The organism is Micromonospora sp. CNZ303, assembly GCF_004345505.1.
The window spans coordinates 115343-171924 of the sequence record NZ_SLVT01000017.1; the positions used below are offsets into that span (position 1 = coordinate 115343).

Sequence of the window (56582 nt, forward strand, 5' to 3'; positions counted from 1 at the left end):
GACCGCCTTTTGTGGCGGGGAAGTCGAGGATGACGAAGGAGCCGGCGACCGCGCCGGAATGCGGTCCGGCGGCGAAGGGCAGCACGCGCACGCTGACGTTGGGCAGATTGGCGACCTCCAGGAGTTGACCGAGCTGCCCGATCATCACGCCGCGACCACCGACGGTGCGGCGGAGTACCGCCTCCGACAGGATCGCATCGAGTTGCGGTGGCTGGGGGAGCCGTCGAGTGAGCAGCCCTTGGCGTTGCCGCCGCACTTCGACGGCCCGTTCGCGCTCCTCCTCGCTGAGCGAAGGGCGGTCGAGTCGGGCGAGCCCGAGGGCGTACTGGCGAGTCTGCAGCAGCCCGGGGATCAGCGTCTCCTCGTACTGCCTGAGATGGGCAGCGGCGGATTCCAGGCCGACGTACAGCTCGAACCAGCTCGGGACCGCGTCTCCGTACGCGTGCCACCAGCCCTTGGACTTCGTCTCCGTGGCGAGCCCGCGCATCGCCTCGGTCATCTCGGCGGACACCCCGTACAGCTCGCACATCGCCTTGACGTCGAGCACCCGCACCGGACCCATGCCGCATTCGATCCGCCAGATCTTCTGTCGGCTGTATTCGAGGGCCTCGGCGGCGGCGTCGAGGGTCACGCCCGCCTCGGTGCGGTATTGGCGTAGCAGCCGGCCGAGTTGCCGGCGCGGCACGGTCGATCCGACGTCCTCGGTCACCCGGACACTCCTTGATTCCATCGCGCAACACTGCGTCACCCCGTCATGTAACAGCTATCGGTGGCAGCAAAGAAAGTCAATACCTTTGGGAAGAATTCTGGTGTGGAACGTTGCTTCGCTGCTGCGCACCGTCACAGGATGACCACAGGCCCTGGTGTCGTACCGCTGATCGAAGCTGCGGCGGCAGGGCGGGGTGGCCCGTGCGTGCGGGGAGGGCGGACGGGCCACCCCTTCCAGTCCACGAGGGAGAGGCAGGCAGCAGATGAGCGTCCGCAACCAGCGACCGGGAGCGACCTATCGCTCCTCGGCGTACACCAGTCTGCTGCCGTGGCAGGTGCGCGAGCGTCGCTTCAAGTCGGTCGGGCTCGGACGCCGCGGCCTGGAACCGGTCGACATCTACGACTTCCTCGACCGCGTCGCCGGCGACATGGCCAACGTCTACGCCGCCCTGGCCGCCAGCCGCCGGGAGACCGCCGTCCTCAAGGACGCGCTGCGCCGCTGGCGGTCCGAGCAGCCTCGCGTCCGCGCCGACCGGGGACACGAGGCATGACCCAGCGGTACGTCATCCACCTGCCCGTCGCCGCCGCCGACCTGCCGGCCGCGCAGCGGCTGGCCCGGGTGATCAGCCGTTGGCTGCTGGTGCTGCCGCAGGCCGACCCGGGGGAGACCACCGTTTCGGAAGAGGACAACCAGCACGTACGCCACCGGGTCTTCTGCGACCTGCGGATGCCCGGTGGCCGGCGCTGCCTGCTCCGTGCCGACCACGCCGGCGCCTGCTCACGCCGCCTGCCCCGGTGAGGGCGGACGCACTGGCTGCGGGGCCAGCCCTGACGCCCAGCGGTAGCCGAGGATCCGCCGGCTCCGGTCCCCGCCGCGACTGGCTCCGTGAGTCCACGTCCGTCCTACGGGCCAGCGGGGACCAAGCGTCCGAACCGCCCGTCGAAGTACTCGACGGTGTACCGGCCTAAGAGTTCGGCGGCGAGACGTCGGGCCAGCTCGTGCCCGGCGGCGTAGAAGTCCGCCTCTCGGTCTGCGCCGGGGAATCCGGATGAGGCTGGATCATCCCGGTCCAACGTGTCGTCGTAGGTCTGTGCCCATTGCGACAGCGACGTCGCCAGTCCGTCCGAGATCGGCAGCTCGGCAGGATCGACGTTGTCGACTCCGGTGGATCCAGTCAGCCATGTCGGGTAACACTCGTAGTCCGCCATGACTCGCACACGGTGGGCGTGGTGTCGACAAGTGACGGGAAGCTGGAAGCTCAGTGCCGGTTCCGTTTCACGGGAGTGGAGGGAACGGGGCCTGGTGGAATCCGAGGATGCGCATCGCTTCTTTGCTGGCCGCGCGCAGTTCCTCGATCTGAAGGGTGGGAACTCGATAGTTGTTGGCCCGTATGGAGGCCAGGAAATCCTCGGGAAGGCCCACATGGTAGGTGGCCACGTAGAACCGTAGGTCCTCGCGCCAGATCCATTCGCCGTCGGTCATCACCGACGCCCCACCGATGATGAATTTCTCACTCCCCAGTACGTCTGACTCGGCCCCCATCACGTCGATCAGGTCGTGGCCGTCGCGTAGGTATTGGATCACCAGAGCGGCGTCCGGCAGCGGAGCTCCGTCGAGATGGTCTTTGATGCTCTCCGCGTAGACCTCAACCGGGTTCGGTCCGAGCTCGCAGAAGAAGCCAACAGTCTTCATCAATATCCCTTCGCTTCGAAGGTCACCCATGTGCCCCCGTCGGCCACGGTGGGGGGCTCCGGTTCCGCCGCCCACCGGTTCGTGCCCACCCTTTCTGTCGGAGCTACCACGCTGACGCCGAGCTCGTCGGCGACCTGCTGGGCGAGCGGCACGGAGTTGAGCGCCTTCGGGTCGATCACTCCGGAGTGGCAGGAAATGAGCCTGACGGGCCCCCCGTTGTAGGCGGGGTTCTCCTTGAGTGCCGTGACGATCTGTGCCGCACTGGTCGGAACCCCGTTCATGTCAGCCCCCTCGGCGGAGACCTTACCGGGGACGAAGAAGCCCTTGTCGGTCCCGTGTACGACGACATCATGGTGGCCCTCAAGAGGGAGAACCTTCTCCATGTTTCGCATCGTTCTCGCGTCGTACCCGATCACCGTGGAATGGTTTGTGTGATACACCGGATCGCCTGCGGGCAGGAACGAATCTGGTGGTTGCTGCGGTGCGGTCGGTCGGTCCTCCGGGTTCGCCCAGTCCCGGCGTCTCCCCATGCGGTCGGAGGGACCGATCCCCGCGATCCGGTTGAGCGCCTGCTTCAGCTTCTCGATCAGGTCGCCGAGCCGCCGGATCTCCGGCATTAACCGCCGCATGCTCGCCAGCAGCCCTCGTAGCAGCCGCGCGATCCGCGCCGCCCACGACGCCACCAGCGTCGTCACCTGCTCCACCACCAGCGGCGCGGCAAGCCCGCCGGTGATGACCAGTTCGCCCGCGTACACGATGAGCCGGGATACGCAGGTGGCGATGGCGTCGCGGACCAGCAGCCGGACGGCGGCGACCAGGCCGGCGGCTCCTTCGGTGATGGCGGCGAGCGTGTCGGCGCCCTGGGCGAGCCCGCCGATGGCCTGCTGCTGCTCGGCGGCCCAGGCCCGGTAGGCGGGTCCGGCGCCGCCACCCCAACCCGGGACGTCGGTGCGGACGGCGGTGGCCAGGTCGGCGGCTTCCCTGCGCAGCGACGCGGCGACGTTGCGCCAGGTCTGGGCGTGGGCGGTGATCTGCGCGGGGTCACCGGCGAGCCAGTCCAGTGCCTCGCTGAGCGGCTTGACGTGTTCGATCAGCCAGGCGATGCCGTACTGGAGCAGCGCGCCGACCGGGTCGGAGACGAAGGCGAGGGCGTCCAGTCCGGCGCTCACGACGCCGAGGGTGCCGTCGATCCAGCTGCCGTTGCGGACGCCCTGGGCGATGAGCTCGATGTCTTCGCAGATCCAGATGCCGGCCCAGGCGCTGGGTGGGGTCTCGGCGGCGGCGGCGACGAGCGGGTTGGTGGTCACCGGTCGTGCCGTGTCCGTTGCAGCGACCGCTCGGCCCGAGCGTCGGCGGCCCGGTAGCGGTCGGCGCCGGTCCGCAGTCTGTCGGCGGTGTCGCGCACCGAGCCGGCCGCGGTGCCGATGCCCTGGACCAGGGTCTGCTGGAGGCCGTCGAGCAGCGCCGGCATGACCGCGCAGAGCCGCCCGTACGCCTCGGCTCCCAACCGGACGTGCTGGCCGGCCTGGCGGGCGGTGTCGAGGCTGTCGGCGCGGCGGTCGAGGCGCGCGGCGTGGCGGGTCAGGTCGTCGGGGTCGACCTGGATGCCGTCAGCGCCGGGCATCCGGTGTGTCCCGGTCGGGATCCAGCCGGCAGCGGTACGACTCGACCAGCGCCGTCGCTGTCGGATCCTCGGCGCCGAGGACGCCCGTGGTCGCCTCGGTGATTCTGCTCAGGAGGTCGGCGTGAGCGGCTCGGGTGGTCGCGAGGATCTGCCGGGCGGTGTGCGCCCCTGAGTGTTGTCGGGTTCGTTCGTCCAGCCGCAGGTCGACCAGCAGGCCCGACGAGTCGACGGTGATCTCGATCGTCCGATCGGGGTTGCTCGCCGTGCCGCGCATCGCCTGCACCCGCGAGGCCAGCTCCTTGGCCCGGGCCGCCCGGTCCGCGATGGACGCTTCCCAGTCGTCGAGCCGGCGCGTTGCCTCGTCCAGCGCGGCTTCGTCCGCCCACATGCCTGACCCTCCCCAGGGCATCGACGCCGACCGGTCGGTGTCGCCGTCACGCTATCAATCGGTGGCGCTGCGTGGTGTTCCGCTGAGGTTGCCTTGCTGCGGCTTCTGCTGTGGTGCTCGACGGTCCTGCAATGGCGGGGCATCTTCCGACTCACGGCGGATCCGGCCGTGCCCCTTTCGGCGACCCCCGCCTTGCTTTCCTTTCGGGGATTGGCCGGATTGCGATCCCAGTCGGCGTAGCGGGCAATCCACTGTAGACACATGCCTGAGGCCCGAAGTGTGGACGATCGATAGGTTGGTCGCATGGCATACGGGAGCTACACCGCCGACGGCAGCTACTGGACGGTGCGTAAGCACGGCTCGACCTTCTGGGTCGTACGCATCAGGAATGAGAACGGAACCTATCGGCGGTTGGAGTGGTGGGGTGGCTACCGGCATGCAGGTCACGCGGCGCGTGCAGCTGCACAGCTGGCCTATCGACAGGCCCGGGAGGACGTGGTGAAGGAACTGCGCGGCAGCCTGCACAAGGAGCTGGAGCGTGTCGGCCTCGGTGCCCTGCCCACGCCCGCCCCGCTGCGCCCGGATGCGTCGGTGCTGCCGCCCGACGAGGAATCGTCCGACGCCGAGGAGTGACGGCTGGCTGCGTGCGCGGGCTCGCGTACATCTCGAGGTGTTGCCGGCGGCGTGCTGAGCGCCGCCGGTCGGCGGCGCGGACGACGAGGATGGTGCGCCCACGGCCCACCTCCCACGGTCGACGGGCGTACGGCTGTGGGCTTCTCCGCGAATCCGCCGACCTGCCAGGAGGCGGCCTACCGGGACGGCAGCGGGGCGGCCGGGCGGACCGCGGTGAACTGGGAGTGCTCGTACCGGGTGGCGGAGAGCAGCAGTAGCCACTCGTCGCAGCCCTGCCACGGGTAGAGGTCGGCGGCACCGCCGCGTACGACGCGGGGCCCGTCGCCGGTGCGTGGCCGGGCGTCCGCCGGCGCGTCGGCGAAGCCGGGAATCCACACGTCGGCGCAGATCTCGCCGGCCGAACCCATCGCCGCCAGGCCGAAGGCGTTCTCCCCGGCGGCCGTGCGCTCCTCGTCGCCGAAGTCGTCGAGGATCCGATCCTCGTCGGGTTTACCGTCGCCTCGGAACGTCAGCGTGGTGGTGCCGGCGCGGGCCGCGTACTCCCACTCGGCCTCGCTGGGCAGCCGGAACGGCAGGGCGTCGAGCAGGTCGTCCAGATCGCCCTCGATGCGGGCCGTGTTGGTGTCCTCGTCGGCGTAGTCGTCCTCGTAGTCGGGCAGCCAGTGCCGGACCTGCGCGACCGTCAGCGGGTGTCGGGCGATCAGGAACGGTGCGACCCGCACCTCCCGCACCGGCTGGGCGTCCTTGGCGGCGGCGAAGAAGGGCTCGAGGGTGTCCTCGACTCCTCCGTCGCGCTCGATGGCGCGTACAGCCTCCAACTCCGCCTCGGACAGACCCATGCGGAACGTGCCGCCGGGCACCTCCCGGAAGAGCACGCCCGACGCGGTGTGCCGCCAGGCGGGGAGCCCGGCCACGATCTCCTCGGTCCACACGGCACCGAACGCTAGCAGCCGAGGTTTCTGTGCCCGGGGCGGTGTCAGGAAACCAGGCAAGACGATCTGGACCACGTCTTCGTGACCAGGCGCGACCCGTTCCTGCAATTCATGGGCGGTCCGCCAGTATGCGAGCACGGTCCGCGACGCGACGCGGCTGCTGGCCGGTTCGTCGTTGTGACACCCGTCGGCTGTGGCCCGCTTACCAGGTGCCGTCGTCGCGTACGCGGGCCGGCGCCCGGCCGAGCAGTAGGGTGGTCAGCGCGGCGTCAATGTCCTCGCCGAGGAACCACTCGCCGGCCTGGTCCAGCGCGAAGACTCGCCCCCGCTCGTCGACGGCGAAGATGCTGTCACCGTGCTCGGACCCGACGGGAAAGAGCCTCGTCCCGAGCACGGCGGCGAAGTCGGCGAGCGTGTCGGCCGAGTGTGCGCTGCGAAGTGGGTTGGTCGTGAACCGACTGATCCAGACCTGCTCGCCGGGACCCCGGCGGCTGCTCACGATCGCGGGAAAGGCGGTCAGCGTCCGTTCGGCCGCAGGGAAGGGCTCGTGGCGGTGCCGCTGGCCGGCGACCTCGCACGTCTCCCGGATCGCCCCGGCGGCCAGGGCGGGGTTGAACTCGCTGTCTTCCCAGCCCCCCTCCATCAGCGCGTCGGCTACGACAGCCGGGAAGCGGCCCGGATGATGCGGGTGCTGCGGCTGCGGGTGCCACTCTGAGGTGAACGCCAGGTCCGCCCAGGACAGCGCGTTGAAGTGGACCAGGAAGTTGACGCACGAGTCGCAGGCTCTCTCCGCCCTGCCGCCATAAGGGTCGCCCGCCTCCCGCACCCGGAAGACTTCGAGGCGAGCGCCGCCCAGCAGCATCTCCGCGTCGGCCATGCCGAGTGGCGCGATGCCTTCTGCGGCGCGGTGGTGGTCGTAGTGGTGCAGGGCGTCGGAGACGACGATCAGTTCGGCGTGCCGGTCGCCGCCGCGTGCCAGGTGCCCGGCGGGGAGTTCGTCCAGGTAGGAGCGTACGAGTGGGTGGTGGTTGAGGGTGACGTCGCCCTTGGCGCCCTGCGCGCGGAACAGCCGTCCCTCGACTGTCAGGTGCGCTGCTGTGTTGGGGGTCGGCAGGCGGCGGATCTCGCGGAGCAGCTGGCTCGCCGGATCGACGGTGCGGGGAACAGCGGGGCCCTCCGGTCGACTCCGGCGGTACATCTGCGCGACCACGTCGACCGGCACCCGCGGCCAGGTGGTCACCTCGCCGGTGGTCTTGTCGATGACGGTGGTGGGCAGGTCGCCGGGCATCGTTTTCGTCTCGGCGGGAACGGTGGAGGTGATGACGTAGCCGAGGTCGAACTCGTCGACGTGGGGGTGGCAGTCGTGTCCCAGTCGTTGTGACTCGCGGCGGGCCCACACGGTGGCGAGTTGCTCGGCCTGCTGGCGATCGATCACGGCTTGAAAGTACCGGACCCCACGGATTCGTGGCGGCCGGTATGGTTCGCCCTACCGACGGTAACCGGGGGAGGGTGGCGTTGGCTGAGAGTGTGGCCCGGGACGCCAATCGCGCGCTGCGGGCGCGGTTCGACGTGGTGCGGTCGGTGGATGCCAACCTGCGGGCGGATGCGGCGGGCGCGGGGCGGCTCGGCCGCGTCGGCGACCGGCACCAGCAGCGCTGATCCGCTGAGGAGACCCGGATGAGTGTGTTGCCGAGCCCTGTTCCGCATCCGTTGGATTTTTCGCCGTGGCAGTTGCCCGGCTGGGTCTATGAGGCCCTTGACTGGGTGATCGGTGTGGAGTGGCCGGAGGGTGACGAGCGGGCGGTCTGGGAGTTGGCGGACCAGTGGTACGGGGTGGCCGCCGCGCTGGCCGGACCGCGTGCCGACGCTGTTGCCGCCGCCGGTGAGGTGCGTAGCGGGTACGGCGGTGTCGGGGCGGTCGCTGCCGCCTTCGACACGGCGTGGCGTCGGGTGGCGGAGGGTGACGAGGCGCCGCTGCCGGTGTTGCTGGCGGTCAGCGCGGAGCTGGGTCGGTTGGTGGAGGAGTGCGGCTGCGACATCGAGGGCGCCAAGCTTGAGATGTGGATCGAGCTGGGCATCCTGGTGATCGAGTTGCTGTCGCTGGCCGTCGCGACCGTGCTCACCGCTGGCGCGGCCTCGCCTGCGGCGGGGGCGGCGATCGCGGCCACCAGGCTGGTCGTGCAGCAGATCTTCAAGCGGTTGATGGCGCAGTTGGCGCGCAAGTCGCTCAAGCAGGGGCTCAAGGAGGCCGGTGAGCGGGCGGCGAAGGAGGTCACGAAGGGCGGCGTGCGGGGGTTCAGCCGTCGGGCTGCGCTGAGCGGTGTGTCGGAGGCGGCCGAGGAGGGCGGCATCAACCTCGCCACGCAGGCGTACCAGAATTCGACGGGTCGCCGGCACGGGCTGGACGTGGCGGAGCTGGGCACCACGGCGCTGGGTGGTATGGCTGGCGGGGCGGTGGCGCCGTTGGCGGGTCTGGGGCGGCACGCCACCGGCCGGGGTGCCCGGGTCGGGGAGCACTTCGGTCGTGAGATGGCCGGTGAGGTGATGGCCGACCAGGCCGCGCGCCTGGCCACCGGTCAGGGGCTGACCTCGGTGGAGGACGCGGCCCGCGCGGCGGCGTCCGGTGTGCGTGGTTCCGCCACCGCGCAGGCCGACGCGGCGTTGCAGGCACGACTCAACGGCCAGCTCAGCGCCCTGACCGGCATGACGTTCGAGTCGGCGGACAATGCGGCCCCCGCACAGCCCTCGTCTCCCGTGGCGAGCGCGACGTCGAGCGCGGAGCCATCCCACCATCCGCTCTCGGCGTCAGACGCGGCGATGTCCCCTTACGGGCCTGCCGTCGACGTTGACACGTCGCCAGTCGACACCAGTGCTGCGGCGGGGGAGTTCACCTTTCCCGATGCCGGCGCGCCCGAATCCGGCAACCGGCTTCCCGAGCAGCGCGGGAGCGGACCCAGCGCGCCGTCCCAGGTTTACGACGCCGTCTCCGCCGCGTACGGGGCCGCCCCCGCGGTCGATGGTGCGCCCGCCGAGGTGCGAAACGAGCCAGGGGCCGATGCCGGAAATCGGGGCGTGCTCCCGGCGCCGCTGGTCGAGGCATCGAAGGCTCCGCTCGACCCGACGCTTTCCTCGGTCGCGCCGACCGCACCCCCGCCAGTTGCTTCTGCCGCGTACGGGGTTCCTGGCCCCGTCAGCGATTCGGTAACCGGTGCGGGGCTGACTGGGCAGAACACCAGCGTCGCGACAGCCGTTCCGCAAACGACCGGCGGACCTGCCTCCCACGGTTCGGTTGCCAACTCAGCGCTCGCCGGCGTTCCGGGCACGCAGGCGTCCGCGGTGATTCCCACGATGCCGGTCGCGGCCGGCGAGACGGCGGCGAGAACCGTCGCACCGCAGGCGTGGCCCTCACGGGTTTCAGAGGTGGCACCGGAAAGACCTGTCGACCCGTCATCGCCTGACCGCACGCCCGTGGCACCACACCCGCCGAGAACGGACGGACAGCCACCTCCGCGTCCGCGCACACCCGAGTGGTACGCCGCCAGATGGGCTGCGGACCAGGACGCGTTCGAGCGACGCCGCTACCGGGGGCACTTCGAGTTCCAGCGCACGACTCATGAGCAGAATCGCCGTCTGGACAGTGCGGCGCGACTGCGTCAGGCCGCCGAACGAAGTTACGACGAAGCCCGGTGGCTGGTCAGCGAGGGCCGTCGCCTGACGCAGGCCGGACATCGCGCCGCCGCCGAACGCTACTTCATGGGTGCCCGGGATCGGGAGCGCTGGTACCACCAGCAAAACGATTTGGCAGAAGCGGTACTCGCCGGAGCAACCGCCCCAGGTGTCGTCGCCGTCGCTGATGCCGACTTCCGTCGGATCAACGACGACGTCGGGGACCTGGCGTACGGGGCCGTGGAGACCGTCGACCGTTCGGCGTTGACGGGCGACGACTACCCGCCGCCGATCGACCGGTCACGCGACTACGGCCGGCCCGGCGGTCTGCGTCCGCCGCTGGCCCTGCACCAGACCGACGTCGAGCGGCAGGTGCCCCGAGAACCCGACGGCAGCGTCCGCCGCAACGCCGACCCCCGAGAGGGCGGCTGGTTCGGCCTGCTCAACGACGGCGGACCGCAGGCCGACCCGACCCGCGGCATCAACTGCATCGACTGCACCCTGTCGATGTTCGACACCTGGATGCACGGCCGCCCCCGGGTCGCCGCCCCCCGCACCTTCGACGCCTACCTGGCGGGCGACGTCACACGCCCCATCAACGGCGAACGAGACGGCATCGGACGGGTGGAGGACATCACCGGAGGCCGCTTCCAACGCCTCTGCCAACCCACCCAGGACATCCAGGGCCCCCAGCGACAGCACGCCATCGACACCGGATACCGCAACCTCCACGCCCAACTACGCCTCGGCGGCCACGGCAGCTTCGCCTTCGTCATCAACAACTGGGAACAGGGCGGCGCCCACATCTGGGTCGCACTCAACCAGAACGGCACCATCCTCTACCTCGACCCACAGACCGGCGCCGTGTCCACCACACCCCTCTACCGGCACCACGGCACCCCACACCCCCACAACGCCGTCGACACCGAAGTCCTGATCCTCGGCTCCGACGCCAGACCGATGCCACTGGGCGGACTGCGACGAGGACGATTCAGCCAACGACCGGACCTACCGCAGTACCCACCCGCCGACACCGACCAGGGATACGGCGAACTGCACCTCAACCGCACCTATCTCCTGGACGGACCGGGCTCGGTAGGCTCAGGACCCGCCGTCGGTGAGAACCCACCGGATCAGGGGGAGCCAGACGAGCTGTCACCACTACTTGAGCAGTTGTCTCCTCGGGAGCATGCTGCCCTGGCCCTCCTGCGAAGCCAGGCGGTGGCTGCTGCTGACGAGGTCGAGGACGCGCTGGCAGATGTGGGAGTGCGGGTGACAGCCCGCTTGAGGCTTGATCAGCCAATCGTCCTGCGGGATCGGGAATTCAGGGTGAAGGCCCTGGACTCGCTGATCCGTAAGTACCTTGACGAGGCGCAGGCACTCGGCATTTCGGTGGAAGAGTTCAGTCGAGACGTGAACGACGTCCTCAGGTTCTCGTTCTCCATGCCGTCGAAAAACCGGTACAGGGACGCCGCGCGGGCGATCCTCGCGGAGTTGACCGAGATGGGATACGGCGTCGACGCCGAAAGCTGCAAGAACTTCTGGCGTACGGGCAATCGATTCTACGGGTTCAACTGCACAATCGCCTCGCCGGGCGGGCAGACTTTCGAGGTGCAACTGCACAGCGATGCATCCAGGGAGTCCTGGCTGCTGACGCATGAGGCCTACGAGGTGTTGCGGCGGAGTTCTGAGCCTTCCGAGCGGCGTATCCGTGCCTTCATGCAGATGCTCCTCGTCAACCGGAGGTCCGGGATGCCGGACCAAGTGCCGCCAAGGCTTTCTGATGACTTCCCGGCCAAGGACGCCACTTTCGCGAAGTGGATACTTGCGAACCGTCGAGTCTGGTGCGGCGAATACCTACGCAAATTGGGCGATGAGGGGCGTAGTTTTGTGCAGGCCGTTGAGGACTTCGACTTGACGGCAGAAGACTTTCCGATCTCCGATGAGATCCTCGTGCGACTGGGAAAGAGTGATGTTGACCTACTACGTGATCTACCGAGACGATGCCAAGGCCAGACCGGCGGGAATATTCATAATGGATCCGGCCACTGAGTCCGCTGTTCTGTGGAATCATCGTAAGGCTGCCTGGACATACGACCCGGGCCTCGTCCTCAGGTTCCTGGACGACCATCGCAACCTGGACAGATACGAGAACGTCGACAGGTCGGCGGTCGAAGGCGTGGTGCAGGAGGTCACTGGAGGCGAGTGCCTGCCGGACGAGGATGCGATTGCACTGATGCTTGAGGAAGGGCTCCGATCGGCTCAATGAGTTCGGGGCGGCTCGAGCGAGACGTTCTGCGCGGTGGACCGCGCTGCGTGCTCCGCGACGGCCATGACGGCGGGTGTTCCCACCGCCGCCCGCGTGGTTGACACTCGCCGAGTGTCGCAGCGCCCTCTTCGCGCTCCCGATCGCCGAAGACCACGGAGTGCCCATCGACGAGCTGGAGCGCCGTCGAACGATGTCATGGGAATCATGCTCGGCGGGTCCGGCTCCGCCACCATCACCAACGTCGCCGAGCGCACGGGGCGACACTGGGGGCGCCAGGTCGTCGGCAAGGTGCTTGTCGAAATGTTGCGCCAGATCAATGGGGTCCTGGGCAGACACGAGGTACGGCACCAAGCAGGGAGTCATCGTTCTCGGGCGGGTGGCACCGTTCGGTATCGGCGCGGTGATCAGTGGTGGCGCCAACGCGGCCCTCGCCACTCTGGCTGTGCGGGCCGGTCGTCGCGCATTCAGCCCGCCCCCGACGTCATGGCCATGTTGACGCGTGGCACACCGCCAGCGTCCGAGCGCCCGCTCCTCACGAGCAGGCGCCCCTGACCTTGCCGGGCGGCAGCGGTGCGACGGGGGCGCACCGCGGTGAACCTGGCGTGTCCGTACGCGCGCAGCAAGAGCAGGCGTTGCTCGGTGGACCAGCCCTGTGCGGGCGGTGAGTCGGGCTGGATACGCGTGCCGCTCACCGCCCCGGCTCTGGCTCCCGCTGTTCGGGCTCGTCCGCGGTGTGCCCATGACTGAGGAAGTACGCCCCGAGAGCGCCGGCGAGGGTGCCGAACACCACCACGGAGTAGACGGCCAGCACCAGTTCGAGGATCTGCGCGAACGTGTCGGTGGCGCCGAGCGGCACACCGGTGATGGTGGTGAGCGCGGCGTCGTGCAGGGCCTGCCCGTGGTTCCGGTAGGCGCCGGTCACTGTCAGCAACTGCCCGGCGGTCACGATGACCGTCACCGTCACGACGGCCAGCCAGGCCAGCCGGTCGGTGAGCAGCCGGCCCGCCGAGCGGGAGCCGCGCACTGCGGCGGCGACCACGCCGGCTCCCCGGGCCGCCCGAAGCGCGATGGCCGCGCGGGCGAACCGCAGGAAGGGTACGGCGAGGAAGATCACCTGCCACCAGTTCTGCTTCCAGAACTGCCGGGCTCGGTGTCGAGCCAGCCAGGCACGCAGGGCGAACTCTGCCACGAACACGGCCCACAGGATCCAGCTGGCGACCGTGAGGGCGTTGTTGAGCGCCTCGTCGTGGGTGAACGACTGTACGAGCACCAGCAGCAGGAACAGCACGCCGAGGATCCCCATCGGCTTGTCGAGCCGGCCGGTGAGGTCGTCGAGACGGGAATCCTCCTCTCGACGGTTCCGCGCACCGGTTGCACGTCCGCCCTCGGGCCGGCGGCGGTCGCCGTGATCGTCGGAGTGACCTGCCGGCACGGTCACGTACCGCAGGAGTGCTCGGCACCGGTGGGACCGGGCCGGACCGCCCGCGACGTATCCAATCGGCAGCGGGCACGTTGCGGGCCACCGGCCACGATCGTCTGCATGGTCGGGCTCCTCGGGCCGGTGGTGTCGGGACGCGGTGTCGACAACCGACCGTAGGGGCTCGACCACGCCCGGGCTGCCCGTTTGCGTCAAGAGCCGAGATTTTCGCGGCCCCCGCTCCCGCGCTGACGGCACGTCACGCCCGAATGATGTCTATCCCTCGATGTCGTTGGTAGGGTGCTGCGGTGCCTCCCCCTGCCACCGTCGGCGCGCCACCGGGCGACCGCTCCCTGACCTCAGAATCCACGCCCTCCACCGCCCGACAGGTGCGGCGCGCACGCTTCAGCGAGTCCGGTCTCGCGTGGCTGATGCTGCTGCCCTCGGTGGGGGTTTTCGCCCTGTTCGTGTTCTGGCCGCTCGGGCGGACCCTGTACCTGTCGGTGCACGGCAACGACATCTTCGGCGCCGCGTCGGAGTACGTCGGCGCGGCGCACTACCGGGACATGCTGTCCGGCGAGTTCGGCAAGGTGCTGGCCACGACGGCGCTGTTCACGCTCTTCTCGGTGGTGCCGGCCGTGCTGGGCGCGCTCTTCGTGGTGCTGCTGCTGGAGGCGCGCATCCGGGGCGTACGGGCGCTGCGCACCGCGTTCGCGCTGCCGTTCGCGTTCTCGGTGGCGACCGCGTCGGTCATCTTCGCCGTCATCTACAACCCGGCGATCGGGGTGGCGAACGGCCTGCTCGGCTCCCTCGGCTTCGACCGGGTCAACTGGCTCACCGACCCGTCGATCGCGTTGCCCGCCGTCTGCGCCGCGACGGTGTGGATGAACTTCGGCTACAACATCCTCGTGCTCTCCGCCGGGGTCTCGGCGATCTCGCCGGAGGTGGTGGAGGCGGCGCGGCTGGACGGCGCGACCGGGTGGCGGCTGGCGACGCGGATCACCGTGCCGCTGCTCTCCCCGCAGCTGTTCTTCCTCGTCGTGGTGTCCACGATCCACGCCCTGCAGAGCTTCGGGCAGATCCACATCCTGACCAAGGGCGGGCCGGACCAGGCGACGACGACGCTTGTCTACTCGATCTACGAGAAGGCGTTCGCCTTCGGCTCCTCCGACTTCGGCGCGGCCAGCGCGCAGGCCGTCGTGCTGCTGGTCATCATGCTCGGCTGCACGGCCGTCCAATTCGGCGTCCTCGAACGGCGGGTCCACTACCGATGAAAAAGCTCAACCTCGGCCGGGTCGCCGTCTACGTCGTGCTCGGCCTGGCCGCGATCCCCGTGCTGTTCCCGGTCTACTACGGGTTCGTCGGCGCCGTGATGGGCCCCGGCGACCTGGCGACCTATCCGCCCGCGCTGGTGCCGAGCGCGCTGCACTGGCAGAACGTCACCGACGTGTTTCGCTCGGTGCCGCTCGGCCGCTTCTACGCGAACTCCGCCGTGCAGGCCGGGATCATCACCGTGGCGCAGGTCGTCACCAGCATCTTCGCCGCGTACGCCTTCGCGTTCCTCCGCCTCCCGGCGAAGGCGGCGACGTTCAGTCTCTTCCTCGCCACCCTCATGGTGCCGTGGGAAGCGATCATCATCCCCAACTACCTGGCCATCTCCGACTGGGGCCTGACGCGCGGCGGGCTGACCTACCTCGGCCTGGTGCTGCCCTTCCTCGCCTCGGCGTTCGGCACGTTCCTGCTGCGGCAGGCGTTCCTGCAGTTCCCGACCGAGCTGCGCGACGCGGCGGTGATCGACGGGTGCGGCCACTGGCGGCTGTTGTGGCGGGTCATCGTGCCGCTGTCCAAGCCCTCCATCGCGGCGGTCGGGGTCTACGTCTTCCTCTCGGCCTGGAACCAGTACTTCTGGCCGCTGATCCTGATCCGCGACACCGAGTTCCAGACGCTGCAGATCGGCATCTCCCAGCTCAACGACGCCGAGGCGGCGCAGCCGGGCCTCGTCCTCGCCGGCGTCGCGCTGTCCCTGCTTCCCACGCTGGCCGTCGTGATCTTCGGCCAGCGCTACATCGTCCGCGGGCTGACCGCCGGGGCGCTGCGTTGAACCATCGAGAAGGAGAAGCAATGAGAAGACCTCGGCTCCGCCGGACCGCGGCGGCGTTCGTCGCCGTCGTGGCCGCCGCCGCGCTCACGGCCTGCGGCGACTCCGGGTCCGACACCGACGGCGGCAGCGGCGCGCTCGACGCGCCCGGCGCCGAGGTGCTGGAGAAGGCCACGGACAAGACCACGATCGAGTTCTGGCACGCGATGAAGGGGGCAAACGCCACCGCCGTCGACCAGCTCGTGGCCGACTTCAACGCCCAGAGCGGCGGCAAGGTCGAGGTCAAGGCGGTCTTCCAGGGCAGCTACGACGAGACGATCGCGAAGTACAAGGCGTCGGTGCAGCAGAAGAGCACGCCGGCCCTGGTGCAGATCTACGACATCGGCAGCCGCTTCATGGTCGACTCGAAGCAGGTCGTGCCGATGCACAAGTTCATCGAGAAGGACGGCTTCAACGCCGGCGACATCGAGCCGAACATCGCCAGCTACTACTCGGTCGACGGCAAGCTCTGGTCGATGCCGTTCAACTCCTCGACGCCCCTGCTGTACCTCAACAAGGAGGCGTTCGAGCGGGCCAAGCTCGACCCGACGAAGCCGCCGAAGAACCTCGACGAGATCGGCGAGCTGGCGAAGAAGCTCACGGTCAAGGACGCCAGCGGCAAGACCGTCCAGTACGGCTTCAACGCCGCCATCTACGGCTGGCTGGTGGAGCAGCTGCTCGCCACCGACGGCAAGGAGTACTGCGACAAGGGCAACGGGCGCAGCGGCCTGGCCACGAAGGTGCAGTTCGACCAGGAGACGGCCGTGCGCGTCGCGCAGTGGTGGACGGACCTGGTGAAGGGCGGCTACGCGACGAACACCGGCCGCAAGACCGACGACGCCCAGGCCGCCTTCAAGTCGGGCACGGTCGCCATGCACCTGGAGTCCACCAGCGTGCTGCGCGGCTACGTCGACGCCGCGAAGGGCAAGTTCACCGTGCTCACCGCCCCGTACCCGAAGGTGAGCGCTTCCTCCACGGGCGGACCGATCATCGGTGGCGCGTCGCTGTGGATCAACGGCGTCGGCCACGACGACAAGGAGAAGCGGGCCGCCTGGGAGTTCGTGAAGTTCGCCTCCGGCCCGGTCGAGCAGGCCAAGTGGCACACCAGCACCGGGTACGTGCCGATCAACGCCAAGGCGCTCGACGAGCAGATCGACAAGGACTGGATGGCGAAGTTCCCCCAGTTCCGCACCGCCGTCGACCAGCTGCACGCGCTCCCGCCGTCGGTCGCGTCGGCCGGCTGCCTGCTGGGCGTGATGCCGCAGGCCCGCAAGGCCTCCGAGGACGGCCTCGAGGCGGCCATCGTCGGCAGCAAGCCGGCCGAGCAGGCCATGAAGGACGCCGCGGCGAGCGTGCAGGGCGCCATCGACAGCTACAACAAGTCGGTCAGCTGACCACCGCACCGCGATGATCGTCGAGAAGGGCCAGTTCCGCCGGGACTGGCCCTTCTCCGTTGCCGCCCCCACGTCGGGGGTGCGGGCGGATCCTATGGTGGGCTCTGCCACCGATCGAGGGAGAGTCCGTTGTCACCGTCGCACCGCCCGCCCCGTTCGTGCGTCGCAGGGGCGGCCCTGGGCCTGCTCGTCGGGCTCGCCGCCTGCACCGGGCCACGGGCGGAGCCGCCCGAGCAGCCGGCGCCGGGGATCGCGGTGACCCAGGAGAGCCTGCGCGGCGGCGGGACCGGAACGGAGGGGGAGGGCGGCCCGGAACCCACCTGGTCGGTGACGGCCAGGCGGCTCGACCAGCCGTTGACGCAGCTCGGCCAGGTCGTCGTCGTGCCGGACGGGCGGGAACTGCGGGCGGTGGACCGCTCCACGGGGCAGGACCGCTGGCGTCGTCCGTTCCCGATGGCCTACCAGTACGCGGTCGCCGGCGACCTCATCGTGGTGAGCGCCAGCGACGGGGGGCCGCTGGAGGTGCTCGACGCGGCCACCGGCGCCACCCGCTGGCGGGCAGAGGACACCCAGGACGTCGTCGTGCAGCAGCAGGTCGTGTACGACCGGGAGTGCGTCGGCACCGGCCAGTCCGCGAAGTGTGTCGTCATCGCCCGGGACGTCCGCGACGGTCGCCAACTGTGGAAACTGCCCGCCGACCGGTTCGCCCGGGTCAGCGACGAGGCGCTCGGCGTCCGCGCGCCGTACGCCGCGCCCACCCAGCGGTACGTGTCGGTGCGGCTGAACGGGCGCACCTACACGAGCGTCGCACCCACCACCGGCAAGGCCGGCGCCGGACGCCTGCCGAGCCGGGCCTGGCACGGCTTCGTGGCCGGCAACCTGCTGGTGACCACCGACCACGATCCGCCCCAGGGCGACCGGCGGTGCACCGTCAGCATCGCCACCGTCGACGCGGCCACCGGCGCCGGAGGCTGGTCCGGCGAGGTTTTCAGCGGGCGACGCGAGGACGGCGAGTGCGCCAAGCGGTTGGCGCACGACCGCAGCGGGCTGACCCTGATCGGGACGGGCACCCGGCTCGTCGCGGTCAACGCCGTCGGCCGGCCGCAGGTGGTCGACCTGCGGACCGGCAGGACGCAGTGGGAGGGCGTCGCCCCCGGCGTGCCGATCGACGGCGACGACCGGTCCGTGCTGGTGCGGCGCACCGCCGACGAGGGCGAGCTGGCCCTGCTCGACATGGCCACCGGCGCGACGCGGTGGAGCGCGCCGGACCCGGGACTGTCCGGCACGTCGGCGAGCTGGCGGTCGAGCGTGACCGGCCGCCTCGTGGCGGTCAGCGGCGCGGTGGAGCAACGACCGGTCGTACTCGTCTACGACGTGTCGACCGGCCGCCAGCTCGGCCGGTACCCCGGTTGGCTCGCCGGTGCCGGGGACGACTGGGTCGCGGTGAGCCACTCCGGAGGCGCGGACGGGATCGCACTGGACCGCTACGCCTTCTGACCGGCGCGGCGGGCCGGCCCTGCGGCGCCCTACGTGTCGTCCGACGCGGACCGGGCGGCTCCGAGACCGCCCCGCAGCGACCTGCCCGACCTGGCGTCGGCGATCGCGAGCCCTATCAGGACGACGAACACCGCCTGGTGGACCTCCGGCGGGAAGACACGGAGCGGGATCGTTCCCGGGCGGAGATCGTCGAGCCACCGCTGCACCATCGTGGCGCTCTCGCGCTCGCCGACACCGGTGAACGCCTCGATCGCCTGTCGAAAGCGGCGCCGCGCCTCGTCCGCCTGCCTCGTCTCGAGCAGGGCCAGGCAGAGACTGATCAGCGCTCTACCCTCGCGGTGCCGGTCGCCGGTCGCCCGGTGGATCCCGGCGGCCCGGACATGGGCGGTGATCGCGTCCTCGAACCGTCGAGCCGCCCGCAGGGCGTTGCCGAGGTTGTTCGACGCGATGCCCTCACCCTGCCGGTCACCGGCCTCGCGGTACGCCTCCACAGCCTGTTCGTAGGCATCGGTCGCTTCGTCGAGGCGTTCCGCCTCCTGCAGGGCCACGCCGAGATTGCTGAGCGCGATGCCCTCACCGCGCCGGTCGCCCGCCTCGCGGTACGCCATCGCGGCCCGGGTGTGGGCGGTTGCCGCCTCGGCGCACCGCCCACATCTGCGCAGGGTCAGGCCGAGGTTGGTCAGCGCCATGCCTTCGTCCTGCCGGTCGCCGTTCTCGCCGAAGAGCGCGGCGGCCCGGGTGTGGGCGGCGATCGCCTCGTCGAGGCGTTCCACCGCCCGCAGCGCCGAGCCCAGGTGGTGCTGCCCCTCAGCTTCGTGGTGCCGGTCGTCGAACTCCCGGAAGATGTCGATGGCCCGGGTGTGCGCGGTGATGGCCCGCTCGTGCTGCTGCAACTCCTGCAGGTCCGCACCGAGGTTGTTCAGGGCGATGCCCTCACCCTGCCGGTCGCGGGTCTCGCGGCAGATCTCGGCGGCCCGGGTGTGGGCGGTGACCGCCTCGTCGAACCGCCCCACCGCCCGCAGGGCCTGGCCGAGATTGTTCAGCGCTGTGCCTTCGCTGTGCCGGGCGTCGATCTGCCGGTAGATGTCCAACGCTCGGGTGTGGGCGGTGACCGCCTCGTCGAACCGTTCCACCGCCCGCAGGGCCAGGCCGAGGTTGTTCAGCGCCATACCTTCGTCGTGCCGGTCACCGGTCTCCCCGATGAGCTCGACGGCCTGGGTGTGGGCGGTGACCGCCTCGCCGGACCGGCCCGCCTCGTTCAGGGCCACGCCGAGGTTGCTCAGCGCCATGCCTTCGCCGTGCCGGTCCCCGGCCTGCCGACACAGGGCACGGTAGCTGTCGGTGACCGTGATCAGCTCGGACAGATGTCGACGGAACGACAGGAACGCGTGCAGGAGGGATCCCAGCGCGATGCAGGCCGTGCGGTGCCCGTGCGTTGCCACGGTCGTGCAGACGGCGACCAGGTTGGGCCGTTCGGACTCCAGCCAGGCCAGGGCCTCCGCCCGAGTGGGAAAGGCGACCGTGACCGGGGGCGGCTGCACCTGTCCCGCGGCGGCGTAGGTGGTCTCGATCCGGGCTACGGCGTCCGCGGGGACGGAGGGTGCGGCGGGCACGGCGGCGACCGGTGGCGGCTGCAGATGGGCACTGGCGGCGGCGGTGGCTGCGACATAGTAGGTGAACAGCCGGGCGCGGGCGGCATCCGGAGCATCGGCCTCGGCCGCCGCGTTCGCCTGTTCCTCGGCGTAGAGGCGGACCAGGTCGTGCATCCGCCATCGCCCCCAGCTGGGGGCTGCCTCGACGAGGTGGGCCCGGGACAGGTCCTCCATCAGGGTTTCGGCCCGGTGCGCATCGGTGTCGACCAGGCACGCGGCGGCATCGGTCCCGACCTCCGGGCCAGGATTGACCGGCAGCAGCCGGAACAGGCGGGCCTGGGCGGTGCTCAGTTGCCGGTAGGACAGGTCGAACGCGGCGCGAACCGCGCGGTCCTCCCGGCTCAGCCGGTCCAGCCGGGTGTGCGCGGCGCGTAACGCCTCGGCGAGGGAGGCCAGCGTACGGGTACCGGAGTCGCCCAGCAGGCCGGCGGCGATGTGCAGAGCCAGTGGCAGACCCGCGCACAGTCCGGCGATCTCGGCGGCGGCCCGCGGCTCGTCCCGCACCCGGGCGTCGGCCGGGCCGCGCGCCTGTGCCAACTGCTCGGCCAGGAGCCGCACGGACGCCTCGACGTCCAGCACGTCGAGGTCATGCAGTCGGGCCCCGATCGCCAGGGTGTGCCGTGAGGTGACCAAGGTGGCGGTGCTGTCGTCGCTCGGCAGCAGCGGGGTCACCTGGGCGGCCGTGGCGGCGTTGTCGACGACCAGCAGCAACCGCCGGTCCTGTGCGGCGTAGGCGGCGAGCACGCTGCGGAACAGCCGGCTGCGGTCCTGCTCCTCGGCGGGGATGTGCTCCCCGGGCAGGCCCAGCGCCTGTAGCAGGCCGAGCAGCGCCTCGCCCGGCGACAGTCGTCGTCGCGGGTCGTAGCCGAACATGTCCACGAACAGCACCCCACCGGGGAACCAGCCCGGTTGCCGTTGCGCCCGGGTGGCTGCCTGCACGACCAGCTCGGTCTTGCCGACCCCGGCCAGCCCGGCCACCGCCGAGACCGGTCCCGCTCCGGCGCTCCCGCCGGGCGCCAGCTCCTTGAGCAGCAGCTCGACCTCGGCTTCCCGGCCGGTGAAGGACTTCGCGGCCCGGGGCAACCCGGCCGGGGTGACCTGCGGAGGCAGGGTCACGGTGATGGTGTGACCCTGGATCACCGCGTTGAGGAACACCCCGCCCGTGATCGTGTTCGTTGTCGCCCCGCCCGCCCGTCGGCCGAAGAGCCGGCGCCCGAACCCGTCACCCTTCATGCCGGCCCGCCCCGGGACGGGCCGGCCTCGTCGTTGCGGACCGGCGGGTCGAGTGGTTGCCGGCCGACGTCACGAGCCTGGGTGACCGGACCGTGGAACGTACCGGTCCTGATCGTGTTGGTCACCCGGCCGGCACCGGCGTCGGCCGCCGGGGACGCGAGGGCGGGCGCGGTCGTCGCGGACGGCGAGGACGGGCCCCCGATCGTCAGGTCGCGGGCCTGGACGACCGACTGGGCGAACTCGCCGCCCTCGATCGTGTTGTCGACCCGATCGACCGGCCCGGCCCCGGCCCGGGACATCGACCTGCGGGTCGACGCCGCAGTGTGGACCGACAGGGCCAGACCCAGCACACTGACGAAGATCCCAAGTGCGCTGGCCCACTTGTCGGCCGCCGTCACGCCGATCTGGACGAACGCCACGCCGAGGCCGATCAGGCCCAGCGAGCAGGCCGCACCGGCCGTCCAGCCCGCGATTCTCACACCACGACGGGTCATCGCTCCATTATTTACGGTTACCGCCAGCGGCGGAACCGCGGCCGGGCCGGCGACCACGGTCGTGGGCTGCCCCGGCGTCGAGCCCGCTGCCTGAGCTGCCCGCGCCCGGTGACGGCAGGCGGACCTGCACGGATCTGCGCGCGCATCGGCTCACCGCGGCGCAGCGTGGCGGCGGCGTCGCCGACCATGTCGGGCGGCGCCGGCAGCAACCGCGCTGGCACCGACTGCGACGCAGGCACTAGTTCCAACGGAACAGGAGCGCGGCGACGGTCGCACCGACGACTGCGGTGATCGCCAGACCCGCCAGGTTCGACGCGTCGACCGAGGCCCCCGCCCAGGCGCTGGAGAGCGCCTCGACGGTGGCGCCGAACGGCAGCCACGAGGCGGCCCGGGCCACCGGTTCCGGCAGGGAGGCGGTGCCGCCGAACAGGCCGCCGACGGCCCCGAGGGCGAAGAAGGCGATCAGGCCGATGGCGACCGCCGAGTTCGGGGTGGGCGCCACCGAGGCGACGATCAGGCCCAGCCCGTACATCGCGGCCACCGAGAGCCCGACCACGGCGAGCGCCATGCCGACGTGGGCCGGCGGACGTGCGCCGAAGCCGACGACGGCGACGGCGTACGCCAGCCCGATCCCCACCAGCGCCTGCGCCAGGCTCACCACCAGCTGGGCGACGAGCACCATCGCCGGCGACGCCGGGGTGACCGCGAGCCGGCGCAGCACCCCGCTGCGGCGGTAGTAGGCCAGGAAGCTCGGCATGTTCACGATGCCGATCGTGGCGAGGACGATGGTGAAGACCAGCGGAAGGACGAACAGGTCCAGCGCCGAGCGCCCGCCGGCGACCTCCTGGTCACCGGCGGCAGCGGCGTTCATGACCAGGATCAACAGCGGCAGCCCGATCGGTACGACCAGCCCGGCCGTGTCCCGGACGACCATCTTCGCCTCGCACCCGATCAGGGTCAGCCACGAGCCCGCCCCGGGCCGTCGTACGGTCACCTCGTTCATGCGTCCTCCTCCGTGACGAGTTCCTTGCCGGTGAGGCGGACGAACGCCTCCTCCAGGTTCGCGGCGCCGACCCGGGCGGCCAGCCCGGTCGGGGTGTCCAGGGCGACGATCCGGCCGGCGTCGAGCAGCACGACCCGGTCGCAGAGCCGTTGGACCTCGTCCATCGCGTGGCTGACCAGCAGCACGGTCTCGTCGCGCAGCCCCTCCACGCCCGCCCAGATGCGCCGCCGGGCACGCGGATCCAGTCCGGTGGTGAGTTCGTCGAGGATCACCACCCGCGGGCGGCCGACCAGGGCCAGGGCTATGGAGAGGCGCTGCTGCTGGCCGCCGGAGAGCTTCTCGAACCGCGTTCCGGCCTGCCCCCGCAGCTCGACCAGGTCGAGCAGTTCGTCGGTGGGGCGCGGATCGGGGTAGAAGCTGCGGTAGAGGCCGAGCAGCTCACCGACGGTCAGGGCGGCGTGCAGCTCGGCCTGCTGCAACTGCACGCCGAGCACCTGGCGGACGGCGGCCCGGTCCCGGCGCGGGTCCCGCCCGAGCACCCGGACGCGTCCCCTGTCGGGGACCCGCAGGCCGGCGATCAGCTCGATCATCGTGGTCTTGCCGGCCCCGTTGACGCCCAGGACGCCCAGCACCTCACCGGGGGCCACCGTCAGGTTGACGTCGTCGACGGCGACGACGTCGCCGTACCGTTTGTGCAGGTTCTCGACCTCGATGGCGGGTTGGCTCATGCTCCCCATGCTGGTCGGCGCCACCCGCCCGCCGCCTGTGCCGGAGGTCAGCCCCGCCGGCCATGACTTTCGGCACCCGTGGCTCGCCGGACGCGGCGGCTAGGGTTGCCGCATGCGGCGGCTCGGGCTCGATGAGTGGTCCGGCCTGGTGATGCTCGTCGTGTGCGTGGGCGTCGGGTCGCCGGTGATGCTGGGCCTGGTCGAGCCGGACATCCCGGCGCCGGTGTGGGTGGGGCTCTTCGTCGTCACCCTGGGTGCGGCGCTCGGCGCCGTGGCCGAATGGGGAGCACCCCGCACGAGGTGGGCGGCCTACGGCACGGCGGTGGTCGCCGGCTGGGGCGTGGTCGCGACGGCCCCCCGCGCCGGCATGCTGCCGATCCTGCTGGTGGTGATCGCCGCGCTCGGACCGGAGACCCTGCGGCTGCCGGTCAACCTGCTGGTGGTGGCGCTGAACACGGCCGTGATCGCCCTGACCGTCGGCCGGGTCCACGACGACCCGGTCGAGCCGCTCGCGTCCGGGGTGTTCTACGGGCTGATCCAGATCGCGACGACGTTCAGCGTGACCGCGGTCCGACGGGAGCAGCAGCACCGTCGGGAGCTGGCCCGGGCGCACGTGGAGCTGCGGGCGGCCAGCCTGCTGCTGGCCGGGTCCGCCCGCACGGCGGAACGACTGCGCATCTCCCGCGAGCTGCACGACCTGCTCGGTCACCAGCTCACCGTCCTCACCCTGGAGCTGGAGGCGGCCCGGCACCGTGCGGGCGACCCGGCGCGGGAGCACGTCGAACGGGCCGGCCGGGTGGCCCGGGAGGTGCTCGCCGACGTGCGCGACACCGTCAGCGCGCTGCGCGCCGGGCCCGCCGCCGACCTCGCCGAGGCGCTGCGCGACATCGGCCGCGAGATCCCCGGGCTCGACGTGACGGTCGAGGTGGGCGAGGACGTCGAACCGAACGAGGAACAGACCGCGGCGCTCGTGCGGGCCGTCCAGGAGATCATCACCAACACTCTGCGGCACGCCTGCGCGGGCGAGCTGCGAGTCACGATCGTCCGCCACGGTGAGGCGATCCGCCTGACGGCGGTAGACGACGGGCAGGGCGCGCGGGCCGTAATACCCGGCAACGGGCTGCGGGGCCTCGCGGAGCGGTTCGCGGGACTCGGCGGGGAGATCGCGTACGACGGCAGCGCGGGCTTCCGGGTGACCGCCCGGATGCCGGCCCGGTGACCGGCGTGCGCGATCCGGCCGGCCCGAGCGGCCGAGGCGGCATGACCCGGGTGGTCGTGGTCGACGACCAGACGCTGGTCCGGCAGGGCATCCGCACCCTGCTCGACATGGCGGGTATCGAGGTGGTCGGCGAGGCCGACGACGGCGAGGCCGCCCTGGCCGCGATCGACGCGACCCGGCCCGACGTCGTCCTGCTCGACCTGCGGATGCCGCACCGGGACGGCATCTGGGTCCTCCGACGGCTACGGGAGCGCGGGGCGGACGTGCCGGTGCTGGTGCTCACCACCTTCGACGACGACACCCTCGTCCTCGACGCGCTGCGCGCCGGAGCGCGGGGCTACCTGCTCAAGGACGTCACGCTGGAGCAGCTGACCCGGGCGGTCGAGACCCTCGCCGCGGGCGGAACGCTCATCGCCGTGTCGATCACCGATCGGCTCCTGCGCGCCATCCGCTCGGCGCCGTCCCCGGTCGGGGTGAGCGCCCCGCCGGCGCAGGAGCTCACCGAGCGGGAGCTGGACGTGCTGCGGCTGGTCGCCGAGGGCTACACCAACCGGGAGATCGCCGGCCTGCTCTTCCTCGCGGAGGGGACGGTCAAGAACCACGTGTCGGCGATCCTGCTCAAGCTGGGTGCCCGGGACCGCACCAACGCGGTGCTGCGGGCGCTGCACGAGGGCGTCCTGCGGTAGAGCCGACCGGGCCCGTCCGCCGGTGCGTCCGGTCGTCACGCGGCGGGGACCCGGCGCTGTGGTCCCCGGCCTGCACCGGCCGGGGGCCACACCGCAGACGCCTGTGACGCGCCACGGCGAGGACCTCGCCGTGGCGCGTCGCCGCGTCAGCGCAGGCGGCCCTCGATGGCGTCGATGATGCGTGGGCGCAGCTCCGCCGCGCGGATGACGGCGTCGACGGAGCCGACCTCGACCGCGCGCTGGATGTTGTGCACCCGGTCGAACTCGGCGGCCACCTCGCCCAGCTTCTCCACGCGCACCGACGAGCGCAGCTCGTCGAGCTCCGCGGTCAGCGCCGCACGGTCGGTGCCGGAGGCCGCCGCGACGCGGGCCTCCAACTCCCGCACGCGCGGGTCGGCCGCCGTGCGGGCGTTGACGTCGCCGGAGAACACCACCGCGGCGGCGGGGGCGCCGCCGAGGACCGAGGCGAACGAGCCTTCCAGCGCGAGCACGGTCATGTTCGGGTTCAGCGCCTTCGAGAACACCACGAACGCGCCACCGTGGTACCGCGAGATCACGCAGAACACGATGGGCCCGCGGAAGTTCACGATCGCGCGGCCGATCTCGGCGCCGTACTCCAGCTGGAGATTGCGCATCGACTCCGGCGAGCCGTCGAAGCCCGACAGGTTAGCCAGCACCACCAGCGGCCGGTTGCCGCTGGCCGCGTTGATCGCCCGCGCGGCCTTCTTCGACGACCGCGGGAACAACGTGCCCGCGGTGTAGGTGTCCGGGCCGTCGGTGGGCGGGAAGCCGCGCCGCGGCACCGACCGTGACTCGATGCCGATCAGGCACACCGGCATGCCACCGAGGTGTACGTCCTGCACCGCCACGGTCTCCGCGTCGGCCATGCCCGCCCACCGCTCCAGCACCGGGTGGTCCTGGTCGGAGAGCGCCCGCATCACCGTCCGGATGTCGAACGGCTTCTTGCGGTCCGGGTTGGCCTCGGCGGAGAAGATCTCGCCGACGGTGGTGAAGTCGCTGCCCGCCACGACGTGCGGGAAGGTGGAGACGTCGCGGTCGAGCGGGTCGGCCGTCCGCGCCCGCCGTGGCCCCTGCTCGCCGGGCGCGACGTACGTGTGCTCGTAGTGCGCCATCAGCACGTCCCGCGCCCCGGCCAGGTTCGGCGCCCAGTACTGCGCCTGCCCGTTCGGACCCATCACCCGGTCGTAGCCGCCGATGCCGAAGTTGTCCTCGGCCGACACCCCACCGGAGAAGTCGAGCGACTGCTTGCCGGTGAGCACCATCGCCGAGTCGGGCGTCATCACCAGCACGCCCTTGGTGTGCATCAGCATCGTCGCCTCGGCGTTCCAGTACGGCTGCGCCCCGACGGTGATGCCCGCGACCACGACGTTGATCTCGCCGCCGTCCTGGGTGAACTCGACGATCCGCTTGAGCGCCGCGGCCACCCAGTCCATGTTCTCCGTGCCCGACTCCATGGAGATCCGGGCGCCCGCCGACAGCGCGTACCACTCCAGCGGCACCTGCATCCGCTCGGCCAGGTCCAGCGCCGCGATCACGCGGCGGCACTCCGGCTCCGACAGCGCGCCGAGCGCCTTCGTCGGATCGCCCAGCAGCACGACCCGGGTGACGCCCTGCGGGTGCCGCCGGGTCGGCGTGGTCACCACGCCCGCCACGATCGCCGCGCTGTTGCGCCCCTTCGGCCGCTCGACCGGCACCAGCGCGTGGTCGTCGTCGAGGTCGTGCTCGACGAAGGTGCCGAGCAGGCCGGTCAGCTCGTACGGGTAGACCGCGTTGCGGCTGCTCGCGCGCAGCACCTTCTGCCGGTAGTCGTCGAGCGGCTCGACCGGCTCGTCCGACGGCTCGCCGACGGTCAGCGCGGTGCCGCCGGTGGCGTCGAACGAGACGCGTACGGCGATCTTGGTCAGCTCGCCGGTGCGGCGGTCGCGCTGCCGCGCGATGAACAGGATCTCCTCCAGCCCGGCACCCGCGGTCGTGGGCAGCACCCGCCGGGCGATCATCTCCAGCTCCGCGCGGGTGAGGTCGCTCGGCGGCCAGACGTAGACCACGATCCGGTTGGTGCTGAAGCGCTTCCTCGACGGCCGCCGCGACTGCGCGCGACGGATCGAGTCGAGACAGGTGGCGAGGACGTCCTCGGCGGTGGGCAGCGCCACCAGCCGCCCGTCGTGCTCGCGCAGCTCGGTCAGGTCGCGCACCTGCGCGAACGCGACGAGGCGGTCGTCCGACGGGTTCTCCCGCGCCACGCACTGGAAGAGGTAGACCTCCTCGTCCGACGACGGCAGCCGGGTGAGGTCGAACTTGCTCAGCCGCTCCATCTGCATCCGCTGCGCGATGTACGGGTGCAGGCCACGGATCAGCCGCTCCTCCATCATCCCGATGGTCGACGGGCGGAACGTGAAGTGGTGGTGCATCACCGCGCCGCTGCGACCCGCGACGGTGGTGGTGAGCCTGCGGACCTGGTTCGGCAGCGGGTGCGCGCTGACGACCTCGTGCAGCGCCGCCGCCATCGCGTCGAAGTCCGCCGGCTGGTTCTCCCACGCCAGATAGATGTCGACGTCGATGGCGTCGTGGCCGCTCGCCAGCTCCGCGAGGCCGCGCAGCGCGCTGCCCAGCGCGTCGAAGCCCACGGCGGCGGAGACCACGCACGAGCCCGTCCGCTCGGCGACCACGAAGGTGCAGCCTTCGACCTCGCTGGTGCGTACGCCGGTGAGGTCCTTGTTGCCGTAGTAGCGCCGGGTCAGCACCTCCAGCATGACCGCGTTGTCCACGTCGTCGCGGACGAGCCGCTGGCCGAGCAGCCGCACCAGCGGCTCGGTGGAGCGCACCATCTCGGCGACGCGCTCCGCGCGGTCCGGCGCGTCCGGATGCGCGTCGAGGTGACGCAGGTGCCGGCGCACGTCGGCGTAGACGCGGGCCCGGTTGCGGCGCAGCAGCGGCTGGGCGAACCAGGCGAACACCACGCCGCGCGCGAGGTCGCAGACCACCGGGAAGCGGACCTGCGTCGCGGCCACCAGCCGCTCCAGCGCGAGACCGGCGGGCTCGCGCAGCGACTCGTCCGGCGGCGGCTCCCGCAGCCAGGCGCGCAGCAGCGTCGCGACGACCGTGGCGTCGGCGGACGCGCGTTGCAGGGCGAGGAAGATCCGGAACACGGCGGCTTCGAGCTCGGGGCAGCGCTCCAGCTCGGTGACGCCGTAGTGCCCGAGCGCCTTGGCGAGCTTGGCCTGGAACGTCTCCGGCAGCCCGGCCCGGTCCACGTCGAGGTACTGCAGGTAGGTGTGGAAGTACTCCCGGGCGCTCGGCACGTGGCCGGCGCCGCCGCCGTCCTCGCCCGTCGGCCGGTTGCGGCTGAGTTCGGTGAGGTCGGCGAACACGTCGATGAGGCCGAGTTCCTCGGCCAGCGGCCGGTGACCGTCCTCGGTGGCCGACCGGCGCGCGGCGAGGTAGTCGTCGAGCAGCCGGCGCTCGTCGTGCGGATCGACGTCGAAGCCGAGCAGCAGGCTGCGCAGGTCCTCCTGGCCGCGCGTGGCGCGCTCCCGCGCCGGGATCCTGGCGGGCGCTTCGGGCAGGTCCAGCTCGACGGACTCGGTCGCCGCGGTCTCCCCGGCCTCGGCGTCGTCGGCGAGCGGCTCCAGCCGCAGCAGCGGCGCGCCGGTCTCCACCTGGGTGCCCACGGAGACGACGCATTCCTTCAGCCGCGCCTTGAACGGCGCCCGCAGCACCGTCTCCATCTTCATGCTCTCCAGCACCAGCACCGGCGCGCCCGCCTCGACCTCGGCGCCGACCTTTAACGGCGTGGCGACGACCAGCGCGGGGCTGGGCGACCGCAGGACACCGCCCTCGTCGCGGGTGACCCGGTGCGCCACGCCGTCCACCTCGACCAGGTGGATCGGCCCGTGCGTGCCGATGAGCAGGCGGTAGCGGGTGCCGTTGACGACGATCTGCCCGGTGTGCCGGTCGAAGCGGTCCAGCTCGACGTCGGCGGTGCGCACGGCGCCACCCGCTTCGACGCCGACGCGGAACCGGTGTGCGCCGACCCGCGCGACGCGCACGCGGTAGTCGACGCCGCGCAGCTTGAGGTCCAGCGGTCGGCCGCTCTCGTGCTGCACCTGCGGGCGTCCGCCGAACGCCGTCGACAGCAGCCGCTGCCGCTCGACGCGCTCCTCCTCCTCGTACGCCTCGATGGCGGCGGCCGCCAGCGCGACGGCGGAGTGGCGGTGCGTTACCAGCCTGCCCTCGCCCCGGACGCGGTCGATCCAGCCGGTGTCCGCGCTGGCGTCGATCACCTCGGGCTGGTCGAGCAGGTCGAGCACGAAGCTCTTGTTCGTCGCGCCGCCCTCGATGATCACCGTGGTCTGCGCCATCGCCCGGCGCAGCCTGCCGAGCGCCTCGTCGCGGTCGCGGCCGTACGCGATGATCTTCGCGATCATCGAGTCGAAGTCGGCGGGGATGGTGTCGCCCTCGCTGACGCCGGTGTCCACGCGGATGCCCGGCCCGGCGGGCAGGTCCAGCCGCGCGATGCGGCCGGGGGAGGGCGCGAAGTCGCGGTCGGGGTCCTCAGCGTTCAGCCGGGCCTCGATGGCGTGCCCGCGCTCCGCCGGCGGCTCGCCCTCGAGCCGCCCGCCCGACGCCACGTGCAGCTGCGCCCTGACCAGGTCGAAGCCGGTGGTGGACTCGGTGATCGGGTGCTCGACCTGGAGGCGGGTGTTGACCTCCAGGAACGCGAACAGCCGGTCGCCGGGGTGGTAGAGGAACTCGACGGTCGCCGCGCCGCGGTAGCCGACCGCGACGGCGAGCCGTTCGGCCGACGCCTTGAGCTCGGCCGTCTGCTCAGGACCGAGCACCGGCGACGCCGACTCCTCGATGACCTTCTGGTTACGCCGCTGCACCGAGCAGTCGCGGACACCGAGCGCCCACGCGGTGCCCTGGCCGTCGGCGATCACCTGGACCTCGACGTGCCGGGCGCCGGTGACCAGGCGTTCCAGGAACACGACGCCGCTGCCGAACGCCCGCGCGGCCTCCTGGCTGGTGCGCTCGTAGGCGTCGGCGAGCTCGGCCTCGTTGGTGATCACGCGGATGCCGCGCCCGCCGCCGCCCGCGGTCGCCTTGAGCATCAGCGGGTAGCCGATCTCGGCCGCCGCCGCCAAAGCGGCGTCCAGGGTCTCGACCGCGCCGCGGCTCCACGGCGCGACCGGCACGCCGACCTCCTCGGCGATCAGCTTCGCGCCGATCTTGTCGCCCAGCTTGCGCATGGCGTCCGGGCTCGGTCCGACGAAGGTGACGCCGATCCGCTCGCACAGCTCCGCGAACGCCGGGTCCTCGGCGACGAAGCCCCAGCCGACCCACGCGGCGTCGGCCCCGCACTCCACCAGGGCGCGCTCCAGCACCTTCAGGTCGAGGTACGGGCGCGCGGACGCGGGACCGAGGTCGTAGGACAGGTCCGCCTCGCGGACGAACGTGGCCGTACGGTCGACGTCGGTGTGCAGGGCGACGGTCTCGATCCGTGTCCCGGTCTCCGCGGCGATGTCCCGTACGGCGTGGATGAGCCGCATGGCGGCCTCACCACGGTTGACGATGGCGACACGACTGAACACCGATCGAGCCCTCCTTTTAGACCAATGATGCGCGGGCCGCGACGCGGCGGCACCTTCGGCAGTGTCCACCCTCGTGCCTGTGGATCAAAAGGTCAGGGGTCCGAATCCGTTCGGCGAACGGACGATGTTGCGGCGTTGACCAGCCAAAACGCCGGACGCAACCGTGATCGTTTCCCGGCATGTGTTGCGGCCGTCCACTTCGTGGGAGAGTGATGCGCCCGGGGTGCGCTTATGTTACTGGCGGGTTCGTGTCGAGCGGGGTCGCGACGGAGCCTCAGCCGGGACCGGTGTGCCGCCGTCGAGGTCGCCGAGGAGCAAGCCCGGAACGCGCATCCGCCACGCGTCGGTGACGAGTTCCGTCAGGCGGTCGACGTCCACCCGCGCCAGCCGCAGCATGACCAGGGGCAGCCCCTCGTAGGCGGGCGTGGTGAAGAAGACCTCGGGCTCGCCGAGGAGCAACGCCTGCTTCTCCGCCTCGTCGCCGACGTAGAGCACCGCGACGTCGGTCCGGATCAGGCGCGACGTGCCGGGTCTGCGCTCGGGGTAGGACCAGACGAACCCCTTGTCGGCGACCCGGAAGTCGAAGCCCTCGCTGTCGATCTCGACCACGTGCGGCAGCGCCAGCGCCAGGTGCCGGACGTCGTCGGCGTCAGCCATCGGGGTCGCTCCGCACCATCGTCTCCCACACCCGCGCAGACTAGCTGCCACGGGTGACAACATGGTGCTGGCGCGAGGGCCCGACCGACGGGACCCGGGCCGTGCGCAGCGGCTCCGGTCGCCGTTCGGCCGCCGCCGCCCGACTGTGAACTCCGTTACCTCGCCGCCGAGCGGGAATGAGATCACCGGATCCGGATTTGGAGCCAGATGTGACTCCTGCACTCTTCCCAGCCCGGCTGCGCACCGACCGGCCGGCGGCGAGCCGATGACGGCCGCCGTCGACGCCCCCAAGGGGTCGGCAGCCCCGCTGACGCCCGGTGACCTGATGAGCCCCCGGCAACGCCTGCGGCTCGTCCTCGTCCTCGGGTCGCTGATCGCGGTGGGTCCGCTGACCATCGACATGTACCTGCCCGCGCTTCCCACGATCGTCGACGACTTCCAGACCACCTCGGCGGCGGTCCAGTTGACCCTCACCGGCACGCTGGCGGGCCTCGCCCTCGGCCAGTTGCTGATCGGCCCGCTGTCCGACGCCGTCGGCCGGCGCGCGCCGCTGATCGCCGGCATCGCGCTGCACGTCGTGGCGTCGCTGCTCTGCGTCGTCGCGCCGAGCATCACGGTTCTCGGCGCGTTGCGGGTGGTGCAGGGCCTCGGCGTCGCCGCGGCCTCGGTGGTCGCGATGGCCGTCGTCCGCGACCTGTTCGACGGCGCGGCCTTCGCGAAGCTGCTCTCCCGGCTGCTGCTGGTCATGGGGGCGGCCCCGATCCTCGCGCCGACCCTCGGCGGCGGGCTGCTGCGCTGGACGGACTGGCGCGGCGTGTTCGTGGCGCTGGCCGCCTTCGGCGTGCTGCTCGTGGTGGTCGCCGCGTTCGGCCTGCGCGAGACGCTGCCCGCCGAGCGGCGCCGCCGCGGCGGTGTGGTCGCGACGGTGGGCGTCTACGGCTCGCTGCTGCGTGACCGGACATTCGTGGGCCTGGTCCTGGTCGCCGGGCTGGCCATGGCCGCCCTGTTCGCGTACGTCGCCGGGTCGTCGTTCGTCTTCCAGGACCAGTACGGCCTGGACGAGCAGCAGTTCGGGTTGGCCTTCGGGGCGGGCGCGGTCGGGCTGATCGCGGCGACCCAGTTCAACGTACGGCTGCTGCGCCGCCACCCGCCGCAGCGGATCCTCGTCGTCGCCCTGGCCGCGGGCAGCGTAGCCGGACTGGCACTGCTCGCCTTCGCCGTGACCGGGTTCGGCGGGCTGCCGGCCCTGCTGGTGTCGTTGTGGGTGGTGCTCGCGGCGGCGGGCCTCGCGATGCCGAACGCGCCGGCCCTGGCCCTGTCCCGCCACGGCGAGGCGGCCGGCACGGCCTCCGCCCTGCTCGGCGCCGTGCAGTTCGGCGTCGGCGCGCTGGCCGCGCCCCTGGTGGGCGTCCTGGGCACCGGCGCGGTCGCCAGGTCCCTCGTCGTCGCCGGGGGCATGCTGGCGGCGACGGCGGTCCTGCTCGTCGTCGTGCGACCGTCCCGGCTGGCAGGCCTGGAGCCGGACGGGGTGGCCCTGGCTGCGCACTGAGCGGGCCCGCCGCGCGTTGCGCGGAAAGCAGTTGTCGGCGGAACGGGTGGCGGCCTAGCCTGCTGGCTGTGCACGCCACCTGCCGGCGGATGCGCCGGGTGCGCCGGTGAGCAGCCGCCTTCGTGAGATCGCCCGACAGACGGTGGCGATCGCCGAGTCGGGCCGGTACCGCAACGGCGCCGGCGACGAGGTCGTCATCGGTGCGCAGGTGCGGGCCGCGGTCGCCGGCACCCGCCACCACCTTCCCGACGGGACGCTCACCGTCGACGACACGCGGGTCGGGGCCGGCGACGTCGAGGTGACGTACGAGTCGACGTTGCAGGCGGCCCGCCGGCTCGGCCCGGATGCGGCGTGTCTGGTGTTCGCGTCGGCCAAGAACCCGGGCGGCGGGTTCCTCGGCGGGGCGAAGGCGCAGGAGGAGAGCGTCGCACGATCGTCCGCGCTCTACCCGTGCCTGCTCGCCGCGCCCGACTTCTACGCGTTCCACCGCGGCCAGCGCGACCTGCGGTACAGCGACCGGGTCGTCTACTCCCCGCGGGTGCCGGTGTTCCGCGACGACAAGGGCGTGCTGCTCGACGTGGCGTACCAGACGTCGTTCCTCACCGCCGCGGCGCCGAACCTCGGCGCGATCGTGCGCAACCAGCCCGCGCACGCCCCCGACGTGCCGGCGGTGCTGCGCCGCCGTGCGCGGCGGGTGCTCGAGGTGGCCGCCGCGCACGGGCATCGGACGATCGTGCTGGGCGCGTGGGGGTGCGGGGTGTTCCGCAACGACCCCGCCACGGTGGCGGACGCCTTCGCCGACGCGCTGCGGGTGGTGGACCGGTTCGACCGGGTGGTGTTCGCCATCCGCGACAACCTGTCGGGTACGCCCGTGTACGGCGCGTTCGCAGCACGCTTCGGCACCTCCGCGCCGGGGCGGGCGGGCGACGCCCGTCGGGGTTGAGTGGTCCGGCCCGACGCCGCGCCGAGTCCCGGCCCGGCGGTGGCGCGCTGCCGCCACCGCCGTACACCGCCACCGTTGTCAGGCCGCTACCGCCGCCCAGCCCACCACCGCGTCCAGCCCGCCGGCGCCGTGGTCAGCGTGGCTGCTCGGCGAGGTCCCGGATGCCCTGCAACGTGCCGGTCATGGCGTCCCGCAGGGCGTCCAGCCGGCGGGCGATGACCTGCTCCTCGTTCTCCGGGGCCCGGTCGATGATGAGGCTGAGCCCGGTGCGGCCGGGGCCGATCCGCACGGAGTGGGACAGTCGGCACCCGCCGTCCTCGGCGGTGAGGCGGTACTGCCAGCTGGCACCCGGTTGCGCGGGGTCGGTGGGGCCGCCGCCGAAGCGGTTGTCCGGGTCGAGCACGACCCAGCCGAAGGCCCGCGGCTCGTCGAACCGCACGATGTGCGAGATGGTGCGCCACTCGCCCAGCGCCGGATGGTGGTTGTGCCCCTCGAACCGGGCGCCGAGTGTCGGCCCCCGGCTGCCGTCCAGCCACCGCACCCGGCGCAGCTCCGGACTGAACCGCGCGGGCAGCTCGATGTCCGTGACCAGCTCCCACACCCGGGCGGGATCGGCTGCCACGTGCAGGTCGCACTCGACCGCCGGGCCGTCGACGTAGCGCACGGCATCCTCCTTCGTGTCCTCGACTGTCTTCCGGTCCGCGCACCGCAGCCACCGTCGTAGGACGGGCGGCCGCCGCACCGGACAAGGATGGCCCGTCCGGGCCGTCCGCGCAGCCCCGGCACGCTCATGTGTCTCGATACCGACGATCGGCGCGGGCATCGACCGTCGGTGGTCGACCCCGCTCGATCGCCGGACTCCACGCCCGCCCCCGCCGCCGGCTGCCGCGATCCGGCGTCGGGGTCATGGCGGCGGCGTAAACGGGTATGCCGTCGCATGGGAACCGAGGTCGCCGTGGTCGGTGCCGGATTCTCCGGGCTGGCCGCCGCGCTCGCGCTCGCCCGCGCCGGGGTACGGACGCGGGTGCTGGAGGCGCGCGACCGGGTGGGCGGGCGGGTGCTCACCCGGTGGCTGGCCGACGGCACCCAGCTCGACCTGGGCGCCCAGTGGGTCGGCCCCACCCAGGACCGGGTCAACGGGCTCCTCGCCCGGTACGGGATCGCCACCTTCCCGTCCGCCGCGTACGGCGCGTCACCGGTGATCTTTCCCGACGGTCGGCACGCCGGGGTCCCCGAGGGCGCCGCGCGGGTCCTCGACCTGCTCGACGCGTACGCCGAGCGGGTCGACCCGGTCGCGCCGTGGGCGGGGGCCGAGGCCGCCGAGTGGGACCGTACGACGCTGGCCGGCTGGCTGCGTACGGCCGCACCGGACCCGGCCACCGCCCGGTACCTCGGGCGGCTGCTCGCGGGCGGGCTGCTGGCCGCCGGCCCGGACGAGATCTCCGTGCTCCAACTGGCGTTCTACCTGCGCTCCGGCGGCGGCAGCCGGGCGCTGCTCGCGATGGCCGGCGGCGCGCAGCAGGACCGGATCGTCGGCGGCCCGCCGGTGCTGGCCGAGGCGCTGGCCGCCGCCCTCGGCCCGGACGCGGTGCGGCTGTCCGCGCCCGTGCGGGCCATCGCGCAGGACCGTGCCGGCGTGGTCGTGCACACCGACACCGACCGCGTCGAGGCGGACGCGGTGGTGGTCGCGGTGCCGCCGACGCTGGCCGGGCGCATCCGGTACGACCCGCCGCTGCCGCCCCTGCGCGACGCGCTCACCCAGCGGATGCCGATGGGCTCGGCGATCAAGGTCCACGCGGTCTACCCGGAACCGTTCTGGCGCGCCGACGGCCGTTCCGGCGTCGCGTTCTGCCTCGCCGGGCCGGTCACCGAGACGGTGGACAACAGCACCCCGGACTCCGCACGCGGGGTACTGACCGCGTTCAGCTACGGCGCGGAGGCGAACGCGTTGCGGCGGATGCCGCCGGGGGACCGCAGGGCGGGCCTGCTCGACGCCCTCGCCGCCGTCGCCGGCCCGGCCGCCCGGCGGCCGGAGGAGTTCGTCGAGTACGACTGGTCGGCCGACGAGTGGACCAGGGGTTGCTTCTGCGGAGCGCCGACCCTCGGCTCCTGGTGCGGCCACGGGCCGGAGCTGCGCCAGCCGGTCGGCCGGGTGCACTGGGCCGGCACGGAGACCGCCACCCGGTGGGCGGGGTACCTGGACGGGGCGATCGAGGCCGGCGAGCGGGCGGCGGCGGAGATCCTGGGCCGTGTCGCCCGGTAAGCTCCACCCTCGGCGTACGTGTGTCGACCGGTGTTCGTCGGGGCGAGGGTGTCACCCTCACCGTCCCGGTGAGCTGAGCAGGGCGGAGTGGTTGTGACGGCCGACTGGCAGGCGGGCGGTGCCGGCGCCGCCGGGGCGGGACTGGCGCTGGCGGCCATCCAGGGTCGGCAGAGCCTTCGCGAGGAGGTGGCGCACGCGCTGCGCGCCGCGATCGTGGCCGGCCAGATCAGGCCCGGCACCATCTACTCGGCACCGACCCTGGCGACCCAGTTCGGGGTCTCCCCGACACCCGTTCGGGAGGCGATTCTCGATCTGGCCAAGGAGGGCCTGATCACGATCGTCAAGAACAAGGGCTTCCGGATCAGGTCCCTCTCCGAGCGGGAGCTCGACGAGATCACGGAGATCCGGGAACTGCTGGAGATCCCCGTGGTGGCCGACCAGGTGGGCCGGCTCTCGGCCGAGCAACTGCGCGAGCTCCGGGTGCTGGCGGAGACCATCGTCCGGGCGGCGAGCCGGGGGGACGTCGTGGCGTACATCGAGGCGGACAGCGATTTCCACCTGACCCTGCTGCGTGCGGGCGGCAACCTGCGGCTGGTGGAGACGGTGGCCGACCTGCGCAACCGCACCCGGCTGTACGGACTCGACGCGCTGGTCAGGGACGGTCGGCTGGTCGACTCGGCGGACGAGCACGTCCAGCTCATGGATCTGTTCGCGGCGGGGGACCGGGAGGCGGTCGTCGAGCTGATGCGCGGCCATCTGCGGCACGTGCGCGGGATCTGGGCCGACCGGCCCGAGCGCTGACCCGGCGGTCGTGACCCGGCGGGCGGTGCCCGACGGGTGGGCGCGAGACGACGGCCGCCGGCCCGGAAAGTGAGTGATCCACGCCTAGTGACGCCCCGACAACCATGCTACGGTGCCATGTAACATGTTACTGGAGGTGGCGTGGAACAGTTTCCATGGCGGGGCGTCCTGACGGCGACCGCCCTGCCGTTTGACTCCCCCGACCTGAGCGTCGACCTTGACGCCTATGCGGAGCACGTCCGATGGCTCGCCGAGAACGGCTGCCGCGGCGTCGTCCCGAACGGCTCGCTCGGGGAGTACCAGGTCCTGAGCGCCGCGGAACGTGAGGCCGTCGTACGAACCACGGTGGAGGCCGCCCCGGCGGGCTTCTCGGTGATTCCCGGCGTGGCGGCGTACGGCGCGGACGAGGCGCGACGCTGGGCCGACCAGGCTGCCGAGGCGGGCTGTCACGCCGTGATGCTGCTGCCGCCCACCGCCTATCGCGCCGACGACACGGCCGTGCTGGCCCACTACCGTGAGGTGGCCAAGGCCGGCCTGCCCATCGTGGCCTACAACAACCCGCTCGACACCAGGGTCGACCTCACCCCGACCCTGTTGCGCCAACTCTTCGACGAGGGCCTCGTGGTCGCGGTCAAGGAGTTCAGCGGCGACGTCCGCCGCGCATACGCGATCGCCGAACTCGCTCCCGGCCTCGACCTGCTGGCCGGCGCCGACGACGTGGCTCTCGAACTGCTGACGGCCGGCGCGGTCGGCTGGATCGGTGGCTACCAGAACGTCATCCCGGCCAGTTGTCTGCGCCTCTACGAGGCGGCCGTCGCCGGGGACCTGGCAACCGCCCTGCCGCTGTACCGGACGCTGCACCCGCTGCTGCGATGGGACTCCCGGCCGGAGTTCGTCCAGGCGATCAAGCTCTCCATGGACGTGGCCGGCCGGCCCGGTGGACCCACCCGCCAGCCGCGTCAGCCGCTGCCGCCCGCGGTCGCCGCCGAGATCCGGGAAACCACCGAACGGCTGATCGCGGCGGGCCACCACTGATGCGCAGCAACCGCGTCATCCACGTGGTCGACTCGCACACGGAGGGGATGCCCACCCGGGTGGTCACCGGCGGAGTCCCGGTGATCCCCGGCGCCACCATGGCGCAGCGCCGGGAACACCTGATAGCCCACCTCGACCACCTGCGAACCTTCCTGATGTACGAGCCCCGGGGCCACTCGGCGATGTCCGGGGCGATCCTGCAACCCCCGACCCGGCCGGATGCCGACTTCGGCGTGATCTACATCGAGGTGTCCGGCTGCCTGCCGATGTGCGGCCACGGCACCATCGGCGTGGCCACGGTGCTGGTCGAGACCGGGATGGTCGAGGTCACCGAGCCGGTGACCACCGTACGCCTGGACACGCCGGCCGGCCTGGTGGTGGCGTCGGTCGCGGTGACCGACGGCCGCGCCAGCGCCGTCACGATCCGCAACGTCCCGTCCTTCACGGTCGCGCTGGACGCCGTGGTCGACGTTCCCGGCCTGGGCCGGGTCCGCTACGACCTGGCCTACGGCGGCAACTTCTACGCCATCGTGGACCTCACCGGGCTGGGAATCGGCCTCGACCGGGCCCACAAGCAGCGGCTGCTGGACGCCGGGCTGGCCATCATGGCGGCGGTCAACGCCACCGATCGGCCGGTGCATCCCGAGCAGCCGGACATCGCCGGCTGTCATCACGTGTACCTGGCGGGGGAGGGCTCGGACGCCCGCCACTCCCGGCACGCCATGGTGATCCACCCTGGCTGGTTCGACCGGTCACCCTGCGGCACCGGCACGTCGGCGCGGATGGCGCAACTGCACGCCCGGGGCCTGCTCCCAGTCGACCGGGACTTCGTCAACGAGTCCCTGCTCGGCACCCGGTTCGTCGGGCGACTGGTCGACACCACCACCGTCGCGGGCCGGCCGGCGGTGGTGCCGACCGTCACCGGGCGGGCCTGGCTGACCGGCACCGCACAGCACTTCCTCGACGCTGACGACCCCTTCCCGGCAGGATTCCTGTGGTGAGTGAGTTGATTCGCAGTCGTTCCCCGCAGTGCCCGGGCGACGTGGTCGCGGAACGGGCCGCGGTGACTCCGGACGAGGTCCGGGCGCTGGCCGCGCGGGCGCGTACCGCACAGGACGGGTGGTGCCGGGAAGGGCCGGCCGGCCGCGCCACGGCCCTGCGGGCGGCTGCCGACCGGTTGCGCGAGCGGGCCGACGCGGTCACCGACCTCATCGTCCGCGAGGTGGGCAAGCCGGCGGGCGAGGCCCGCGCCGAGGTGGACCGGGGCGCGGCCATCCTGGACTACTACGCGCAGGCATGCTTCGCCGCGACCGGTGACGTGCTGCCGCCGTCGCTGCCGGCGCACCAACCCGGCCTGCTCTTCACCGAGCGCCGACCGCACGGTGTCGCCGGGCTGGTCACGCCGTGGAACTTTCCGCTGGCGATCCCGCTGTGGAAGGCCGCACCGGCCCTCGCCACCGGCAACGCGGTGCTGCTCAAGCCCTCCCCGGACGCGCTCGCCTGCGGCGACGCCGTGGAAGGGCTGTTCGATGGGCTGCTGCCGAGCGGGCTGCTGCACGTCGTACCGGGCGGGACGGAGACCGGGCGGGCGGTCGTCGAGGCGAGCGACGTCGTGTCGTTCACCGGGTCCGTGACCGTCGGCGCGCAGGTCGCGGTCGCGGCGGCCCGCGCCGGGCTGCCGGTGCAGGCGGAGATGGGCGGCCAGAACGCGGCCTTGGTGCTGCCCGACGCGGACCTCGGGCAGACCGCCGCGCTGCTGGCCAACGCCGCGATGGGGTACGCCGGCCAGAAGTGCACCGCGACCCGGCGGATCGTCGTGGTGGGCGACGCCCGGGAGTTCACCGAGGCCCTGGTGGCCGCGGTGGCGTCGCTGCGCTTCGGTGATCCGGCCGAGCCGGCCGTGGTCGCCGGTCCGGTGATCGACGCCGCCGCCCGGAGCCGGGTCTTCGGCGCCGTCGAGGCGGCGCGGGCGAGCGGGGCGCGGATACTCACCGGCGGCCCGGGCGGCCCGACCGCCGATGACGGCTTCTTCGTCGCGCCCGTGCTGATCGACCGGGTCGACCCGGCGCACCCGGTGGCCCGGGAGGAGACCTTCGGCCCACTGGCCACCATCCTGGCCGCGCCGGACCTGGCCAGCGCCGTCGAACTGGTCAACGACGTGCGGTACGGGCTGGTCACCTCGGTGCACGGCCACGACATCGGTGCGCTGCTCGACGCCGTACGCAGGGTCGACACCGGCCTGATCCGGGTCAACGCGCCGACCACCGGAGTGGACTTCCACGCGCCGTTCGGCGGCGAGAAGGCGTCCAGCTACGGCCCGCGTGAACAGGGGACCGCCGCTCTGCACTTCTACACCTCGGTTCGTACCGTCACCTTCGCGGCGCCGCCGCGACCGGCCCGGCCCACCCCACCGTCCCACCCCGCCAAGGAGGCCCCGTGACCCGCGCCGACCTGCGTACCGGCAGCCACGACCTGCCGGTCAGCCCCGCGCTCGAGGAGTTCATGCTGTCCGGCTGGGCGGACACCGAGCAGTACGACCTGCCGGAGGACGAGGTCGCCAGCTGGGCCGCGGCGCGGCGCGCACGACTGCACGACCTGTACGCCGGCGAGCGGCTCGTGGTTCCCGCCGGTGGCTACAAGCAGCGCTCCAACGACCAGAACTTCCGCTTCCGGCCGCACTCCGCCTACACCTGGCTGACCGGCGACCAGTCGTCCGACGGGGTCCTGGTGATCGAACCCGACGGGGACGCCACGCTGTTCCTGCGTCCCCGCTCCGACCGCAAGGACGGCGAGTTCTTCCGGGACCGGGTCTACGGCGAGCTGTGGGCCGGCCGGCGCCCCACCCTGGGCGAGAGCCGCCGCCGGCTGGGCCTGCCGACCCGGCACATCGCCGAACTGGAGTCGACGCTGGCCGGGGCGGACGCACCGACCCGGGTGCTGCGGGGCGTCGACCGGGGCGTCGACGCGTTCCTGCCCGCCGGGGCCGGCGACACGGAACTCGACACGGTGCTGGCCGAGCTGCGCCTGGTCAAGGACGACTGGGAGATCGGCCAACTGGAGCAGGCGGTGGCGATCACGACCCGGGGCTTCGAGGACGTGGTCCGGGCGCTGCCGATGGCGAAGCGTACCTCGGAGCGGTATCTGGAGGGGGTGTTCTGGCAGCGCGCCCGGCTGGAGGGCAACGACGTCGGCTACCAGTCGATCGTGGCGGCCGGCGCACACGCGGCGACTTTGCACTGGATCGACAACGACGGACCGATTCGCGACGGTGACCTGCTGCTGCTCGACGCCGGGGCGGAGACCCGGTCGTTGTACACCGCCGACATCACCCGGGTGCTGCCGGTCTCCGGCCGGTTCACTCCGTTGCAGCGCGACCTGTACGAGTTGTGCCGGCAGGCCAACGACGCCGCGCTGGAGTGCCTGCGACCGGGTGCGGAGTTCCGGGCGTTCCACCAGGCGGCGATGACCGTGCTGGTCCACGGCCTGGCGGACCTCGGAGTGCTGCCCTGTTCGCCGGAGCAGGCGTTGGCCGAGGACTCCGGCCTGCACCGCCGGTGGACCCTGTGCGGCTCGGGCCACATGCTCGGCCTGGACGTGCACGACTGCGCCGCCGCCCGGTCCGGCGCCTACCTGGACGGCCGGCTCGCGGCCGGCCACGTGCTGACCGTGGAACCGGGACTCTACTTCCAGCCCGACGACGAGCTTCTCCCCGCCGAACTGCGCGGGCTGGGCATGCGTATCGAGGAGGACGTCCTGATCACCGAGGACGGATACCGGATGCTCTCCGACGACCTGCCCCGCCGTGCGGACGACGTCGAGGCCTGGATGCATCGCATCAGTTCATGACCGCCGCCGGCGCGGACGTCGTCGTCATCGGGGCGGGAATGGTCGGCGTCGCCTGCGCCTACTACGCCGCCCGCGCCGGCCTCACGGTGACCGTGGTCGACCGGGGCGGAGTGGCCACCGGCACCACCGGCGCCGGCGAGGGCAACATCCTCGTCTCCGACAAGCCGCCCGGGCCGGAGCTGACGCTGGCTCGGCACTCCGTCGAGCTGTGGCGGGAGCTCGGGGACACGCTCGGCGGGGGACTCGTCGAGCTGGAACACAAGGGCGGACTGGTGGTGGCCGCCTCGCCGGCGGAACACGCCGCGCTGCGGGCGTTCGCCGCGAGCCAGCGCGCCGCCGGGGTCGAGGCGTACGAGGTCCCCGCCGACGAGTTGCCCGACCACGAGCCACACCTGGCCCGGGACCTCACCGGCGGGGTGCGCTATCCGCAGGACATGCAGGTGCACCCGATGCTGGCCGCCGCCCACCTGCTGCGTGCGGCCCGGGTCAGGGTGCTGACCGGGACCACGGTCGTCGGCGTACGACGTGACGCCGAGGGAGCGGTCCGGGGCGTGCTGACCGACCGGGGAGCGTTGCCCACCACGATGGTGGTCAACGCTGCCGGGGTCTGGGCCGGTGAGGTCGCCGCCCTGGCCGGCGTCGGGTTGCCGATCCTGCCCCGGCGCGGCTTCGTCCTGGTCACCGAGGCGCTGCCGCCGCTGGTCCGGCACAAGGTGTACGCGGCCGGCTACGTCGCCAACGTGGGACGCAGCTCCGGGGACCTGGAGGTGTCCCCGGTGGTCGAGGGCACCAGGGCGGGCACCATCCTGATCGGCTCCACCCGGGAACGGGTGGGATTCGACCGGACCATCCCGCTGCCGGCGCTGCGCCGGCTGGCGGCGGGAGCGGTCCGGCTCTTCCCGGTCCTCGGCCGGGTCTCGGCGATCCGCGCCTACCGGGGATTCCGGCCGTACAGCCCTGACCACCTGCCGATGATCGGCGCCGATCCGCGGGTGCCGGGCCTGTACCACGCCACCGGCCACGAAGGCGCCGGAATCGGTCTCGCCCCGGCGACCGGGCATGCCGTCGCGGCGTTGCTGGCCGGCCGCCTTCCCGACGTGGACCTACGACCATTCGCCCCGGAGCGTCACGATGTTCACCTTTGACGGCCGTCCGATCCCCACCGACGGGCGGCGGACGATCGCCGCCGCGTTGCTCGCCGCCGGTGTCCGCTCGTGGCGACGCACCCGGCTGGGCGATCGGCCCCGGGGGATCTTCTGCGGGATCGGGGTCTGCTTCGACTGCCTGGTCCGCGTCAACGGCGTGTCGTCCCAGCGGGCCTGTCTGGTGCTCGCCCGCCCCGGGGACGTGGTCGAGACCCACGACGACGGCGGGGAGCGGGCGTGACCGGGTACGACGTGGTGGTGGTCGGTGCCGGGCCGGCCGGGCTGGCCGCGGCTGCCGGTGCGGCGCGGGCCGGCTGCCGGGTGGCGGTGCTGGACGCCGGGCCCCGACCGGGTGGACAGTTCTGGCGGCACCGGTCCGGCGCGGACGGGCGTGGCCACCACGCCTGGTCGACGTTCGCCCGGCTGCGGGAGCAACTCGACAGGATCGACTACCGCTGCGACGCGGCCGTCTGGTTCGTCGAGGCCCGTGGCGGAAAGGGATCCGCCGGCCCGGAGTTCGCCGTGCACACCCGATCGCAGGTGCTGCACGGGCGCCGGCTGGTCGTCGCCACCGGCGCCCACGACCGGGTCGTGCCGTTCCCGGGCTGGGACCTGCCCGGGGTGGTCACCGCCGGCGGCGCCCAGGCCCTGCTCAAGGGCCAGGGGGTGAGTTTCGCGCGGCGGATCGTGGTGGCGGGGACGGGACCGTTCCTGCTGCCGGTCGCGACCGGCCTCGCCGAGGCGGGCAGCACCGTCGTCGGCGTCCACGAGGCGAACGACCCGATCGGGTACGCCCGCCAGCTCCGCCCGGTCCTGGGCGCGGCCGGCAAGCTCGCCGAGGCCGGCCGGTACGGCTGGCGGATGCTCCGGCACCGGGTGCCCTACCACCGCCGGACGGCGGTGGTGGCCGCGCACGGCACCGACCACCTGACCGGGGTGACCGTCGCCCAGCTCGGTCCCGACGGCACCGTGCTGGCCGGCACCGGGACCGAGGTGCGGTGCGACGGCCTCGCGGTGGGCTTCGGCTTCACCCCGCAGCTGGAGCTGGCCGTTGCCCTGGGCTGCGCGACCCGGCTGGACTCCGACGGCAGCCTGGTGCTGGCCGTCGATCCGACCCAGGCGACGTCGGTGCCGGGCGTGTACGCCGCCGGTGAGGTCACCGGCGTCGGCGGCGCCGACCTGGCGCTGGTGGAGGGGCAGCTCGCCGGGGGCGCCGCCGCGTGCTCCCTGGGCCTTACGCCGCCCTGGTCGGCCCGCCGGCACGACCGCCTGCTGCGGGCCCGGCGCCGGCTGCGCCGGTTCGCGGCGGCGCTGCACGCGGTGCACCCCGTGCCGTCCGGCTGGCCGGACTGGTGCGCCGACGACACGCTCGTCTGCCGGTGCGAGGAGGTGCCCGTCGGGGCGGTCCGGCGGGCGGTGCGGGAGTTGTCCGCCGGCAACGCCCGGGGCGCGAAGCTGCTGACCCGGGCCGGGATGGGCTGGTGCCAGGGGCGGGTCTGCGGCTACGCCACCGCCTGCCTGGCGGCGCGGGGAACGGGCCGGGAGCCGGGCGTGGCGGACCTGACCGGGTACGCGTCCCGTCCGCTGGCGCAGCCGGTCACGCTTGCCGCACTCGCCGGTGACGAGTGACCGCCGCGAACCGGACCGCCGACGGCGTTGCCGGCCACCAGCAGGTGGCCGGCAACGCCGTCGGTACGGACTGGGCCGGTCAGTACTCCGACCTGACCGTGACTCCGCTGAACGCCTGCTTGGCGTGCAGGCTGACGTAGTGGTAGCCGGCGGCCGGGTTGCTGATCGTGATCGTCTCACCGTTGCCGGTGTTGACCGACCGCCGGGTGTACGAGCTCGTGGTGGCCCAGCTGCTGGGGCTGTAGTACAGGTCGGCGTCGCCGGCACCACCGGAGGAGGTGATCCGCAGGCTGGTGGTGCCGGGCGGAACGTGCAGGTAGAGGTAGTGGAGGTTGCCGGCGGTGGCCTGGATGCCGCCGCGCTGGCAGTTGCGGCCCAGCGTCCGGACGTCGCCGCCGGTGCACTCGGGCAGCGGGGCGGGGCCGCCGGTGATGGTGACGTTCTGGGAGGTCCTGGCGGTGGCACCCTTGTCGTCGGTGACGGTCAGCGTGACCGGGTACGTGCCGGCGGCCTGGTAGGCCTTCGTCGGGTTGGTCGCCGTCGAAGTGGTGCCGTCGCCGAAGTTCCAGGACCGGGAGGCGATGCTCCCGTCGGCGTCGGTCGACCGGTCGGTGAAGCTGGCGGTCAGCCCGCTGGTGGTGAGCGTGAACGCGGCGACCGGGGCCTGGTTGGCGGGCGGGTTGGTGGTGCCGCCGCAGTTGCCGGCCGCGCAGGCGTCCAGCCAGGCATACCAGGTGGTGTCGTAGCGGCTGCCGATGGTGCTGGTCAGCAGCGTACGGGCGGCGTTCCAGTTGCCCGTGCGGTAGTGCCCGAGCAACGTGGTGACGTCACCCCGGTGCGACTGGAGCATGTACCGCACCGCCAGGTAACCCCACCGGTAGACGCGGGTGCTGTCGTGGCTGTACGTGGTGTCGAAGAGCGTACGCAGCGGGTGGGTCTTCTTCCCGGCCTCGGTGATCGCGGCGCCGTAGGTCAGCTGGCGGTACGAGTAGGACACGTACTCGGCGAAGCCCTCGATCCACCAGATGGTGGGGGTGGCGATGTTGTCGGTGAAGTCGCCGTACATGTTGAAGCGGCCGTCGAGGTAGTGGGTGTACTCGTGGTTGAGGTTCCAGATCTCGAAGGTGGGGCGCAGCCACTCCGCCTCGTACGCGATGAACCGCGGCTGGTTGCCGACGACGGCCGGGTCGCCTTCGAGGTACATGCCGCCGTTGTTCGTGTCGATGCCGAACATCGGCCCGCCGTACGTCTGGTATTCGGTGCTGGAGTCGAAGACCACCACTTCGAGCGTGGTGTTGCGGTCGTCGGCGACCGGGCCGCTGTCGGCCACCACCGAGTGGAAGTAGGCGTCCTGGTCGCGCATGCTGGTGCAGGACCGGTCCAGCTCGGCCGGGGCCATCTGCTGGGCGCGGATACGGATGCTGCTGCCGCAGGTGTAGGTGATCGGCAGGATCGCGGCGGCCAGCCGCGCCTGGAGGTCGCAGGTGTCGAAGTAGGCGCAGTTGGCCTTGTCGTAGTAGTCGGTCATCTCGGCGACGCCGACCCAGAGCGCGGCGGTGGAGCCGGTGATCGCGCTCAGGTTCAGCAGGCCCCGGGCCAGCGGTCGCACCTTCGACCGCAACGCGGTGTGCTGGAGGAACCGGCCCAGTTCCCGGCCGGCGTTGGAGACCAGGTAGCCCCGGTCGGTGCCGAGCAGGGCCCGTTTGCCGGTGGCGAAGGCGTGCAGCGTGTCCACCACGCTCGGGTCTGCGGTGACGGTGCTGACGAACTCGGGCACCTGGTGGCCCCGGAACAGCACGATGTAGACGTTGTTGACCGCGTTCAGCATCCACCACGACGAGTCGTACGAGCTGTCGTAACCGGTCAGCAGCCGCTTCACCACGTACAGGTAGCGGGCGTTCTCCTCGGCGCTGTCGATCAGGGTGACCGCCTCGGCCAGCACCTCGCCGTTGGCGTCGTTCACGTCGCCGGAGCGGCTGTTGGCGAAGAACGCGTCCAGGCCGGCGCGGATGGCGGTACGCAGCGTGGGGCCGTACGAGCCCACCGTGGACGGGTAGCTCCAGTGCACGTAGTAGCCGGCCCGCAGGTACAGCACGAGTTGGGCGGTGCCCGTGTTGTTGGTGCCGTCGTAGGAGCCGGCGTTGTCCCGCAGCCCGTACGCCACGCTGGCCATCTGCGCCTCGCGGAACGCCTGGTAGGCGTCGCTTCCGGAGAGGTTGAACAGGGTGTTCACGCAGTCGGTGGTGGACGCCTTGATCTGTTGCACCAGGGCGCTGCCGGTCCGGCTGGTGAAGTCACCGACCGCGCAGGGTGCGGCGGCCAGGCCGCGCATCGACGGGGAGGTGGACCGTTTGGCGTCGTCGGGCTGGTCGTAGTCGCGGCGCAGCTCTTCGCGGGACGAGGGGAGCGGGGCCCGCTCGCTCAGCGGCAGCGGTGACCGCCGGACGTGTCCGTCGACGGCGCCGGAGCCGACACCGGCGTCGGTCGGGGCGGCGCCGGTCGGCCTCGCCGGTGGCGCTGCGTTCGCCGCGGCGGAGGGGGCCAGCGGGCTCAGCCCCAGCGCCAGCACCAGCGCGAGCGGCATGGCGGCCCAGTGGCCTCGATTGCGTGTCTTCTTGGTTCTCACGGAGCGCCTCCTGGCGTTCGGTGCTCCGGCCTGGCGCCGGAGAGTGGGGGTGCGGGGTGGCCGTCCACCGGTCCGTGGCCGAGGGCGGCCTGGGAGGGGTTTCCGCAGGTGAGGTACGGCTTGGCGGACGGCCTACTCCTCTTCGGAGGGCGCTGCGGCCGTGGATCTCCTTCGATCGAGGCTGGACATTGTGCCGCAGGTGGCCAGTACAATGGCACACATCACACATCATGTAAAGGATTGTTCATCGTCTATATACGTGACGTCACGACCACGTTCCGTCATCGTTGACACCCGCTCGCCCGCCCGCCTAGGGTCTGCGAGCAACCCACAACTGCATAGACGCCGTTCGAATCCGCGCGGGAGAGACCCCGACCTTCCGTCGGGGCGCCGAAGGAGCAAACTCCCAAGAAACTCTCAGGCCCCGTTACCGCTCGGATAAGGCGAACTCTGGAAAGCAGACGATCCGTCGTCTCACCCACGGTGCAAACCGCCACCCGGCGGCGAAGCTCTCAGGTCCATGACAGAGCGGGAGGCAACCGACCGTACGACGCGACCGCGTCGGGACGAGGGAGTCCTCCATGCACCAGAGTCCGACGACCCTGCTCCACCCACCCCTGCACGCCGCGCACGCTGAACTCGGCGCCCGGTTCACCGGTTTCGCCGGCTGGTCGATGCCCCTGCGCCACGGCAGCGAAACCGCCGAGCACCGCGCGGTACGCGAACGCGCCGGCCTGTTCGACCTCAGCCACATGGGACAACTCGAGGTGTCCGGGCCACAGGCCCCGGCGGCACTGGACCACGCACTGGTCGGGCACCTGTCGGCGGTGCCGGTGGGCCGCGCCCGCTACACCATGCTCTGCGACGAGACCGGCGGCGTGCTCGACGACCTGGTCGCCTACCGGCTCGCCACCGACCGGTACCTGCTGGTGACCAACGCCGTCAACACCGGCACTGCGCTGGCCGAACTGCGCACCCGCTGCGCCGGACCCGGAGCGACCGTCACCGACCACACCGCCGAGCGGGCCATGGACGGCGCGTGCCACGGACCGGCCATCCGATGGTCGCGTTGACGGACGGCGGCACGGCGGAACCCGTCGGCGTGGTCACCAGCGGCGCGCTGTCACCGGTGCTGAACCGGCCCGTCGCGTTGGCCCGGGTCCACCCCGACGCCGTCGGGGCGCGGTCCCGACCGGGCGTCGTCATCCGGGGGGACACCGAGCCGGTGGAGATCACCCGACTGCCGTTCTACCGCCGTCCGCGCTGACCCGCGTCACCCGCTGCAAGGAGTAATGGACATGGATGTTCCCGCGCGTCTGCGCTACAGCATGAACCACGAGTGGATCGACGACGCGGCCGAGCCGGCGACGGTGGGCATCACCGCGTTCGCCGCCGCGGCGCTCGGCGACGTCATCTACGCCGAGTTGCCCGAACCCGGCACCCAGCTGGCGGCCGGTGAGGTCTGCGGCGAGGTGGAGTCCACCAAGTCGGTGGCCGAGCTGTACATGCCGGTGAGCGGCGAGATCGTCGCCACCAACGAGGCGGTCGTCGCCGACCCGGGCCTGATCGGCGCGGACCCGTACGTCGAGGGCTGGCTGTTCCGGGTCCGGCTGACCGACGTGCCGCCGCTGATGACGGCCGACGAGTACCGCGCCCACCTCGCCGAGACCGACAACGGAGGCGTGTCATGACCGTCCACGACCAGGGGCTGATCGACGCCGACCCGGAGATCGCCGAGGCGATCACCGCCGAGCTGCGCCGGCAGCGGCAGACCCTCGGCATGATCGCCTCGGAGAACTTCGCGCCCCGGGCGGTCCTCGAGGCACAGGGCTCGGTCCTCACCAACAAGTACGCGGAGGGCTACCCGGGCCGGCGGTACTACGGCGGCTGCGAGCACCTCGACACCATCGAGCGCCTGGCGATCGAGCGGGCGAGGCAACTTTTCGGCGCCGCGTACGCCAACGTGCAGCCGCACTCCGGCTCCCAGGCCAACGCCGCCGTGATGGCGGCCCTGCTCGACCCCGGGGACACCATCCTGGGTCTCGACCTCGCGCACGGCGGTCACCTGACCCACGGGATGCGGATCAACTACTCCGGCCGGCTGTACCGGGCGGTGGGCTATCAGGTGGACGCCGGGAGCTTCCTGGTCGACATGGACACCGTCGAGCGGCTGGCGCACGAGCACCGGCCGAAGATGATCGTGGCGGGCTGGTCGGCGTACCCGAGGGTGCTCGACTTCGCGCGGTTCCGCCGGATCGCCGATGCCGTCGGCGCGTACCTGCTGGTCGACATGGCGCACTTCGCCGGGCTGGTCGCGGCCGGGCTGCACCCCGACCCGGTGCCGCACGCCCACGTGGTCACCCTGACCACGCACAAGACGCTCGGCGGACCGCGTGGTGGCGCCATTCTTAGCGCCGACCCCGAGCTGGCCCGGCGACTGGACTCGGCGGTCTTCCCCGGCCAGCAGGGCGGCCCCCTGGGGCATGTGATGGCGGCCAAGGCGGTGGCGTTCCGCATCGCCGCCGGGGACGAGTTCCGGGACCAGCAGCGGCGGGCCCTGCGCGGAGCGCGGATCGTCGCCGGACGGCTGGGCGCCGCCGACACGTACGACGCCGGTGTCCGGGTGGTCAGCGGGGGCACCGACGTGCATCTGGTGCTGGTCGACCTGCGTGCGGCGAAGCTGGACGGTCTCCAGGCGGAACGGCTGCTCCAGGGGATCGGTATCACCGTCAACCGCAACGCCGTACCGTTCGATCCCCGCCCGCCGATGGTCACCTCGGGGTTGCGGATCGGCACCCCGGGCCTGGCCACCCGGGGCTTCGACGAGGCCGGCTTCGTCGAGGTCGCCGACATCGTCGCCACCGCGTTGAGCAGGGCGGAAGCCGGCGACGGGCTGCGCTCGCGGGTCGACCGTCTCGCCGACCGGCACCCGCTGCACGCCGGGCTGTCCCGCTGATGCCGAACAAGCTGCTGCTCATGGCAGCAGAGAACGAACGAATGCGCGGATTTGTCTCGCAGTCCTCCCTGACCCGGGGAATCGTGCACCGATTCGTCGCGGGTGAAGAGGACCGTGAGGTGATCGCGGTGGCCCGCCGGCTCACCGGGACGGGCCTGCGGGTCACCATCGACCACCTCGGCGAGGGGACGACGACACTCGAACAGGCCGAGGGCATCCGCGACACGTACCTCGCGCTGCTGGCGTCACTGGACGCCGCGGACCTGGCCGCCGCCGCCGAGGTCTCGCTGAAGGTCTCGGCGCTCGGCGGGTCGCTGCCGGGCGACGGGTACGACCACGCCGCCCGGCTCACCCACGACGTCTGCGCCGCCGCCGCGGCGGTGGGTTCGACCGTGACGATCGACATGGAGGACCACACCACCGTCGACGCGACCCTCGCCATCCTCGACGAGCTGCGTACCGAGTTCCCGTGGGTCGGGGTGGCGCTGCAGGCGTGCCTGCGGCGGACGGCGGCCGACTGCCGGCGACTCGCCCACGCGGGCAGCCGGGTCCGCCTGGTGAAGGGGGCCTACGCGGAGCCCGCCTCGGTGGCGTTCGTGAGCAAGCGCGAGGTCGACGGCGAGTTCCGGCGGTGTCTTCGCATCCTGATGGAGGGAGACGGGTATCCGATGATCGCAACCCACGACCCGACGCTGATCGAGTACGCCCTGCGCCTGGCGCGCGACGGTGGGCGCAGCGCGGAGGACTACGAGTTCCAGATGCTGTACGGGATCCGCGAGAACGAGCAGTCGCGGCTGGCGGCGAGCGGGAACCGCATGCGCGTCTACCTCCCGTACGGCCGTGACTGGTACGCGTACTTCATGCGTCGACTCGCCGAGAAGCCGGCGAACCTGCTCCTGCTGGCCCGGTCGTTCAAGCCCGGTTCGGCCAATTGAGAGACGGCTGCCACGGGTGGCCGACGCGACAGGGAGTGCGTCATGATCAGCGTTTTCGATCTTTTCAGTGTGGGCATCGGGCCGTCCAGTTCGCACACCGTCGGGCCGATGCGGGCCGCCCGGACGTTCGTGGCGGGACTCAAGGCCGACGGTGTGCTGGCCGGTACCGGCCGGGTCCGGGCGGAGCTCTTCGGTTCGTTGGGGGCGACCGGGCACGGGCACGGCAGCGACCGGGCGGTGCTGCTCGGAATGGCCGGTGAGGCCCCGGAGACGGTCGACACGGACACCGTCGACACGTGGGTGGCCGGGGTGCGTGCCGAGCGGCGGTTGGCTCTGCTGGGGGTTCAGGAGATCGACTTCGACCCGGACCGGGATCTGCTGCTGCACCGGCGCCGGTCGCTGCCGTATCACCCGAACGGGATGACCTTCGTCGCGTACGACCCCAGCGGCGTCGAACTGCGCAGCCGCACCTACTACTCGGTGGGTGGCGGGTTCGTGGTCGACGAGGCGGCGGCGGGGGCCGACCGCATCATCCCGGACACCACGCTGGTCCGGTACCCGTTCCGCACCGGGGGCGAGTTGCTGGACATCACCGCCGCGACCGGGCTGTCGATCAGCGAGGTGATGCTGGCCAACGAGCGGTCCTGGCGTACCGAGGCGGAGATCCGGGCCGGTCTGCTGGAGATCTGGCGGGTGATGCGGGAGTGCGTGCGGCGGGGTGGTGAGCGCGACGGGGTGCTTCCCGGTGGGCTGCGGGTCCGGCGGCGCGCGGCGGAGTTGCGGCGGAGGCTGGCGGCTGACACCGGCAGCGCCGATCCGTTGCGGGTGATGGACTGGGTGACGCTCTTCGCGTTGGCGGTGAACGAGGAGAACGCGGCCGGGGGCCGGGTGGTGACCGCGCCGACCAACGGGGCGGCCGGGATCATTCCGGCGGTGCTGCACTACTACACCCGGTTCGTGCCGTCGGCATCCCCGGACGGGGTGGTGCGGTTCCTGCTGACGGCCGGGGCGATCGGGGTGCTGTTCAAGGAGAACGCCTCCATCTCGGGTGCGGAGGTCGGCTGCCAGGGTGAGGTGGGCTCGGCCTGCTCGATGGCCGCAGCCGGGCTCGCCGAGGCGCTCGGCGGTACGCCGGCCCAGGTGGAGAACGCGGCGGAGATCGGGATGGAGCACAACCTGGGGTTGACCTGTGACCCGGTCGGCGGGCTGGTGCAGATCCCCTGTATCGAGCGCAACGCGGTGGCCAGCATCAAGGCGGTCACGGCGGCCCGGCTCGCGATGCGGGGCGACGGAATGCACGCGGTCTCCCTCGACAAGGTGATCAAGACGATGCGGGAGACCGGCGCCGACATGAAGGTCAAGTACAAGGAGACGGCACGCGGGGGCCTCGCGGTCAACGTGATCGAGTGCTGATCGCCGCGCCAGGGGGATCAGGGTGGGCCCGGTACGCCCGGTGCCGTGCGACGATCGACGGGCGTCGTGCCGACCGATCCGTCCCGCCGGGCCGCCCGCACACCGGTCTCTGGCAGGCAGGCGAGAAGCACCCCACCTCGTACCCCTTGGAGAACATGATGTCCTCGTCCCCGGCGCGGGTCCTCGTCGCGCTGAACGCGGTGCGGCCACCCGACCAGCCGTCCCCGGTCGTCGGCAGGGCCGTCGTGGTCGGGGGCAGCGTCGCCGGGCTGCTGGCGGCCCGCGTGTTGTCCGACTACGCCGAAAGCGTCGTCATCGTCGACCGCGACGATCCAGACGCGACCGGCGGGCGCCCGGGCGTGCCACAGGGGACGCAGCTGCACGCGCTGCTGCCCGGCGGCTTCCTCCAGCTCGAACGCCTGTTCCCGGGATTCCGCGAGCAGGCCGTGGCCCAGGGGGCCGTTGAGGCGCCGCCGGCGGCCAGGCGGAGCTATCTCGACGGGCGTCTGAAGGTCGTCGTACCCGACGACGCCGACAGCCTGGCGGGCACCCGGCCCCTCCTGGAGGGGCTGATCCGCGAGCGGGTGCTGCGGCTGCCCAACGTCAAGGCGGTCACCGCCCGCGCCACGGGCCTCGTGTGCGACGGCGGCGTGGTCACCGGCGTCCACTGCGAGACCGGCGGGGCGACGGGCGTCGAGTCGGGTGACCTCGTGGTGGACGCGATGGGACGATCGAGCAGGCTCTCCGAGTGGTTGGAGCAGGCCGGCTGGGACCGGCCCGCCCTGCGGCGGATGACCGTGGACCTCAACTACGCCACCGCGCTGTTCCGCCGCCCGGAGGCGGAACCGGAGGCCACGGTCGTCATGGCACTGCACACTCCGGGGATGTCCTCGGACGTGGCCGGCGCCGCGTTCTTCGCCGTGGAGGACGGCCGGTGGATGGCCATGATGGCCGGCTACGGCGCCAACCGCCCGGGGCGCACCGCGGACGACTTCGTGCGCCGGCTGCGGGAGCAGTTCCCGCCGGAGTTCGGCGCGCTCGCCGCGAACGAGATGCTCGGCGAGGTGCAGACCTACCGCCACGCCGACAGCCGGCGACGCGACTTCCACGGGCTGAGGCGCCTGCCGGCCGGGCTCGTCAGCGTCGGCGACGCGGTCGCGTCGTTCAATCCGGTGTACGGGCAGGGAATGACGGCGGCGGCGCTGCACGCGGCCTGCCTGTCGACGTACCTGCGGTCGGGCCCGGACCTGGGCGCGCCCGCGCGCCGGTTCTTCGCCCTGCAGAAGGTCGTGGTGGACGTCGCCTGGTCGATGTCGACCTCCGCCGACCTGGCGCTGCCGCACGTCGACGGGCCCTACCCGCGCGGCTACCGGCTCTCCAGCTGGGCCAGCAGGCAGATCGTCACGGCGACCGTCACCGACGTGCCGACCGCCCGGCGCTTCAACGAGGTCGTCTCCATGCGTGCGCACCCGCGCTCGCTGGCCACCCCCGGCGTGCTCCTGCGCGCGCTGCGCGCCAACCGGCGGGCCCGCTGACCGGGCCGTCCGCCGCCCCGGGCGGCGCCGCGCGTCCGGTCCAGGATCCTCGGCGCGTTGAGGATGGCCGCTGGAGACGGGTTAATCGGATGGACCCGGCCGCGTCGGTCACTATGGTTGGTCGATGGACGTTGTCAGCACCGCCGACGTCTCACCGGGTGACCGGTTCGCCTTCTGGCGCGAGGTCAGCGGGAAGCTCTGGGTGCCGTACGACCTGGCCCGGGAGCGGCAGGCGAAGACCGGCTTCGAGGCGCGGGTCTGCATCAGCGAGTTCGGCCCGGTGCAGGCGACCCTGATGACGACGATGGCGCACTCGGTGCGCCGCACGCCCCGGCTGATCCGGCAGGCCGACCCGGAAGTGTTCAAGGTGAGCTGCATGGTCAGTGGCAGCGGCACGCTGACGCAGGACGGCAGACGCGCCGACTTCGGCGCCGGGGACCTCGTGCTCTACGACACCTCGCGTCCGTACGTGGCCGAACTCCGGCCGGACGATTCGACGAGCCGGATGCTGCTCCTGCGTTTCCCCCGGACGCTGCTGCCGTTTCCTCCCCGGGAACTGCGTGAACTGAGCGCCGTCCGCATCTCCGGCGCCCGCGGCGTCGGCGCGCTGTCGTCGCGCTTCCTGCTCCAGCTCGCCGACCAGATGGACGAGCTGACCCCGGCCGAGACCGCGCGGCTGGCCACCCTGACGCTCGACGTGCTGATCGCGGCGTTGGCCGACGCCCTGGACGCCCGGAAGATCGTCCCCGCGGACACGCGCCGGCGGGCGCTGACCGCCCGCATCCGCGCCTTCATCCACGACCATCTCGGTGACCCGGACCTGACCCCGGGCGTGATCGCCGCAGCGCACCACATCTCCGTGCGCTACCTGCACAAGCTGTTCGAGCAGGAGGAGCACACCGTCGCCGGCTGGATCCGCGAACAGCGCCTCGAACGGTGCCGACGCGACCTCGCCGAACCCCGGCTCGCCGCCCGCACGATCAACGCGATCGCCGCCCGCTGGGGCTTCACCAACGCCGCGCACTTCAGTCAGGCGTTCCGCGCACGGTACGGCCAATCGCCCACCGAGTTCCGCCAGCGGCTCCGCACCGTGCACGGAGACTAAACACCTGTGCGTCCCGCCGCAACGACAGCTGTGGATGCGTCGGGCAGTCTCGTCTCAGGAGTCGTTCATCCGAAAGCGACAGCACTGAGAAGGGACAACATGCGCTCGTGGGCAAGGAAACTCTGCCGGGTCACCGCCGTGGTCCTGGCCCTCGCCATGCTGCCGGTGGTGTCCGGCACGGCGCAGGCCGCCGACGTGGCCTACAACCAGAAGAACCAACACCTGACCGCCACGCCGATCAGCGGGATGCCGATCGCATCGGTCAGCCGCGAGATCACGCTCCAGGACGGCACCTACGGCTGGTGGACGTTCCCCACCTCGGGACCGTGCCAGACCTACACCGGCCGCATCCTGCCCGGCACGTACACCTGGACGGACCAGCTCTGGCCCGGGGTCCCCAGCGCCGGAACCTACCGGCACCACAGCTACCTCACCGAGGAGGACGGCGGCTGGTCCTACCACATCCAGTGCGACTTCCAGTTGTCCGCCAGCGGTTCGTACACCTGGGGCAGCGGTCTCGACCCCCACTTCTGACACCGCATCCACCGGCGGAGCTGACAGTTCCGTCACGTCGTCAAGGGAGATCCGCATGAGACTCGCACGAATGTCGATGGCCGTCGTCCTGCTGGGCAGCGCCGCCGTGCTGGCGGTCGCCGCTCCGGCCCACGCGTCCTGCCCACAGGGCATCGCCAGCTTCGAGCCGCAGGTCAACGGCACGTTCGCCGGGACCGGCATCAACATCCGCACCGGACCCGGCGCTGACTGCACCTCGCGCGGCCAGGGCCAGCCCGGCCAGACCGCGACGTTCCGCTGCTGGCGGACCGGGCACGACGGCGCCCGCTGGACCTACCTGCACAATCGCGCGACCGGCGTGTCGGGCTGGTCCCGAAGCGACCTGCTCTCCGGTGGGGGCGCCACCGTCTCGTGCGGCATCTGATCCGCAGCGCGAGGGCCTCCCGAGGCGATGTCCGCCTCGGGAGGCCCTGCCCCGGTCAGTCCGCCAGGTTCACGGCCGTCCGGGTACCGGCGCTCCCGGCCCGGAGCCCGACACAGGAGCCCGAGCCACTTCAGAGGGTGGTTTCGCCGTTGAGGCCGAAGAAGTCGTGCCATTTGGTGCTGGGGTTGAAGGTGGTGCCGGTGGAGAGGGCGACGTGGACGTCGT

General features: G+C 72.0%; 49 protein-coding genes and 2 riboswitches (1 of these 51 cut by a window edge). Of the genes, 32 read left to right on the forward strand and 17 right to left on the reverse strand.

Translation table 11 applies throughout. From position 1 onward, the window contains the following. Nucleotides 1-709: the 5' portion of a Scr1 family TA system antitoxin-like transcriptional regulator gene (locus tag EV374_RS24245; protein ID WP_132239121.1), read on the reverse strand. It extends 182 nt beyond the left edge of the window; 709 of the gene's 891 nt are visible here — the first part of the coding sequence; its start codon is at nt 707-709; the stop codon falls past the left edge of the window. 262 nt (nt 710-971) lie between these two features. Between EV374_RS24245 and EV374_RS24250 the strand changes: the two genes are divergently transcribed. Both EV374_RS24250 and EV374_RS24255 read left to right on the forward strand, forming a co-directional pair. Further along, the gene (locus tag EV374_RS24250; RefSeq protein WP_132239123.1) at nt 972-1259 is read left to right on the forward strand and encodes a DivIVA domain-containing protein; all 288 of its coding nucleotides are present in this window, start codon (nt 972-974) and stop codon (nt 1257-1259) included. Further along, nucleotides 1256-1507: a hypothetical protein gene (locus EV374_RS24255; protein WP_132239125.1), complete on the forward strand. Its 252-nt coding sequence runs from the start codon at nt 1256-1258 to the stop codon at nt 1505-1507. The genes EV374_RS24250 and EV374_RS24255 overlap by 4 nt, the downstream gene beginning before the upstream one ends. Nucleotides 1508-1611: 104 nt before the next feature. Here the strand turns inward: EV374_RS24255 and EV374_RS24260 are convergent, their stop codons facing one another. The 5 genes from EV374_RS24260 to EV374_RS24280 form a co-directional block, all read right to left on the reverse strand. Continuing rightward, nucleotides 1612-1917 (reverse strand): hypothetical protein, encoded by a 306-nt coding sequence (locus tag EV374_RS24260; RefSeq protein ID WP_132239127.1) that lies wholly within the window; start codon nt 1915-1917, stop codon nt 1612-1614. 67 nt (nt 1918-1984) lie between these two features. Continuing rightward, on the reverse strand, nt 1985-2401 hold the full coding sequence (locus EV374_RS24265; RefSeq protein ID WP_132239129.1) for a hypothetical protein: 417 nt from the start codon (nt 2399-2401) through the stop codon (nt 1985-1987). Then, on the reverse strand, nt 2401-3708 hold the full coding sequence (locus tag EV374_RS33600; protein WP_486485934.1) for a WXG100 family type VII secretion target: 1308 nt from the start codon (nt 3706-3708) through the stop codon (nt 2401-2403). Before EV374_RS33600 ends, EV374_RS24265 begins: the two co-directional genes overlap by 1 nt. Then, a complete protein-coding gene (locus EV374_RS24275; protein WP_132239131.1) occupies nt 3705-4025 on the reverse strand; it encodes a type VII secretion target in 321 nt (106 codons plus the stop codon). The genes EV374_RS33600 and EV374_RS24275 overlap by 4 nt, the downstream gene beginning before the upstream one ends. After that, entirely contained in the window at nt 4012-4413 is a 402-nt protein-coding gene (locus EV374_RS24280) for a YbaB/EbfC family DNA-binding protein (RefSeq protein ID WP_132239133.1), read from the reverse strand. The genes EV374_RS24275 and EV374_RS24280 overlap by 14 nt, the downstream gene beginning before the upstream one ends. Nucleotides 4414-4716: 303 nt before the next feature. Between EV374_RS24280 and EV374_RS24285 the strand changes: the two genes are divergently transcribed. Further along, nucleotides 4717-5046 (forward strand): hypothetical protein, encoded by a 330-nt coding sequence (locus EV374_RS24285; RefSeq protein ID WP_132239135.1) that lies wholly within the window; start codon nt 4717-4719, stop codon nt 5044-5046. A gap of 176 nt (nt 5047-5222) precedes the next feature. Here the strand turns inward: EV374_RS24285 and EV374_RS24290 are convergent, their stop codons facing one another. Both EV374_RS24290 and EV374_RS24295 read right to left on the reverse strand, forming a co-directional pair. Further along, complete coding sequence (locus tag EV374_RS24290) at nt 5223-5978, reverse strand: SUMF1/EgtB/PvdO family nonheme iron enzyme (RefSeq protein WP_132239137.1); 756 nt, start codon at nt 5976-5978, stop codon at nt 5223-5225. Between the two features lie 202 nt (nt 5979-6180). Next, entirely contained in the window at nt 6181-7413 is a 1233-nt protein-coding gene (locus EV374_RS24295; RefSeq protein WP_132239139.1) for an SUKH-3 domain-containing protein, read from the reverse strand. A gap of 80 nt (nt 7414-7493) precedes the next feature. Here EV374_RS24295 and EV374_RS33010 point away from each other — a divergent pair, with 80 nt between their 5' ends. Both EV374_RS33010 and EV374_RS24305 read left to right on the forward strand, forming a co-directional pair. Continuing rightward, on the forward strand, nt 7494-7637 hold the full coding sequence (locus EV374_RS33010) for a hypothetical protein (RefSeq protein ID WP_207914506.1): 144 nt from the start codon (nt 7494-7496) through the stop codon (nt 7635-7637). An 18-nt stretch (nt 7638-7655) separates the two neighbouring features. After that, nucleotides 7656-11696, forward strand: a complete 4041-nt coding sequence (locus EV374_RS24305) for a toxin glutamine deamidase domain-containing protein (protein ID WP_132239141.1) — start codon at nt 7656-7658, stop codon at nt 11694-11696. Nucleotides 11697-12601: 905 nt separating this feature from the next. Here the strand turns inward: EV374_RS24305 and EV374_RS24315 are convergent. Then, the gene (locus tag EV374_RS24315; RefSeq protein WP_207914508.1) at nt 12602-13201 is read right to left on the reverse strand and encodes a hypothetical protein; all 600 of its coding nucleotides are present in this window, start codon (nt 13199-13201) and stop codon (nt 12602-12604) included. 437 nt (nt 13202-13638) lie between these two features. Here EV374_RS24315 and EV374_RS24320 point away from each other — a divergent pair, with 437 nt between their 5' ends. The 4 genes from EV374_RS24320 (at nt 13639) to EV374_RS24335 (ending at nt 18358) form a co-directional block, all read left to right on the forward strand. After that, nucleotides 13639-14604, forward strand: a complete 966-nt coding sequence (locus EV374_RS24320) for a carbohydrate ABC transporter permease (RefSeq protein ID WP_207914510.1) — start codon at nt 13639-13641, stop codon at nt 14602-14604. Next, nucleotides 14601-15431, forward strand: coding sequence for a carbohydrate ABC transporter permease (locus EV374_RS24325; protein WP_132239145.1), 831 nt, complete (start codon nt 14601-14603; stop codon nt 15429-15431). Before EV374_RS24320 ends, EV374_RS24325 begins: the two co-directional genes overlap by 4 nt. 20 nt (nt 15432-15451) lie before the next feature. Then, entirely contained in the window at nt 15452-16861 is a 1410-nt protein-coding gene (locus EV374_RS24330) for an ABC transporter substrate-binding protein (RefSeq protein ID WP_132239147.1), read from the forward strand. 129 nt (nt 16862-16990) lie between these two features. Next, nucleotides 16991-18358 carry an outer membrane protein assembly factor BamB family protein gene (locus EV374_RS24335; RefSeq protein ID WP_165947895.1) on the forward strand — a complete coding sequence of 456 codons (1368 nt, stop codon included), beginning with the start codon at nt 16991-16993 and terminating at the stop codon, nt 18356-18358. Nucleotides 18359-18387: 29 nt separating this feature from the next. On the opposite strand, the gene EV374_RS24340 is transcribed toward EV374_RS24335, so the two are convergent. From EV374_RS24340 to EV374_RS24355, 4 genes are all read right to left on the reverse strand, one after another. After that, entirely contained in the window at nt 18388-21243 is a 2856-nt protein-coding gene (locus EV374_RS24340) for a tetratricopeptide repeat protein (RefSeq protein WP_132239151.1), read from the reverse strand. Continuing rightward, nucleotides 21240-21737, reverse strand: a complete 498-nt coding sequence (locus EV374_RS24345; RefSeq protein WP_132239153.1) for a hypothetical protein — start codon at nt 21735-21737, stop codon at nt 21240-21242. The genes EV374_RS24340 and EV374_RS24345 overlap by 4 nt, the downstream gene beginning before the upstream one ends. Before the next feature lie 238 nt (nt 21738-21975). Further along, nucleotides 21976-22740, reverse strand: a complete 765-nt coding sequence (locus EV374_RS24350) for an ABC transporter permease (protein WP_132239155.1) — start codon at nt 22738-22740, stop codon at nt 21976-21978. Next, nucleotides 22737-23468, reverse strand: a complete 732-nt coding sequence (locus tag EV374_RS24355) for an ABC transporter ATP-binding protein (RefSeq protein WP_132239157.1) — start codon at nt 23466-23468, stop codon at nt 22737-22739. Before EV374_RS24355 ends, EV374_RS24350 begins: the two co-directional genes overlap by 4 nt. A gap of 112 nt (nt 23469-23580) precedes the next feature. On the opposite strand from EV374_RS24355, the gene EV374_RS24360 reads away from it, so the two are divergent. After that, nucleotides 23581-24687 (forward strand): histidine kinase, encoded by a 1107-nt coding sequence (locus EV374_RS24360; RefSeq protein ID WP_132239159.1) that lies wholly within the window; start codon nt 23581-23583, stop codon nt 24685-24687. A 41-nt stretch (nt 24688-24728) separates the two neighbouring features. Further along, complete coding sequence (locus tag EV374_RS24365) at nt 24729-25373, forward strand: response regulator transcription factor (RefSeq protein WP_132239161.1); 645 nt, start codon at nt 24729-24731, stop codon at nt 25371-25373. 146 nt (nt 25374-25519) lie between these two features. On the opposite strand, the gene EV374_RS24370 is transcribed toward EV374_RS24365, so the two are convergent. Both EV374_RS24370 and EV374_RS24375 read right to left on the reverse strand, forming a co-directional pair. Next, nucleotides 25520-30982 carry an ATP-binding protein gene (locus EV374_RS24370; protein WP_132239163.1) on the reverse strand — a complete coding sequence of 1821 codons (5463 nt, stop codon included), beginning with the start codon at nt 30980-30982 and terminating at the stop codon, nt 25520-25522. A 234-nt stretch (nt 30983-31216) separates the two neighbouring features. Then, nucleotides 31217-31639 carry an MmcQ/YjbR family DNA-binding protein gene (locus EV374_RS24375; protein ID WP_132239165.1) on the reverse strand — a complete coding sequence of 141 codons (423 nt, stop codon included), beginning with the start codon at nt 31637-31639 and terminating at the stop codon, nt 31217-31219. A gap of 265 nt (nt 31640-31904) precedes the next feature. Between EV374_RS24375 and EV374_RS24380 the strand changes: the two genes are divergently transcribed. After that, nucleotides 31905-33188, forward strand: a complete 1284-nt coding sequence (locus EV374_RS24380; RefSeq protein WP_486485935.1) for a multidrug effflux MFS transporter — start codon at nt 31905-31907, stop codon at nt 33186-33188. Nucleotides 33189-33294: 106 nt separating this feature from the next. Next, complete coding sequence (locus EV374_RS24385) at nt 33295-34131, forward strand: TIGR02452 family protein (protein WP_132239167.1); 837 nt, start codon at nt 33295-33297, stop codon at nt 34129-34131. 133 nt (nt 34132-34264) lie between these two features. Here EV374_RS24385 and EV374_RS24390 read toward each other — a convergent pair whose 3' ends face one another. Beyond that, the gene (locus tag EV374_RS24390; RefSeq protein WP_207914512.1) at nt 34265-34795 is read right to left on the reverse strand and encodes an SRPBCC family protein; all 531 of its coding nucleotides are present in this window, start codon (nt 34793-34795) and stop codon (nt 34265-34267) included. Between the two features lie 273 nt (nt 34796-35068). On the opposite strand from EV374_RS24390, the gene EV374_RS24395 reads away from it, so the two are divergent. The 9 genes from EV374_RS24395 to EV374_RS24435 all read left to right on the forward strand — a co-directional run bounded on the left by EV374_RS24395 (nt 35069) and on the right by EV374_RS24435 (nt 44850). Then, nucleotides 35069-36394 carry an FAD-dependent oxidoreductase gene (locus tag EV374_RS24395; protein ID WP_132239171.1) on the forward strand — a complete coding sequence of 442 codons (1326 nt, stop codon included), beginning with the start codon at nt 35069-35071 and terminating at the stop codon, nt 36392-36394. Nucleotides 36395-36487: 93 nt separating this feature from the next. Beyond that, nucleotides 36488-37195, forward strand: a complete 708-nt coding sequence (locus tag EV374_RS24400) for a GntR family transcriptional regulator (protein ID WP_132239173.1) — start codon at nt 36488-36490, stop codon at nt 37193-37195. A gap of 141 nt (nt 37196-37336) precedes the next feature. Then, entirely contained in the window at nt 37337-38230 is an 894-nt protein-coding gene (locus EV374_RS24405) for a dihydrodipicolinate synthase family protein (RefSeq protein ID WP_132239175.1), read from the forward strand. After that, complete coding sequence (locus EV374_RS24410) at nt 38230-39231, forward strand: proline racemase family protein (RefSeq protein WP_132239177.1); 1002 nt, start codon at nt 38230-38232, stop codon at nt 39229-39231. The genes EV374_RS24405 and EV374_RS24410 overlap by 1 nt, the downstream gene beginning before the upstream one ends. After that, the gene (locus tag EV374_RS24415) at nt 39228-40670 is read left to right on the forward strand and encodes an aldehyde dehydrogenase family protein (protein WP_132239179.1); all 1443 of its coding nucleotides are present in this window, start codon (nt 39228-39230) and stop codon (nt 40668-40670) included. The genes EV374_RS24410 and EV374_RS24415 overlap by 4 nt, the downstream gene beginning before the upstream one ends. Then, nucleotides 40667-42076, forward strand: a complete 1410-nt coding sequence (locus EV374_RS24420; RefSeq protein WP_132239181.1) for an aminopeptidase P family protein — start codon at nt 40667-40669, stop codon at nt 42074-42076. Before EV374_RS24415 ends, EV374_RS24420 begins: the two co-directional genes overlap by 4 nt. Continuing rightward, the gene (locus EV374_RS24425; RefSeq protein WP_132239183.1) at nt 42073-43221 is read left to right on the forward strand and encodes an NAD(P)/FAD-dependent oxidoreductase; all 1149 of its coding nucleotides are present in this window, start codon (nt 42073-42075) and stop codon (nt 43219-43221) included. Before EV374_RS24420 ends, EV374_RS24425 begins: the two co-directional genes overlap by 4 nt. Continuing rightward, a complete protein-coding gene (locus EV374_RS24430) occupies nt 43208-43462 on the forward strand; it encodes a (2Fe-2S)-binding protein (protein WP_132239185.1) in 255 nt (84 codons plus the stop codon). Before EV374_RS24425 ends, EV374_RS24430 begins: the two co-directional genes overlap by 14 nt. Then, nucleotides 43459-44850: an FAD/NAD(P)-dependent oxidoreductase gene (locus EV374_RS24435; RefSeq protein ID WP_207914514.1), complete on the forward strand. Its 1392-nt coding sequence runs from the start codon at nt 43459-43461 to the stop codon at nt 44848-44850. Before EV374_RS24430 ends, EV374_RS24435 begins: the two co-directional genes overlap by 4 nt. 79 nt (nt 44851-44929) lie before the next feature. Here EV374_RS24435 and EV374_RS24440 read toward each other — a convergent pair whose 3' ends face one another. Beyond that, nucleotides 44930-47476: a collagenase gene (locus EV374_RS24440; RefSeq protein WP_486485936.1), complete on the reverse strand. Its 2547-nt coding sequence runs from the start codon at nt 47474-47476 to the stop codon at nt 44930-44932. A gap of 350 nt (nt 47477-47826) precedes the next feature. Further along, nucleotides 47827-47919: riboswitch (glycine riboswitch) on the forward strand. A gap of 5 nt (nt 47920-47924) precedes the next feature. Further along, a riboswitch (glycine riboswitch) is annotated at nt 47925-48005 on the forward strand. Between the two features lie 52 nt (nt 48006-48057). Between EV374_RS24440 and EV374_RS24445 the strand changes: the two genes are divergently transcribed. From EV374_RS24445 to EV374_RS24485, 10 genes are all read left to right on the forward strand, one after another. Next, complete coding sequence (locus EV374_RS24445; RefSeq protein WP_165947896.1) at nt 48058-48549, forward strand: aminomethyltransferase family protein; 492 nt, start codon at nt 48058-48060, stop codon at nt 48547-48549. Beyond that, complete coding sequence (locus EV374_RS33605) at nt 48537-48743, forward strand: glycine cleavage T C-terminal barrel domain-containing protein (RefSeq protein ID WP_165947897.1); 207 nt, start codon at nt 48537-48539, stop codon at nt 48741-48743. The genes EV374_RS24445 and EV374_RS33605 overlap by 13 nt, the downstream gene beginning before the upstream one ends. 31 nt (nt 48744-48774) lie before the next feature. Next, complete coding sequence (gcvH, locus tag EV374_RS24450) at nt 48775-49167, forward strand: glycine cleavage system protein GcvH (RefSeq protein ID WP_207914516.1); 393 nt, start codon at nt 48775-48777, stop codon at nt 49165-49167. Beyond that, on the forward strand, nt 49164-50432 hold the full coding sequence (gene glyA, locus EV374_RS24455; RefSeq protein WP_132239189.1) for a serine hydroxymethyltransferase: 1269 nt from the start codon (nt 49164-49166) through the stop codon (nt 50430-50432). Before gcvH ends, glyA begins: the two co-directional genes overlap by 4 nt. Continuing rightward, nucleotides 50432-51367 (forward strand): proline dehydrogenase family protein, encoded by a 936-nt coding sequence (locus EV374_RS24460; protein ID WP_132239191.1) that lies wholly within the window; start codon nt 50432-50434, stop codon nt 51365-51367. The genes glyA and EV374_RS24460 overlap by 1 nt, the downstream gene beginning before the upstream one ends. 42 nt (nt 51368-51409) lie before the next feature. After that, the gene (locus EV374_RS24465; protein ID WP_132239193.1) at nt 51410-52780 is read left to right on the forward strand and encodes an L-serine ammonia-lyase; all 1371 of its coding nucleotides are present in this window, start codon (nt 51410-51412) and stop codon (nt 52778-52780) included. A 158-nt stretch (nt 52781-52938) separates the two neighbouring features. Continuing rightward, entirely contained in the window at nt 52939-54315 is a 1377-nt protein-coding gene (locus EV374_RS24470; protein WP_132239195.1) for an FAD-dependent monooxygenase family protein, read from the forward strand. A 124-nt stretch (nt 54316-54439) separates the two neighbouring features. Then, nucleotides 54440-55420, forward strand: coding sequence for an AraC-like ligand-binding domain-containing protein (locus EV374_RS24475; RefSeq protein ID WP_132239197.1), 981 nt, complete (start codon nt 54440-54442; stop codon nt 55418-55420). A gap of 99 nt (nt 55421-55519) precedes the next feature. Next, nucleotides 55520-55954 carry a hypothetical protein gene (locus tag EV374_RS24480; RefSeq protein WP_132239199.1) on the forward strand — a complete coding sequence of 145 codons (435 nt, stop codon included), beginning with the start codon at nt 55520-55522 and terminating at the stop codon, nt 55952-55954. A gap of 55 nt (nt 55955-56009) precedes the next feature. Beyond that, nucleotides 56010-56357: an SH3 domain-containing protein gene (locus tag EV374_RS24485; protein WP_132239201.1), complete on the forward strand. Its 348-nt coding sequence runs from the start codon at nt 56010-56012 to the stop codon at nt 56355-56357. Nucleotides 56358-56582 lie beyond the last annotated feature (225 nt).

What these genes read in the sequence shown, in the direction of transcription:
- EV374_RS24410 (WP_132239177.1), top strand. Translation starts at nt 38,230, where the DNA reads ATGCGCAGCAACCGCGTCATCCACGTGGTCGACTCGCACACGGAGGGG.
- EV374_RS24425 (WP_132239183.1), top strand. Translation starts at nt 42,073, where the DNA reads ATGACCGCCGCCGGCGCGGACGTCGTCGTCATCGGGGCGGGAATGGTC.
- EV374_RS24380 (WP_486485935.1), top strand. Translation starts at nt 31,905, where the DNA reads ATGACGGCCGCCGTCGACGCCCCCAAGGGGTCGGCAGCCCCGCTGACG.
- EV374_RS24260 (WP_132239127.1), bottom strand. Translation starts at nt 1,917, where the DNA reads ATGGCGGACTACGAGTGTTACCCGACATGGCTGACTGGATCCACCGGA.
- EV374_RS24355 (WP_132239157.1), bottom strand. Translation starts at nt 23,468, where the DNA reads ATGAGCCAACCCGCCATCGAGGTCGAGAACCTGCACAAACGGTACGGC.
- EV374_RS24475 (WP_132239197.1), top strand. Translation starts at nt 54,440, where the DNA reads ATGGACGTTGTCAGCACCGCCGACGTCTCACCGGGTGACCGGTTCGCC.
- EV374_RS24465 (WP_132239193.1), top strand. Translation starts at nt 51,410, where the DNA reads ATGATCAGCGTTTTCGATCTTTTCAGTGTGGGCATCGGGCCGTCCAGT.
- EV374_RS24265 (WP_132239129.1), bottom strand. Translation starts at nt 2,401, where the DNA reads ATGAAGACTGTTGGCTTCTTCTGCGAGCTCGGACCGAACCCGGTTGAG.
- EV374_RS24360 (WP_132239159.1), top strand. Translation starts at nt 23,581, where the DNA reads ATGCGGCGGCTCGGGCTCGATGAGTGGTCCGGCCTGGTGATGCTCGTC.
- EV374_RS24460 (WP_132239191.1), top strand. Translation starts at nt 50,432, where the DNA reads ATGCCGAACAAGCTGCTGCTCATGGCAGCAGAGAACGAACGAATGCGC.
- EV374_RS24255 (WP_132239125.1), top strand. Translation starts at nt 1,256, where the DNA reads ATGACCCAGCGGTACGTCATCCACCTGCCCGTCGCCGCCGCCGACCTG.
- EV374_RS24285 (WP_132239135.1), top strand. Translation starts at nt 4,717, where the DNA reads ATGGCATACGGGAGCTACACCGCCGACGGCAGCTACTGGACGGTGCGT.
- EV374_RS24375 (WP_132239165.1), bottom strand. Translation starts at nt 31,639, where the DNA reads ATGGCTGACGCCGACGACGTCCGGCACCTGGCGCTGGCGCTGCCGCAC.
- EV374_RS24325 (WP_132239145.1), top strand. Translation starts at nt 14,601, where the DNA reads ATGAAAAAGCTCAACCTCGGCCGGGTCGCCGTCTACGTCGTGCTCGGC.
- gcvH (WP_207914516.1), top strand. Translation starts at nt 48,775, where the DNA reads ATGGATGTTCCCGCGCGTCTGCGCTACAGCATGAACCACGAGTGGATC.
- EV374_RS24250 (WP_132239123.1), top strand. Translation starts at nt 972, where the DNA reads ATGAGCGTCCGCAACCAGCGACCGGGAGCGACCTATCGCTCCTCGGCG.
- EV374_RS24345 (WP_132239153.1), bottom strand. Translation starts at nt 21,737, where the DNA reads ATGACCCGTCGTGGTGTGAGAATCGCGGGCTGGACGGCCGGTGCGGCC.
- EV374_RS24395 (WP_132239171.1), top strand. Translation starts at nt 35,069, where the DNA reads ATGGGAACCGAGGTCGCCGTGGTCGGTGCCGGATTCTCCGGGCTGGCC.
- EV374_RS24275 (WP_132239131.1), bottom strand. Translation starts at nt 4,025, where the DNA reads ATGCCCGGCGCTGACGGCATCCAGGTCGACCCCGACGACCTGACCCGC.
- EV374_RS24470 (WP_132239195.1), top strand. Translation starts at nt 52,939, where the DNA reads ATGTCCTCGTCCCCGGCGCGGGTCCTCGTCGCGCTGAACGCGGTGCGG.
- EV374_RS24280 (WP_132239133.1), bottom strand. Translation starts at nt 4,413, where the DNA reads ATGTGGGCGGACGAAGCCGCGCTGGACGAGGCAACGCGCCGGCTCGAC.
- EV374_RS24365 (WP_132239161.1), top strand. Translation starts at nt 24,729, where the DNA reads ATGACCCGGGTGGTCGTGGTCGACGACCAGACGCTGGTCCGGCAGGGC.
- glyA (WP_132239189.1), top strand. Translation starts at nt 49,164, where the DNA reads ATGACCGTCCACGACCAGGGGCTGATCGACGCCGACCCGGAGATCGCC.
- EV374_RS24430 (WP_132239185.1), top strand. Translation starts at nt 43,208, where the DNA reads ATGTTCACCTTTGACGGCCGTCCGATCCCCACCGACGGGCGGCGGACG.
- EV374_RS24485 (WP_132239201.1), top strand. Translation starts at nt 56,010, where the DNA reads ATGAGACTCGCACGAATGTCGATGGCCGTCGTCCTGCTGGGCAGCGCC.
- EV374_RS24340 (WP_132239151.1), bottom strand. Translation starts at nt 21,243, where the DNA reads ATGAAGGGTGACGGGTTCGGGCGCCGGCTCTTCGGCCGACGGGCGGGC.
- EV374_RS24330 (WP_132239147.1), top strand. Translation starts at nt 15,452, where the DNA reads ATGAGAAGACCTCGGCTCCGCCGGACCGCGGCGGCGTTCGTCGCCGTC.
- EV374_RS24480 (WP_132239199.1), top strand. Translation starts at nt 55,520, where the DNA reads ATGCGCTCGTGGGCAAGGAAACTCTGCCGGGTCACCGCCGTGGTCCTG.
- EV374_RS33605 (WP_165947897.1), top strand. Translation starts at nt 48,537, where the DNA reads ATGGTCGCGTTGACGGACGGCGGCACGGCGGAACCCGTCGGCGTGGTC.
- EV374_RS24305 (WP_132239141.1), top strand. Translation starts at nt 7,656, where the DNA reads ATGAGTGTGTTGCCGAGCCCTGTTCCGCATCCGTTGGATTTTTCGCCG.
- EV374_RS24445 (WP_165947896.1), top strand. Translation starts at nt 48,058, where the DNA reads ATGCACCAGAGTCCGACGACCCTGCTCCACCCACCCCTGCACGCCGCG.
- EV374_RS24350 (WP_132239155.1), bottom strand. Translation starts at nt 22,740, where the DNA reads ATGAACGAGGTGACCGTACGACGGCCCGGGGCGGGCTCGTGGCTGACC.